Raw genomic sequence first — 44,154 nt, forward strand, 5'->3', positions numbered from 1 at the left:
CTGCGGACTCGGTGTGCTTTTTCATCTGGAGTGGGGAGCCAGGAAACTCCACCCTTGAGGGCATTGTCACCGGTGACACGATCGCGGGCCGCCATACCACGATGATTTCGGAAACCGACGGCGATTTGGGCCAATATGTGGAAACCTTGCACATGCTGGAAAAGCGCGGCAAGGATGTTGCTTTGCTGCCGGCGCACGGCCCCGACCACCCTGATTTGTCCGTGCTGGCCCGAAAGTACATTGATCGCCGGGAACAGCGACTTGCCCAAGTGAAGCAAGCCCGCGAGAAGCTCGGGAAAGACGCAACACTCAAGCAGATCGTGGACGAGATCTATACGGATGTGGATCCAGTGTTGCGCGGTGCCGCGGAGCAATCCACGCGAGTGACTGTCCGCTACCTTGACGAGATTGGTGAGTAACTTTCAACCTCGCGTTGCGCACACAAAGCCCGCTCGGCGTATTGCCGGGCGGGTTCTTGCGTGTGCGGAAGGATAAGGGGCCGCGGTGCTGGACGGCGAAAAGTCGAGCAGCGCGGCGTCGATTAGCGGGCGCGGCGGGCGAGGTGTTCCGTATCCACGATGAGTACGGACTTGCCTTCGAGCCGGATCCACCCGCGGTGAGCGAAGGTTGCGAGGGCTTTGTTGACCGTTTCCCGGGAAGCGCCAACCAACTGCGCAATCTCTTCTTGGGTGAGGTCGTGGTTCACACGCAGCGCGCCTCCCTCTTGGGTGCCGAAACGGTTGGCAAGCTGCAGCAACGTCTTGGCTACGCGGCCGGGAACGTCGGTGAAAATCAAATCCGCCAGGGAAGCGTTCGTGCGGCGCAGGCGGCGGGCGAGCACCCGCAAAAGCTGCTCCGAAATCTCCGGGTGGTCGGCGATCCACTTCCGTAGCATCTCCGAGTTCATCGTCGCCGCTTGCACCTCGGTCACACAGACGGCGGACGAAGTGCGCGGGCCGGGATCGAAAATGGAAAGCTCGCCAAACATGTCGGACGGGCCCATCACCGTCAGCAGGTTCTCGCGGCCGTCCGTGGAATGGCGCGCAAGCTTTACCTTACCTGCGGTAATGATGTACAGGCGGTCGCCTGGCTCGCCTTCCTCAAAGATGGTTGTTCCGCGGGGGAAGCGTACCGTCTCTAAATCTTGAATGAGGTTACCGACGGCGACGGGGTCAACACCTTGAAAAATTCCAGCGCGGGACAGGATTTCCTGTACAGCATCCACTCGTATTCTCCTTGATTAGATCACTAAGGTGACGGCTCATACTCCGCCGGATCGTCGCGCCCCTTTCTGGGTGAGGAGGAGTCTCTGCGTGTCACCGGCTCTTCGTTTCCTCCTTCGCGGAGAAAACTTTACTAAGATCACACTCTACTATGTGCTTGATCACTACGGCGGTTAAATCGCTCTGGCTCCACTGCTGCGCCCCGTTACGCCACGGCAACACCGCAGCGACCACGAAGGCAATGACGAGGGGTTTCGGTAATTCCGGCAGTTGCGCAAACCGATGAGGGATTTTTAACGCCACATGAAAGAAAACCCGGCCCCCCAACCGTAGTTGTGTTCGAACACTGGCAGGATGGGGTGAACCGGGTTTGCGTTGGGGTGTATGCAGTGTGGGTCCCCGCTGGCCGTCGCTAGTTGCCGGGCGGCGGGGATGGGGTACTTCACGCCCCTGTGCGAGGTGTTAGACCTCGACGGGCACTTCCTGTGGTTTGCGGGTGCAGAAGGACTCGAATCGTTCCATTTGGATGGCGAATACGGCGAAGAGTACTGGGGCAAGAAGTGAGAGCGCTGCTGTCATAGTGCTAATCCTAGTCCTTTTTTGGGTTCCTATTACAGTTACGGGTATGGCTGAGCGCAAGAAAACGAGGCATGAAACCAGGCTTGGGAAGGTTCGCCGGGCACGACGGATCAACCGAGCGTTGGCGGTAGGTTTCCCTGATGCGCACTGCGAATTGGATTTTTCGAGCGCTCTACAGCTTACCGTAGCAACTGTGCTAAGTGCCCAATGTACCGACGTTCGCGTGAATCAGGTCACACCCGCGTTGTTTGCTCGGTATCCGACCGCGTCGGACTACGCGTTCGCGGACCCAGCGGAGCTTGAGGAACTCATTCGTCCGACGGGTTTCTACCGGGCAAAGGCCAAAAATCTCATCGGGCTAGGCAAAAAACTTCACCAGGATTTCCAGGGTGAGGTGCCGCGCACCATCGAGGAGCTCATTACCCTACCGGGGGTAGGCAGGAAGACGGCGAACGTGGTGCTGGGCAACGCGTTCGGCGTACCGGGGTTGACCGTGGATACGCATTTCGGGCGGATCGTGCGCCGCCTGGAGCTTACCCAGCAGCAAGACCCCGTTGCCGTGGAACGTGAGATCGGCGAGTTGATTGAACGTAAGGAATGGACCCTGTTTTCGCACCGCGTGATTTTCCTTGGGCGGCGCGTGTGTCATAGCCGACGGGCGGCGTGTGGCGCGTGTTTCATTGCGAAGGATTGTCCTTCATTCGGCTACGCTGGTCCCGCTGACCCCTTCACCGCCGCCAAGCTGATCACGAGCGACGATAGGGAACATTTGTTGGATTTGGCCGGAGTGGAGCTGGCGTAAGGAGCTGGAGTAAAACGATGCCGCAAAGCGCAAAGTGGTCCATCGTGGGTGCCGTGCTTCTCACCGTGTGCGTATTGGGGGCGGTCCCGTTGATGTTGCGCGCGGTGGATCCGGTGCCGCAGCCGGAGGAACCTACGCAGCAGGTTGTGGTCGCGTCCCGCCCGGATTGCGCGGGCGATTTTCCGGTGGACCTACCCTGCCTCGGCGGCCAGCGGGTCGAAGCCGCGCCGAAACCCACCGTGGTCAATGTTTGGGCTTGGTGGTGCGAGCCCTGCCGTAAGGAATTACCTGTGGTTGCGGAGTTCGCCAGCACCCACCCGGAGTACCGGGTTGTGGGGGTGCACGCGGACGCGCAGGCGGCGAACGGGGCCGCGTTCCTGGATGAGGTGGGCGTGGATACGCCGTCCTTCCAAGACGAGGCGGGGGCGTTCGCGGGTACGCTCGGGTTACCTGGTGTAGTGCCGATCACCGTGGTGTTGCGCGCGGACGGTACTGTCGCCGCCGTATTACCGACCGTGTTTACTACCCCCGACGACCTTGAACGCGCAGTGCAGGAGGCACTTCGATGACCGACATACCTGGGCTCAACACCGAGTTGCGTCCAGAAAAAGCCCCGGTATGGATGCGCAAACTGGTGGATAATGTGCATGCCGGCAACTTCCACAGTGTCCTTGGCGATCGGCACCGCGCCCTCGCCAGTGACCGTGGGAGGCAAGCCGCTGTACTGATGCTGTTTGCCGGCACCGAAACTTCCGCAACCTTGCCTAACGACGCCGCGGTGTTGCTCACCCACCGCTCCCCACTCTTGCGGTCTCACTCTGGGCAGGTGGCGTTCCCTGGTGGCAGGTTGGACGCCGAAGATATCAACCCGGTGGACTGCGCATTGCGGGAAGCCTGGGAAGAAACAGGGTTGGATCGGCGTAGCGTCACCCCGCTGGCCCAATTGGAAGAAGTGCATATTCGGGCCACCGGCTACCCGGTGCACCCCGTGGTGGGGCACTGGCATACCCGCACGCCCGTGGGTGTGGTCCGCCCCGAAGAAGCCGATGAAGTGTTTGACGTCCCAGTGCTGAGCCTCATCGACCCCAGCAACCGATTGTCGGTGGGCTGGGGCTCATGGAGCGGCCCTGCCTTCCGCGTCAACGACTATGTGATCTGGGGTTTTACCGGTGGGTTGCTCGCGGCGGCGTTGCACCAAGCCGGGTGGGAAGAACCCTGGGACCGCGACAACGTGCAGGATCTGCGCGAAACCCTTGCGAAATCCCGAAACAACGAGAGGATCCTGTAGATGGTTGTGGACATCGTCATCGTTGTCTTTGTGATTCTGGCAATCTTCGGAGGCTGGCGGCAAGGCGCGATTACCTCAGTGTTGAGCACCGTTGGGGTAATCGCCGGGTTGATCATCGGCGCCGCCATCGCGCCGTTTGCCATGGGCTACACCAACCACACCGCACTTCGATTCCTGCTGGCCATTGGCATCATGGTGTTCTTCCTCGGAATGGGCAACCTCGTCGGCGGCATCGCCGGCAGTGCGCTGCGCGACAGCATGCCGTTGAAGATTGTCCAGCGCGTGGATTCCGCCGTGGGTTCCGTCTTTCAAGCGCTGGCCACGCTCGTGGTGGTGTGGCTGCTAGCAATTCCACTGGCCACCAGCGCCCCAGAAGGCGTGGCCAGTGCCATCCGCAGCTCCAAAACCCTCTCCGCAGTGGATCGGTTTACCCCCAGCATCCTCGATAGTCTGCCCGCGCGTATTTCCGCCATGCTCACTGACACCGGGCTGCCGCCACTGATTTCCCCGTTTAACCAATCGATGGGCGTGGAGGTGGAAGCCCCGGCCATCCACGTAGAAAACGTGGCGCTGGTGGAGTCTCTGCGGCCGAGCGTGATCCACGTGATGGCCGACGCTACCCAGTGCAGCCGCAGGCTTATGGGGTCCGGTTTTGTCGCCGCCGATGACTACGTGGTAACGAACGCGCACGTGGTTGCGGGTTCGGACACCGTCCGGCTGGACACAGTGATCGGCGTGCGTATCGCCGAGGTTGTTTACTTCGACCCCGCCGAAGACATCGCCGTGCTGCACAGTGAGGGCCTCGGCTTGAAACCCCTACAGTGGTCCGCGGCCGCTGCGGAAACCGGCCAAGATAGCATCGTTATGGGTTTCCCCGAATCCGGCCCCTTCGAAGCGGCACCCGCCCGCGTGCGGGAAGAAATCACCGTGAACGGGCCCAACATCTACGCCTCCGGCATGACGCAACGCCAAGCGTACACCGTGCGCGGTAGCATCCGGCAGGGCAATTCCGGCGGCCCAATGGTGGACCTTGACGGCAACGTGCTGGGCGTGGTGTTCGGCGCCGCCATCGACGACACCGACACCGGGTACGTGCTCACCAGCCAAGAGGTGCGCAACAAGATCGGGCCCATTGAGCAGCTCACCCAGCAGGTAGACACTCAGGGCTGCGTGGCCAAGTAGCGCAGAATTACCGCCACAAACTCCGCCGGGTCTTCCACCTGGGGGAGTTGCGTGGTGTGGGGGAACGCGCCGGGGATGCTGAGGGAGGAGACGGTGCCCGTGGTTCGGGTCGCGGCGCGGCGCAACAGGTGCCGCCAACGCGGCTGTGCGTTGTGCATGATCAACACCGGCGCCTGTGCTTTCGCCGCAAACCACGAGGCGGGCACCCACGTGTGAACCAGTCGCCCCGTTTTCAGCGTAATGCGGCGGGATCTTTTCATGCCCGCAGACAGCGCGCACAGGCGCTGATACTCCGCAACCCGAGCCTCGTGCTCGGGGCTTGCGTGCTTGAATGTTGGGGAGCCCAGAGCCCGGCCCAGCGTCATTTCAGCTGGCCAGCGCAGCAATTCTTGGGTGTACAACCACGGGCGGGCGGCGATCGCACGCCGGAGCTCCGTGGGGTGGATTGCGTTGATCGTGATCAGCGCGCGTACTCGCTGCGGGCGACTTGCGGCCAGCACCCAGCCGATCGCGCCGCCGACTTCGTGGCCCACAATCACCGCGTCATCGTGGCCAAGTGAGCGGATTGTGCCAGCAAGGTCACCGACGGCGTGGCGGATTTCGTAGCCGCTGGGTGGCCGATCCGATAGCCCGTAGCCGCGCAGTGACACCGCGCATGCGTGATAGCCAGCGTTGGCCAGCGGCTGTAACACGTGCTGGTATTCGAACCAGCCGCCGCGGGATCCGTGGAGGAACAAGATCAGCGGCGAGCTGGGGTTTCCGCAGCTTACGGCATGCAAACGAAGGCCCCTTGTGTGCACGTACGTGTGCTCGTAGGGGCCCGGGATTGCGAGTTCGTTGGGGGAGACCACGCGGAAAACCTGTGGGGTGCCGAGGGGCTCCTAGCTATACATGCCGGGGGTGCGCGATTCGATGGCGCGTTGATTATCCTTGCTGATCAGGCCCTTGAGTTCGGTGACTGATTCAATGGTCTTCTTCGGCGGACCAATCTTCTTGACCTTCCTAAAACCGATGAATGCGAGCACCGCCGCAATCACCACCATCACCAAAAAGACGATAAGGAACGCCGCCCAACGCTGCAGCCAAATGCTGAGCAACTCGGCGAGGAAGAAGAAAAAGAAGAACGAACTGTACAGAGCAACGGTGCCCGCCACGCCAAACAGACCGCCACCAACGGCGCCTTTCTTGGCTTCCTGCGTAATTTCAGCCTTGGCAAGTTCAAGCTCCGCGCGGAACAAACTGGACATTTGCGCGGTGGCGTCGCTGACTAAGGTGCCTAGCGAACCGATGCGAGCGTCAGCGTCCGAGAGCGGTATTTCATTGACGCGCGGTTGAAATGACTCGGAGCCGTCGGTGTATAGGCCGGGGTTCGTGCTCACGGTTGCGTTCCTCCAGAATTCTGTTCAAACAGTCACGTCTTATCGTGCCACGTTTGCCAGCTTCTCGCATGTTGATGAGGTGACAGCAGTGACGTTTTAAGGTAACAGGTATGGATCCTCTCACCCCCCTGCTGGAAGACGCCGAGCTAGCTGCACGGTTGCTCAACGCGTCAAAGGCGATTGGGGCTGTGCATCGTCGGCCCGTGAACTTGCGCCGCGCGGAGGTGACCGGCTCGGAGTCTGTGCTGCGGGGTGCCATCACTACCGCCCGCATGTGGGGGATAGACCAGGTTCAGTCTATTGACGCCTATGCCATGCTCGCCCCCAGCGCCGCCGAAGCTACCGCCCGAACGTTTCAGCGCGCACCCTCGCAAATCTTGGCACGCCTCGACGTGGTGTTCGGCGGACCGGGGGTACCGCGTGACCCAGCCCGCTTAGCGACGCTCGCGCAACTCATCGTCAACCGCAACGTTCATCCGGGGTTGCTGGTTGGGGTGGTACACGCCGAGCTGGCTGCGCGAAACATGTTCGGCGAACGAAGCGGGCCAATCGCCTGGACCGCTGCGCGTCTTGCGGCCCGGTTGAGTTGGGACCCGCGTGGGCTCTGCGTGCCGGAACCCTATTGGTTTCGTCACCGCCACGACTACAACGCAGCGCTTTCGGCGTACCCCCAACACCCGAATGAGTTTTTGCGTATGCATGCGCGGGCATGGATTGCCGGCGCGGAAGAGGCGAACGGGATTGCGTTAGCGGCGTCGCCAAGCAAAAGCGGCGAGGCCAACGACGGCCAGCACTAGCACCGGAATCGCCACGGGAGTGTACCGTGGGCGCGGAATCAATGGCACTGGGTTGCGAAACACCCGAATATCCCAACCCCGGTCCATGGCGATGCGCCGCAATGCGCGATCCGGATTCACCGCCACCGGCGTGCCAACCGCTTCCAACATCGGCAGATCCGTTGCCGAATCCGAATAGGCGAAACTACGGTCCAAATCGTAGCCGTGCGCGCGTGCGAGCTGATGGATCGCTTCCGCCTTCGCTTCCCCCTTGCAATAGAACAAAACGTCGCCGGTGTAGCGGCCGTCTTGGACTTCCAACTCACTTGCCGCCACGCGCGTGATGCCTAGTTCATGGGCGATGGGTGCCACGAGGTCGTAGCCGGATGCGGAGACAATGACCACGTCATGGTTGAGAGCCTTATGGTGTTCGATGAGTTCGACAGCCTCAGCGTAGATCGCGGGCGAGACCACCCGATGAATCGTTTCCTCGGCGATGCGGCGTACGGTTTGCGCTTCCCATCCTTGGACCATGGTGAGCAATTGGTCCCGGGTGGAGTCCATCTGTTCACTAGATTGGCCGGCGATTCGGTACAAGGTTTGGGCTACCGCGAGCTGCAACGCGGTGACCGGGGTAATCATCCCGTTGTGCAGGAACTCCCTGCCAAAAGCGAGTGCTGAGGAGCGCGCGATGATGGTCTTATCGAGGTCGAAAAACGCCGCGGGTCGGGGTTCGCGGGAAGTCATGGGGGCAAGTCTATCCGACGAAAAATGCAGGTAAGAACTATTGCAGCCCGTACGGGTGGGGGTGGGTTGTCAAAGCAGCAATCTTCTGTCATACTTGGTGGTGCAAGGCCCCGACATACTGTGTGGCCTGCCCCGGTCCATCCCCCCCGAGGCCGGGTTATGAAGGCCCGCGCTCACCCCCCCGAGGCGCGGGCCTTCCCTTATGCCCACGCTTCGACGTCCACATTCTTGCGCGTGGCCACCCCTGAGGTGCGGCTGGCTATCTCCCAATCACACCTCATCATCCCGTTGCACCAAGTTGACTGCGAAAGCAAGTGCGGCGCCGAAGTTATCCACAGGCATCGCCCAAAATGTGGCATTTTTCATAGTGCTGTTGGTAGTTATCCACACCCCGGTGCGCCGCAATCTTGCTGCGGCTGCCGTGGGGCGGTGAAGCTGTGGGCATGACTCAGCAACCCATCTTGGTGGCGGTAGCTCACCCGGTAGTGCATCCGGAGGCTATGCACGTGGCGGCAGCTACGGGGCGGCCGATTATTGACACCAATGATCCCCGCGACATTGCGCGTCATATCGAGCGGTGCGCTGCGGTGCTTGTGTGTGCGACGGTGTCTCAATCGTTGCCGCCGACCATGCGGGGGAGAGTATTTCTGGTGTGCCCTGACCCTGGCCCGCCGGACTGGAAAGCCGCGGTGCAGTGCCACGCTGAGCAGGCTTTTGTGCTGCCGGCGCAAGCCCCAGAACTTTTGCAAGCGTTGGGACGGGACGATCCGGCGGTGGTCCAGGGCACGGCCGTGGGGGTGTTTCCTGCGGTGGGTGGTGCTGGTGCCAGCGTGCTGGCCGCCGCTATTGCGCGCGTGGCGGCTTCCTATGTGAGCACCGCCGTTATTGATGCTGACCCGTATTCGGGTGGGCTGGATCTCGTCTTTGGCTTGGAGGAATCTCCCGGCGTGCGATGGGGTGACATGAATCTTGCGGATGGTGATCTCGCCGGAAACATATTCGCGGCGCTGCCTGCCACCAGCGACGGTATCCGGGTGTTATCTGCGGCGAGGACGAATGTCGCCGCGGTCGAATCGGATATTACGCCGCACTTGGGCACTGCGTTGACCAGTATTCGCAATGTGGCGGAGTTGACCATTGTGGATTGCACTCCGGCGACCGTTGCGGAGCTTGCCCCGGTATTGGATTTGGTGGTGATGGTGGTGCCCGCGCAGGTCCGGCCCGCGGCGGCCGCCACTGCGTGCGCTGCGCGGTTGAAGGCGCAGCACACCGAGCTGGCCACGATTGTGCGCCATATTCAATGGTCCGGCCTGGAAGCTGATGATATTGAGCGGTTAACCGGCGTGCCGATCCTCGCTGAGCTGGCGACTATTGCGCGGCTGCCGAAAGCCCTAGACATGCAGGGGCTACCTGCTCGACTGCCCAGGCCGCTACAACGAGCCGCGACGGCGGTGTTGGAGGAGTTGCGATGAATCCCGCCGAGCTTGCGGAACGCGTGCAACGTAAACTCGCTGAAACGACCCGGCCGGACAACCCTGCGGATATTGCCCGCCTCATTCGGGACGAAGCTGGCATGATTTCGGATGCGGACGTGCTGGGGGTTTTGCGACGCATCCGGGATGATTCCAGCGGCGCTGGAAAATTGGAGCAAGTCTTGGCCACCCCAGGGGTGACGGACGTACTTGTGAACGGTGCACGCGAGGTGTGGTTCGATCGTGGCGACGGCCTGGAGCGCGCCAATGTGCGTTTTGAACACGACGCCGAGGTGCGTCAGCTTGCCACCCGCTTGGCGGTGGCGTGTGGACGCCGCCTTGATGACGCGCAACCTTTTGCGGATGGTCGGTTGCACCGCAGCGACGCTAGCAGCATTCGGGTGCACGCCTTATTGAGCCCACCGGCAGATCATGGGACTTGCATTTCACTCCGCGTGCTTCGGCAGGCTGTGACCACACTCGATGGGTTGGTGGAGCGGGGCACCATGAGCCAAGAGATTGCCCACACATTGACCAAGATTGTGCGGGCGAAGCGTTCGTTTCTTGTGGTGGGCGGCACCGGCTCTGGGAAGACCACTCTGCTCGGGGCGCTGCTTGCGGAGGTACCACACAACGAGCGCATCATTTGCATCGAGGACACCGCAGAGTTGCACCCGCCGCACCCGCATGTGGTGAACCTGATTTCCCGCGCCCGCAATGTTGAGGGCCACGGCGAGATTACTATGACGGATTTGCTGCGGCAGGCGTTGCGGATGCGACCCGACCGGATTGTGGTGGGTGAGATTCGTGGGGCGGAAGTGGTGGATTTGTTGGCGGCGTTAAATACCGGGCATGACGGCGGCGCGGGCACCATTCACGCGAATAGTTTGCGGGAGATTCCAGCGCGTATGGAAGCGCTCGCAGCACTTGGCGGAATGGACCGTACCGCATTGCATTCGCAACTCAGCGCCGCTGTCGACGTCGTGATGTCCATGCGCCGTACAGACACCGGCCGGCAGCTCCATCAGATTGGCGTGGTCAACGGAAATCCGGTGCAGGTGTACACGATATGGGATGCCGACTGTGGGCCAAAGTCCGGATTTGCGCAGTATATGGAGTCCTTGCCATGACTGTGTTGATGTGGGTGAGCGCTACGGCCTTGCTGTTAGTGAGCCCGCCGTGCCCCCGCGTGCGATTGTGCCCGGCCAAAAGCATGCCGCGGCGTTGGTTCCTGCTCGCATTGGGGGCGGCGGTTATCCCTCTGGTGTGGTTGGCGCCGGCGGCGGTGATTGCCGGGGGATCGATAATAGGGACGATCTGTTGGGCGGTATCGAAACGACGCAAGCGGGTTCAAGCGGCCGTCATGGCAGAGGTAACCAGCACCTATATTGGCTTCTTGCTGGGGGATGTGCGGGCCGGTTCGCCGGTGCCGCAGGCGCTGAGCGCCGCCGCGGACACCCTAGTGCATCACGAATCGGCCCCGGCGCGCCTCAAGGAAGTCGCCGTGGTAGCAGCCCGGCGGGCCCGCAACGGCGCCCAAGCCGCAGACGTGTTGATCGAGGCGAAAGACACCTGTCCCGACTTGGGCACCGTGGGTTTGGTGCTGCGGGTGGCGGAACATCACGGCATCCCGTTGGTGGAGCTGCTGGAACAAACCCAGCGGCGCATCGATGCGCGATTGCGTCACCGCACCGCAACGACCGCGGCGTTGCAGGGCCCGCAGGCCACGGCGCTTATCCTGGCGATTTTGCCCGGTTTCGGGTTGGTGCTGGGCAGTGCGATGGGGGCGAATCCCGTGGGCTTTTTGCTCCACACCGGTCTTGGCGGAGTGTTGCTGGTGGTGGGGGTGGGGCTCGCCTGCGCGGGATTCGTGTGGTCACAGGCGATCATTGAGGCGGCCGCGTCGTGAACGCGCTTGCAATCGCCTTGTGCGCGGCGTCGATACTCGTGGCTTCGCCGAAACCCACAGCTCGCATTGAGCAACAGAAGACTGTGCAGCGGCACCGCAGCCCGCCGGGGGCAATCACCTTGGATACTGCGGCGGACGTGGACTTGTTTGCCGCCTGCATCCGGGCCGGACTGAGCTCTGCGCACGCTGCGGCTGCGGTCGCCCAAGTCGCTGACGACGAAACGTGGCATAGCATCGCAGCCTTGCTTGCTATCGGTGTGCCAGCCGAGCGGGCGTGGGCGCCAGCGAGCGGTGTCGCGGGGCTCGAGGAGTTGGCGTATCTGGCGCGAATCTCGGAACGTTCGGGTGCGGCCATGACTACCGGGTGCACCAGGGCGGCGGAGTCCATTCGTTCCCAAGTAGCGGATGCGGCGACAGCCACGGCTGAGCGCGCCGGGGTACTCATTGCCTTGCCGCTGACCGTATGTTTCCTGCCGGCGTTTTTCACCCTCGGGCTTGCCCCGACGGTGATCAGCCTTGCAATGTCCATCATCCCGAAATGAGCCGAATTAACGGAACGATTCGAACGATTCGGACCGTACCAAAACTCACCAAAACGAACCGAACGGAGAAACTCAGATGAACATCACCGAACGCATCAACACCGTCACCGACAGCGACGATGGGATGACCACGATTGAGTACGCCATGGGGTCGCTTGCCGCCGCGGCGATGGCAGCCGTGCTCTATGCGGTAGTGAAGGGCGACACGGTGGTCAGTGCCATCGAAGACATCATTGCCAACGCGTTGAGCAGCACGCCATGATTGGCGACGACACCGGTTCCACCACCATTGAGGCGGCGGTGGGCCTTGGCGTACTGGTCACGGTGTGTGGGCTGGGGGTGGCCGGGTTGGCCACGCTTGCGGCATACATTTCCGCCGTGGATATTGCTGGTGCAGCGGCGCGGGCGCAGGCGATTGGGGTGGAGTACCAGCCGCCGCGCGGCCAAGTGAGCATTCGTGACGACGGGACCTACGCCACCGCCGTGGCGGAAGTGGAGGGCCCGCTGCGCACTATGCAGGCAGAAGTGGTGTTTCCCGTGGAATACCGCGGCGGCGGCAACTCGACGCCATGAAGCGCGCACCCGAGTTTGGTAACGAGCGTGGCAGTGCCAGTGTGGCCACGGCGGGTTTAGTGGCCGCACTGCTCGCGTTGCTGCTGCTTGTGGTGCATGTGGCCACTGGGGTGGTGCATACGCATGAAGCTCGCAATGCGGCGGATACCGCCGCGATCGCGGGGGCGTGGGCGGTGGCTACGGCGCGGGCTGCGTGCCCGGCGGCGGCAGACGCGGCGTCGAGAAATGGGGGTGCAGTTCGGGAATGCCGCGTGGAGGGTGCCGACGTCGTGGTGGAGGTAACGGTCGGTACTTCGCATGCGCGTTCGCGCGCCGGGCCGCTTTAGTGCGCGCTAGTTTGCAGCATCAGGGTGAGCGCGTTCAGCAGCGACAGGGCGTGTGTTTTGCTGAGCGGGGAGTTGCCGTTGCCGCACTTCGGTGATTGCACGCACATAGGGCAGCCCGATTCGCACGGGCACGTGCGCACAATTTCGTGGGTGGCTTCGAGCCATTCCTGGAAGCGGCGGAATCCGCATTCGGCGAAGCCGGCACCTCCCGGCTGGCCGTCGTAGACGAAGACCGTAGGCAGGCCGGTGTCTGGATGGCGGGCGGTGGACACCCCGCCGATATCCCACCGGTCACAGGTGGCAATCAGCGGCAGCATGCCAATGGCCGCGTGTTCCGCCGCGTGCAGGGCACCCGGAACTTCGCTCGGCGGAATACCCATGGCGTCGAGGGCGGCCGGGTCGATGGTGTATGCGACCGCCCGGGTGGGCAGTGTTGCGGCGGGCATGTCGAGGGGCACGAGGTCAAGCTGCGTGCCGTCGTGAAGCTTGGACACGTAGCCCATGACCTGTTCCGTGACCTCCACCATCACGTCCGCCACCCAAAACCCGGTGCCGCGCTGGGTGGCCCGTAGGGTTTCGGTGATGCGGATGTCCGTGGTGGTGCGGGCGAACGTCACGTAGCCGGGATCTTCTGGGTGCACCAGCGCGACGCGGTCGGCGAGGTTGAGTTCGTCCACAAGATACGTCTCGCCTTGATGTAGGTACACGGCGCCAGGGTGTAGCTGGGATTGGGTGCGAGCGGAATCCACGGTGCCTACGATGCGGCCGTCGGTAGCGTCCACAATGAGCACTTCACCGCCCGCACCGCCACGGAGATCTACTGGGATGCGTTCGCCGACGGGGTACCAGGCCCGTGCTCGTCGCCTCAGATAGCCGTCCGCCTCCAATTGGGCGACTACCGCGCTAGCCTGCAGCGTATCGACGTCCGCGTCCGTCAGCGGCAGCTCATACGCCGCGGCGAGCACGTGGCCGCGCAGCACGTACGGGTTGGTGGGATCGAACACGGTTTGCTCGATGGGGCGATCCAACAGGGCTTCGGGGTGGTGGATGAGGTAGTTATCCATCGGTTCGTCGCGGGCCACCAACACCACGAGGCACCCTTGGCCGCGGCGGCCGGCGCGGCCCGCTTGCTGCCAGAAACTCGCCACGGTGCCCGGAAACCCGGCGGTGATGACTGCGTCGAGGCCCCCGACATCAATACCCAATTCAAGGGCGTTGGTGGCGGCGACGCCGAGCAAGCGGCCGTCGTCAAGCATCGCCTCGAGCGTGCGGCGATCCTCGGCCAAGTAGCCCGCGCGGTAGGCAGCCACTCGGCGCCCAAAATCAGCGTGGCCCATCAGCGTCAACTGCTCCGCGCACCGCAATGCCGTGGTCTCTGCCTGCCTGCGGGAACGCACAAACGTCAAGGTTCGCGCCCCTTCCGCAATCATTGTGGCCATCAGGTTCGCGGCTTCGCCGCCAGCGCCCCGCCGCACCGGCGCCCCATGCTCACCCTCCGCGCCCGCAACCAGCCCCGGCTCCCATAACGCCACCGTGCGGGGGCCTGCCGGGGATCCATCCGCAACAATCGCCGTCACCGGCACCCCCGCCAATGTCGAAGCGTGGCGAGCGGGGTCGTTTGTCGTGGCGGAAGCGAATACAAACGTTGGTTCCGCGCCGTACCGAGCCGCCAGCCGCCGCAGGCGCCGCAATACGAGCGACACGTGCGCCCCGAATACCCCGCGGTAGGCGTGGCATTCGTCCACAATGACGAACCGCAGATTGCGCAACAACCGGCCCCAGCGCTCATGGTTGCCCAGGATCGAGGCGTGCAACATGTCCGGGTTGGTCACCACCCACCGGGAGGTATCCCGAATATGTGCGCGGGCATCTGTGGGGGTGTCGCCGTCGTAGGGCGCGGGGTGGATATCCAGGCCTTTGACCAGCTCCGATATGGACATCGACTGGTCCGAACCCAACGCCTTCGTGGGGGTAATGTAAAGCGCGCACGCGTTCGGCTGCTGCATGAGGGTGGCGGCTACTGGCAGCTGGTAGCCCAGCGATTTACCAGAGCTCGTACCCGTCGCTACCACCACGTGGCGGCCGTTGAACGCGGCTTCGGCGGTGGCGGCTTGATGGGAGAACAATGTAGCGATGTCACGCTCCGCTAGCCGATCCCGCAATACCTGCGGCACCCACTGCGGCCACGGTGCGTGCGTGGCGCTGCGGCCCGGCAGGGTGGTGCAGTGTGTGCACGTGGAATCCGGGAATGTTTGCGTGAGCGTAGCTACGAGTTCTTCGCCTATATACATGCATTTTACCTTCTAGCCCCACTAAAAATAGGGTAGTTACCTGGGAGTTTGCACATAACACTATCGCGAGGAGGGCAAACGTGACACACTGGGATGCGGTCGCAGTTTCTGTGCGCAGTGTTTCAATAGCGCTCGCAGGAGATAGTGTTTGCGAGCGCCCTCGTTTCATTACCGTTCGGAAAGTGAAGCAGGGGAGCTTCGGGACCGGCCCGGCGTTTGCCAACAAGTGGAGGCGCCGCATCCGAATGATCAAGAAAAAGGTAAGAAAAATATGGCACAGGGAACTGTGAAGTGGTTTAACACTGAAAAGGGCTTCGGCTTCATCGCACCGGCTGACGGCTCTGCAGACGTGTTCGTTCACTATTCCGAGATTCAAAGCACTGGTTTCCGCACGCTGGAAGAAAACCAGCAGGTGGAATTTGAAATTGGCGATGGCGCCAAGGGCCCCCAGGCTCAGAACGTGCGGGTAATCTAACTCAGCTTCGTTTCCAATGGAAAGCACCCAAGCTTCGCACTCGGCGAACATGGGTGCTTTTTCGTGGCCTTTCCGGCCTCACCACTCGGCGTTTACACGGCTCTCCCTGTGGCGGTGGGTGGCGTTGATCTACCCCAAACGTGGCTAGCTTCTGAGCCTGCGGGGCTGAAAAACCGCAGCCAGCCCAAGCCTGCAAAACGTGCTGTACGCAAGGCATTCACTGGGGTGGTGTTGCATATAGGCTGGGGCACACGTGCTACCGAAAGTGACCAAGGAGTGGGCAATGACAACAATGCCGGTGAGGACGTTCCTGTTTGGCACGGCACGGGTTTCGTCGGGGGTTGTCCTCGCGGGCTTGGTGTTGGTTGGTTGTGCCTCTGAGCCCGAGGCGTACCTGTTTGATCGCCTCCAAGCGGGGGACACAGAAATTAGTGTCTTGGCAATGCCGGGCGGCAATTGGGAGGAGTATGCCATCGTATGCCCCAACGCCACCCTAAGCACGGTCAAGGAAGCCACCGGTTGGGAAGTCTCGGGGGTGCCGGAAGGCGGCATGCCCGAGGATGAGAATATTCTGCTGTTACACGCGGAAAACGGCGCAATGGACGCAATTCATCTGGATCGGAAGAGTGTGGATTTGTGCCCAGATTCCGGAGCGGAAGAGCCCACTACGAAACGTATTGCGGCGAATGAATCGCTGGTGTTTGTGCGCGGCTCAAATCGCGGTTGGGCGCTGGAAAATAACTAGGTGTTATTGCCGTAGAACTCTCGCTGAACAGGCGCAATATGAGTTCGGGTAGGAAAATTCGCAGCGGAGCCATATATTACTGTGTACGGTAAGCGAAAGTACGCACACAACTATTCGAGAGGGCACCGTGGCTACAGCGAAGAAACGCCTTGTGATTGTCGAGTCGGCAACAAAGGCGAAAAAAATCGCTCCTTATTTGGGGGGCGATTACATTGTTGAAGCATCGGTGGGTCACATTCGTGACCTCCCTCGCGGCGCAGCTGACGTCCCCGCCAAATACAAGAAGGAGCAGTGGGCGCGCCTTGGCGTGGATACGGAGCGCGGGTTTGCCCCGCTGTATGTGGTTAGCCCGGACAAGAAGAAAAAAGTCACGGATTTAAAGTCGAAGCTGAAGCAGGTCGATGAACTCTACCTTGCCACCGACCCCGACCGTGAGGGGGAGGCCATTGCGTGGCACCTGTTGGAGGTGTTGAAGCCGAAGGTGCCCGCTCGCCGCATGGTGTTCAACGAGATTACAAAGCCGGCGATCCTGGCGGCTGCGGAAAACACCCGCGAACTTGATAAAAACCTGGTGGATGCGCAGGAGACCCGCCGTATCCTCGACCGGTTGTACGGTTATGAGATTTCCCCGGTGTTGTGGAAGAAGGTGATGCCGCGGCTGTCCGCCGGCCGCGTGCAGTCCGTGGCTACCCGCGTGATTGTGGAGCGGGAGCGGGAGCGCATGGCGTTTATTTCTGCTGCGTATTGGGATCTCACCGCAACGTTGGACCGCGGTGTCACCGATGACGATAATCCCCGCACCTTCAAGGCCCGCCTCACCGGTATTGATGGCTCGCGCGTCGCCGTCGGCCGTGACTTCGACGATCGCGGTCGGTTGCTTTCCAAGGCGACCGTGCTGGATGAGGCAGCCGCCCGTTCGCTTGCTGGCGCCCTCGAGGGCACCACTATGCGGGTGTCCGCCGTGGAGGAGAAGCCTTACACGCGCAAACCGTACGCGCCGTTTATGACCTCCACGTTGCAGCAGGAGGCGGGCAGGAAGCTGCATTACACTTCCGAACGCACCATGCGCATCGCGCAACGGTTGTACGAAAACGGCCACATCACCTATATGCGTACAGACTCCACCGCGCTGTCCGAGTCCGGCATCCGCGCCGCCCGCGCCCAGGCGGAGGAGTTGTACGGTGCCGACTATGTTGCGCCCAGCCCCCGCCAGTACACCCGCAAGGTGAAGAATTCGCAGGAGGCGCACGAGGCTATCCGCCCCGCCGGGGAGACGTTTGCTACGCCTGGGCAGTTGCATGGACAGCTGGACGCGGAGGAATTCAAGCTTTATGAGCTGATTTGGCAGCGCACGGTGGCGTCACAGATGGCCGACGCCCGCGGCACTTCCATGAAAGTCACCATGCTTGGCGACGCCGCGACTGGCCAGCAATGCGAATTCTCCGCCACTGGTCGCACCATCACCTTCCCTGGCTTTTTGAAAGCCTATGTGGAAACCACCCGCCAGGCAGACGGCAATGACCTCGCCGACAATGCCGAAAAGCGCCTGCCTAGGTTGAGCTCCGGGGATACGCTTGCCGCTAAGGACGTGGTTGCCGACGGGCACGCCACGAATCCGCCGGCCCGCTACACGGAGGCCAGCCTGGTGAAAAAGATGGAGGATCTGGGCATTGGCCGCCCGTCCACGTACGCTTCCATCATTCGCACGATCCAGGATCGCGGCTACGTTTATTCTCGTGGCAACGCGCTCGTGCCCTCTTGGGTCGCATTCGCGGTGGTCGGCTTGTTGGAACAAAACTTCGCCTCCCTCGTGGACTATGACTTCACATCTTCCATGGAGGACGAGCTCGACGACATCGCCACGGGCAACGAGGACCGCACCGCCTGGCTTACAGGTTTCTATTTTGGCAACGCCGACGCCTCCGAAGCCATGGCGGAAACCGTCGCGCGCTTGGGCGGGCTCAAAACCCTCGTCGGCGATAACCTCGAGCAAATTGACGCCCGGACAGTCAATTCCCTGCACCTCTTCGACGATGCCGAAGGCCGCCCCATTCTCGTGCGCGTAGGCCGGTACGGTCCCTACCTTGAGCGCGCGGTGGGCGTGGATCAGGATGGCGAGGTAATACATCAACGCGCAAACCTTTCGGACTCCATGACCCCCGATGAGCTCACGCTTGAGGTTGCCGAAAAACTCTTCGCCACCCCCCAAAGCGGGCGCGAGCTGGGCCAGAATCCTCGCAATGGCCGCATGATCGTGGCGAAAGAAGGCCGCTATGGCCCGTACGTCACCGAACTTGTCACTCCTGAAGAGCGCGTTGGTGCGGAAGCCATCGCCGAAAAAATCGTCGCCGAGGAGCGCGCCGCCGAAGATGCGGAGCGCAAAGCTGCCGGAAAACGCGCCAAAAACTGGGAGACTAAAACCGCTATTGCGGCGAAGGAAAAGCGCATTAACCAGATCATTGAGGAAACCCTCAAGCCGCAAACTGCATCGTTGTTCTCTACTATGGAGCCCAGCAACGTCACCCTCGACGAGGCCCTCCAACTGCTCACCCTGCCGCGCGAAGTGGGTGTAGACCCCGAAGACGGGAACATGATCACGGCGCAAAACGGCCGCTATGGTCCGTATTTGAAAAAGGGCAACGATTCTCGGTCGCTGGCCAACGAATCCCAAATCTTCACTATTACGTTGGATGAGGCTCGTCGGATCTATGCCGAACCCAAACGTCGCGGCAACACCCCTAGCCAGCCGCCGCTGAAAGTTCTGGGCAACAACGATGTTTCTGGCAAACCCATGCTGGTCAAAGACGGCCGTTTCGGCGCCTACGTCACCGATGGCGTGACCAACGCCAGCCTCCGCAAAGGCGATACCCCAGAAACCATGACCGACGCTCGCGCTTGCGAACTGTTGTCCGAGCGCCGTGCCAAAGAAGCAGCCAACCCGAAGCCAGTGAAAAAGGCGGCTAAGAAGGCGGCGAAAAAGACCACCAAAAAGGTAGCCAAGAAAGCGGCGAAGAAGACCGTGAAAAAGGCTGCAAAGAAGGTGACGAAGAAAGCCGCGAAAAAGGCCGCTGGGTCCTCCTAGGAGCGGTCCGCCAGGGTCGGGCGGACTGGGCGTGCCAGCTGGGTCATTTCCTTGCGGCCGCGAAGCTCCACGGATTTCAGCACGGTCCAGCGTGCTTGTTCCGCCTCGTTTGCGTCCCGCAGTGTTTTCGCGGAGGTGAGCACGCGGCCGGGGGTGTCCTTGGCCAGCTCCGTGAGGCGGGCGGCTTGGTTCACGGCATCGCCGATTACGGTGTATTCGAAGCGGGCATGGCCTCCGATATGCCCAGCCACCACATGCCCAGAGGCGACGCCGATGCCGCACTCCAGTTCCATGTCTTTGAGTTCCTGCCGGAGTTCCCGCGCGGCGGCAAGGGCGTGGCCTGCGGAATCAGCCACGGGGAGCGGGGCGCCGAAGATGGCCAGTGCGGCGTCGCCTTGGAACTTATTGATGATCCCCTTGTGGCGATGCACCACCCGCACCACGTGCTCAAAAAACTTATTGAGCTCGGCGACGACCTCTTCCGGGGTGTGGTTCACCGCAAAGGTGGTTGATCCGATGACGTCCACAAACAGCACCGCCACCTTGCGGTCCTCGCCGCCAAGGGTGGGGCGTTCCTCCATGGCCCGCCGCGCCACCTCTGCGCCCACGTACCGCCCAAACAGGTCCCGGACTCGCTGGCGTTCCCGCAAACCACGCATCATTTCATTGAACCCGGCTTGCAGGACGCCGATTTCGGAGCCGTCGTAGATCTGTACCTGCGTGTCGTGTTCGCCGCGCCGCACATGGTTGATGGCGTCCTGGAGCTCCCGGATGGGGTCCACCACGCTCGCCGTGACTAACGCGGTGGCAATATAGCCGGTGGCCAAGGCCGTGCCGCTCAAGGCGATAATCGCCGGCAGGATGTCCATCGCATCTTCGGTGAAGTACCCGGCGCGCTGCCCGGATATCATCAGCATGATGCCCAATAGCGGCGCCCCCGTGGTGAGGAGCCACGTAAGGTGCAGCCGATGTTCCAGCGGCGGTTCCATGGTGGAACTGTCCAACCCTCGGGTGAGGGCAATTGCCGCCACTGGCCGGACCAGGCGCTGTGCCTCCAGAAACGTGAACATGACTACGACGGCGCCGGTGAGGGTCGTCGATAAGCAAATGACGAGGGCGAGGCGAGCGGACGTGTTGTATGCCACGCCTGCGACAAGGCCGATACCCACCGCCCACACCAAGGCACACAGGAGGGCTTGGTGCGTGGGCAGCCGCATGACCAGGTTCCGCGCCATGTTTGCGTCGTGGGCGTCCGGATTGCGCTGCCACCGCAACACGGGTTGGAACATCAGTACGCTTGCCGTGGCGCCGACAATGACGGCAAACGCGAAGTATCCGCCCACCACCGCCGGAAGGTATCCGAGTTGCGAGAGTTCCGGCATGGGTACGAGCACGCCTACAAAGAGGGTAATGGCAACGGCACCAACTACGTTCGAAACGAGTACGGAGGCTGAGTAGAGCGGCCACGAGGTGCGGAGAAGCCATTTCAGTCGACGCATGCTCCCAACTTTATCCGTATAGGCTGGGTGAGGTGAGCGACCCTCGACACAACGTGTTCCACCGCCTCGCCGGCAGCCCTCACGTGCGGCGAGTGCTTCTCGACGCCGCGACTGCCGCCCGCCATGCCGACCCCAGCGCCGCCATGACGCACGCTTGGTTATTCACCGGCCCGCCTGGTTCCGGTCGTAGCGTCGCGGCCCTCGCATTCGCCGCCGCACTAGTGTGTGAAAACCCGGCGGAAGTTGGGTGCGGACAATGCACCGGCTGCCGCACCGCCATGGCCGGCACACACGGCGACGTCGTCCACGTCGTACCCCACGAACTCACCATCAGCGTGGACTCGATGCGCGCCATCATCGAAGACGCCGCCCGGTTGCCCACCACCGCCCCGTGGCGCATCGTTATCATCGAGGACGCCGACAGGCTCAGCGACGGAGCGGCGAACGCCCTATTGAAAACCGTGGAGGAGCCGCCCGCCAACACCGTCATCGTCCTCAGCGCCCCGTCCACCGACCCCCGCGATATCGCCATCACCCTACGGTCTCGCTGCCGCCACCTGTACATTCCCACCCCGCCGAAATCGGAAGTCGCCCGCCTCCTCCAAGCTGAAGGCATTCCGCCCGCCGACGCCGAGCTGGCCGCTGCCGCATCCGCAGGTCACATCGGGCGCGCCCGCCACCTCGCCCGCAGTACAGAGGCGCAACGACGCCGCGCCGAGGTACTCAACCTTGCGGCTCTTATCTACCGCGGCGATCTCGCCTTCCGGGAAACCGCCAGCCTGGTCAAAACGATCGAAGACGAGGCCAAACACGCGCTCGAACCGGAGGAAGCCAAAGAGCTCGAAAAACTCAGCGCAGTGCTCGGGGTGGGGGCGCGAGGCAAAGGTACCGCTAAAGCTTTGCGCGGCGTAGCCGGGACCATGAAGGAACTCGAGGAAACCCAAAAGAAACGCCGTACCAGGTTCCTGCGAGATTCCCTCGATCTTGCGCTCATCGATCTCGCAGGTCTCTACCGCGACGCCCTGATGGTTGCCTCCGGCGCGTCCGTTGATTTAGTGCATCCCGACTTTGCGGAACTATCCGAACGCCTCGCAGGGCAAAACAGCCCGCGGGCACTCGTGGAATGCATTGAAGCAATCAACCTCTGCCGCGAAGCGTTCGGCCGAAACGTGCGCCCGGTAGTTGCCATGGACGCCATGGTCGGGCGTATTAGAATCGCATGTCGGGCCAGCTAACAAGCCAGTTATTGGCAACCGCCCACCCTGTGGTATGTTTCTTAGCGGACATCGCACAATAGTGTGCTGCATGCCCGGCCGCCTTAGCTCAGTCGGTAGAGCGCTTCACTCGTAATGAAAAGGTCAGGGGTTCGATTCCCCTAGGCGGCTCCAAGCAATCACGCCTCACCAGTTTTGGTGGGGCGTTTGTTGTGGTGCGCATCGGGGGTCCCGGGTTTCTGGGGTGTGAGGGCGTGGTCGCCGAGGAGGGTGACGAGGGCTGGTACCAGCAGTGGGCGGACAAGGAAGGTGTCGATGAGGATGCCCACCGCCATGGCGAGGCCAAATTGGTAGAGTTCGCGAATCGGCTGGGTCATGAGTACCGCGAAAGTGACGGCGAGGATCAATCCGGCGCTGGAGACCACGCCGAGAGCTGTGAGAAACACGAGGACGTACGCGGCGATTTGGGAGCTGATGCCCTCGTCACCCTGCAGGGTCACTGTGATGAGGGGGGTGAGGCCGAGCGTGGCTAGAAAGGATGTTGCAAGGGTGGCCACGAGGTAGATGGGGGCAAGCCAGGAGCGCAGGAGGATCGCCAAGATTATGCCGATTATTCCGAAGATTAGCGGCAACAATACAACAACGTCGGTGTCAATGGTGCGCTTGATGTCGGCGTTGTCGGCGGTCACTCCGGCGGCTGCGACGTGAATGTCGTCCCCGGCGATGCGTTGTGCTTCGTCGGTGATGCGGGGTAGGGATTCGATTGCTTCCAATGAGTATGGGTCTGTATTAAGGACCACGGTGACGCCGCCGGTGACTGTGATGATTGCGGGTAGTGCGTCGGCGTCCGGGAATGTTTCCCGCAGGGTTTCCGCGGCTTGGGAGGAGCTAGCGGCGGGCAGGGCCCCATTGTTGCCGGCCGAGCGGACGTCGCTGAGCGGCGGTGCGCTGAACCAGAGGGCGACGATGAGTAAAGCCCAAGCCACCACTGTGCAGAGCGCGCGCTAGGGCGAGGGGATATCCCGGATGGTTTCCAAGACTTTCAGGCGGCGCTCGAGGTTGATCAGGGCGCCAGCTTCGGCGTCGATCAGCCGGGTGATGAGCACCACTACATCCTCGACAGTTTCCTCTGTGTGGGAGAACCGGCGTACGGAGTCAGCGACGTCAGCGAGGTACTTTTTCGTCGCCTCGAACTCGCGGAGCGTTCCAGTATTTAAGTCCTCGACCACGTGAATAAGTTTGTCAATCTCGCGCGCTGATTGAGAATTCACGATGCATCAGCTCCTCAAAGTCTCGGGAGGTTGTGCCTTTGAGAATAGTCGCACCGCGGCCCCGGCAACAGGGGCGCTACCGACGCAACAATCGCACAAACAACCCAAGTTCGACGAGCACCGCAACAATGAGTAACGTCGCAGCGTCGCTCACCTGCGCCGCCCACGCGCCTACGGCGTGCTGCACCTGCTCCTGCGTCGCCGTGGACGTCAATGTGGGCAAGGTGGACGTGCCGTGCGTGGTCAAAAACAATACCCCGATGGCCACAAACAGCACGCCCGCAATCATATTCACGGGGTGTAATCGCAGCGGCCCGATGTGTCGTGCCGGGGCGTGCAGCCACGGACGTTGCGCAATCTGCAGTCGATCCCACAGCAGCGCCAGCACAAACAACGGTACGGTCATGCCCAGTGCGTAAAGCCCCATAATCAACGCGCCGTAGACGGGGCTACTGCCAACCAACGCGGTGGTAAGTACCGCGCCGAGCAGCGGGCCCGCGCAGAATCCCGCGAAGCCGTACACGGCGCCAAGCAGCAGCACCGACACCCACCCCGAGCCGCCGAACCGTTGCGAAAGCCGCGACAACCCAGGCACTTGGAAGCCGAACCCACAGAACGTGTACACGCCGAGGGCGATCAATACCGCGCCGCCGACAGCGATGAGCGTGTCCCGGTGCACCGTTACCAGATTGCCGACGCCGCCGATGCCGACGCCCAAAGGCACCATCACCGCCGCCAGCCCGCAGAAAAACACCGCGGTGCGCGCGATCAATTGCCGCTTGGAGCGGAATGCGTAAGCGAAAAATGCTGGCAACAGGAGGGCGGAACAGGGGCTGAGCAGCGCAAGCACGCCGGCGAAAAACGCGCCGAGAAAACCTACCGAAATCATGGGGCGGCAACCTCGCCGCGGGCAACCTTATCTAATTCCTCGGCGATGGCCTGGTGGAACACCTCCGCGGGTTGGGCACCCGAAATGAAACGGGTGCCTACCACGAAGCCGGGAGTGCCGTTGACGCCAATACCTGCGGCGTAGTCACGTGCGCCTTCCACTGCTGCGGTAAAGGTGGCGTCCGTGGCCTGCTTGCGGAACCGTTCTAGGTCCGGCACGTTCGCTTGCTCAGCGAACTTCATGAAATCGTCGATGGTGAAGTTCGGATGCCCAGAAATATCTTTCGATGCTGTATACAGCGCCTTTTTAAACTCCCGGAACTTGCCCTGCGCGGCTGCCGCACGGCCCGCTTGCGCGGCGGCAATGGCGTTCGGGCCATTGACCGGCAAATCATTCCACTCCATGCGTACCAAACCCTTCTCCACGTACTGCTCTAGGATTTCGTGTTCGGTGGTGTTGGCAAAGCGTGAGCAGAACGGGCACTCAAAATCCGAGAACTCGGAGATGACTACCGGGGCATCCAGCGGGCCGATAGCAAACGGGTCCTTAGCATTGCGGCGATGCACCTTGAGAATGTCATCTTGGGATTGCAGGTCCCCGCCGGGGCCATAGATGGTCGCATCATATGTGCCATCCGCGGCGGCTGTGGCGGTGGTGGGACCCTTGCCCGGCTCTGGCACCTTGAGTTTCTGCGTGGCTTGCCGGTCGCCGGCGGGTTGCTGGCTGCCGGCTGCGGTAGTGGCGGAACCCGCCGCGCCGCCGCTGCGTTCCCCGAGGACGTAGCCGCCGAGCCCGGCGATAATCACCAGTCCCGCCAGGAATGCCCACATCGTTTTACTGACATGCTGAAATTGGGAACTCACAGGGGATTGCACTCCTTGGGGGATATCGAAACGACCAGCGGGCTACAGCAAATCCGGGTCGTCCTCTGGGCGGATCGCGTTGCGCAGCGCAATAGCGCGGGCGAGCCGGGCGTAGCGTAGCTCTTGCTCACGGAATCGTACATAGGCGCTAATTGTGGTGAACATGAAGGCCACCACAAGGCCGTAAAGAAGCAGGTCAGTGCCGCGCGAGACGCCCACCATGTTCGCCACCACCGTGAGATCATCCGGGCGGATCACCGCCCATACCGCGACGATGATAAACAGCAAAAAGCCTAGCTTTACACCCGCCTTGGCGCGCGCCTTGCGGCGGTTGCCCAGGAAGTACAGCACCAAAAAGGCGGTGGCGAGCAGGAGTAGGACCTGCATAATAATCGTGCTGGTCATGGCAGCCTCCTAGCGACAAAACCATCCGCAAGGATGTTCACGCCGTTGATCAGTGATTGGCCCTTGCTCATGGAATACTCGGTGTACAAAATATCCACCGGTTGCTCCGCCACCCGCCATTTGCGTTCGTCGATTTGGGCGACGAACTCGCTGGCATGGCTCATGCCATTCATTCGAATATTTAGTTCATCTGCCACCTTGCGGTTAAACACACGCAGGCCGTTATGGGCGTCGGTAAGCCCCAGCCGGCGAGTACGCGGGGACAGCAACACCACGGTGCGCAGCACCAGGCGTTTTATCCACGGCACTTGGTCGCCGGGAGCGCGTGGGCGGCCGAAACGCGTGCCCACAATAATGTCCTTGTCTTCGGTGCGCAGCCGCTCCAACATTGCCACCACGTCTTTTACTTGGTGTTGGCCGTCCGCATCAAAGGTGACAAAGTAGGCGGCCCCCGGTTGCGAGCGGGCATACTCCACGCCTGTTTGAATTGCCGCGCCTTGGCCCAAATTCACGGGGTGATTCACAAGGTGCGCACCGGCGGCATGAATTCGCGCCGCAGAATCGTCTGAGGAGCCGTCATTGACCCCGACGATATTTGGAAATGTTTTCCGAGCATTGCGGATAACATCTTCGATCACCGCGCCTTCATTGAAGCAGGGGATGACAAGCCAGGTGTCCTGGTAGTTTGAGGCAGTGGAATGCATGATGTTCCTCATGCTAACCCATTGCGGGAAATTACCGGTGAAAGAGCCGCCTATACACTCGGTCTAGCGTTCGCGTAGGTAATAGTCGGTATCCCGTACGAAGCCCTAGATTTACCCAGGAACGCGGCCGTGAAACCAACCCATAGCGCACTAAGTTTCGCTGCATTTGGCGTTCTGCGGCGAACATTCCTTTTCCGGTTCGACGTTTTGTTTGCGTTGCCGAAGTGCGGAAATACGTCAACGGTTCCGTGAGGTTATGAAAACGTGAACCTTGCGCGAGAAGCCGGGCAAAGAGATCATAATCCTCCATATGGTGCACATCCTGGTACCCGCCCGCGCGTTCCACCGCGGCGCGGCGCATCATGACGCTCGGATGGTTGACCGGGCTGTTGAGTTTGGCGTAACGCGCGATCTCCTCATGGTTCGCAGGCAGCGTGCGAATGCCCTTAATGTTCGAGGTGGATTCCTCGAATTCCGCCATTGCGGTACCCACAACATCCACGCCGGGGTGCGCCGCAAGGTAGGCGAGTTGGCGCTCGAAGCGTTCGGGGTGGGCGATGTCGTCGGCGTCGAGACGCGCAACGAACTCGGTGCTGATCGTGGCAAGGCCCGCGGCGGCTGCAGGCCCCGCGCCTAGGTTCTGATCGAGGCGTACCACGCGCGCGCCGGAGTCTCCGATAATGCTTTCCAGCGCGTGCGGCAATGGGCCGTCCGCCACCACCACGAGGTCGTCCGCGGGGCTCGTTTGCGCCGTTAAGCTGTTTAAACACGCCGAAAGTTCCGCGGGGGAAATGCGGTGATACACGGTAACCAAAGCAGCGAGCGACATGGTTCAAAAGTGTAGCGCGTGCGCCGAGCAACGCCTATTGACAGCACACTGTCAACGTGACACGATGCAGCCCACACCTATCGACGCCGCGCACGACCGCGCCCAACACTACCGGAGGTTACCTCTTGTCACACGAACGAAAGATCGGGTTGTACGTCACCGACACGATGGCCGATTGGGAATACGCCTACCTGACCACCCAAATCGCAGAGGCCGAGCAGTGCAAACCAGGCCGGTTTAGCCTCGAATTCGTCGGCGACGCGCCCGTGCGTTCGTTGGGTGGGTTGTATGTTGCTCCAACCATGACCATCTCCCAAGGCAATAACCTAGACGCGTTGATCATCCCCGGCGCTTCCACCTACCACGCCGGCCACGAGGACCTAGCCGAACTCGTAGGCACGCTGCTTGGGCGGGACGTGCCGGTGGCGGCAATTTGCGGCGCCACCTTCTTCCTCGCCCGCAATGGGTGGCTGGACGAGCGCAAACACACCTCCAACGTGTTGGAATATCTACAGAGCAGCGGCTATGCAGGCAGCGAAAACTACGTGGATGAGGCGGTGGTGACAGACCGCGGCGTGACCACCGCCGGAGGCATACACCCCGTGCAATTTACCGCCGAGGTGATGCGCGTGATTGGCCTGTACCCGCAAGCCATCATCGATTCTTGGGAGCAGCTGTACCTCACCGGCGAAAGCGAGCATTACGCAACCATGATGAAGGCCTTCGATGACTGGCAGCATACGTAACGACGATGCCCTCAACTCACTGGTGGCGCCAGTTATAGAACTCCACGCCGAATTCGTCCAGGCTGCCCGGGTGATCAGTGGCCCGCACAGCCTCACCCCGGCGCAATGGCAGGTGCTCGGCGCCATCGTGGAACAACCGTACCCAGTCGCGGAAATCGCCCGGACTATCGGACTCGGCCTGGCTCGACAAAGCGTGCAGCGCGTTGCCGATGACCTCGTGGCACGCGGTTGGGCGTACTGGCGGAACAACCCAAAACACCGCAAAGCGAAACTTTTGGTACCTACCCCGCGCGGCGCGGCCGCGGTGTCGGACATGCGCCGCGATTACCATGATTGGGCGTTGCGTGTTGGTGCAGCGATCGGCGCGGATCAGCTTGCCGAATTCCAACACATAGTCGAAACCTTGGTGGCGGCTTCCCAGGACTTCCGTGCAGACTACAGCGCACCCACCGACGGTTGATGGTGGCGGCGCGACAACGCCGCGGCGAGGTGGAGCGATACCCCTGATAGGGGTCCCACCGTGAGCGCTAGGCACACTCGCCACACCAGATCCAGCGGCAGCAGCAGCGCGGCGAAGGCGACCGCCGTGGCCAGCACCCATCCCAGCAGGTAGATGCGGTGGCGTTCATTGGCCAACATGGCTGTGCCGGTGATTATCAGTGCCCCCGTGCATGCCGACGCCATGGTCAGTACCGCAAGAATATTCCCCGGCACGAACATGTCTTCGCGGAAAAACAGGCGCATGAGCCACGGCCCGATCAGCCATGCGGCAGCCGCGCCGACCAGCCCCACACCGAAGACCGCCGCGAGCGGTTGCGCCAGCGCCTTTGGCTGCCGCATGAAGCGCACAATGAGTGCCGATTGGAAGCGTTGCAGTGGCACGAGGATTGGCGCGCGCGTCAGCGTAATGGCCATGATGATGCCGCCGAGGGTGACCGCAGCGCCCGCTGAGGTTTCTGAAGTGCCTTTCACCAGCGTGGGAAAACCAGTGATCAGTGCGGCCGACGCCCCCGTGGCGGTCATGGTTGCCGCCACTCGCCGCGCAAACAGCCGGGGGTTGACATCCGTGGGTTGGCGCAGCGCTTCCCGCGCGCTTTTCGACACCGCGAGCACCACCACCCAGCTCGCGGCGCCGATTACGGTGACCACAATGAACACCAGCAAGCCCCAGCCGAACCACCAAGCGAGGATCACCAGTGCTAGCCGTACCCCGGAATCAAGCGCCACCAGCCACGCGTAGTGCTTCCACAATTGCATTGCGGACAGTGCGCCGCTGAGCACCGCTTGGTAGGTATAGCTCACCAGGCCCAATGCCATGAGCCCGACCGCCACCGGATGGTAGGAACTCAACAACAATACGATCCACACTGGGCCAGTTGCCACCACCAGCGCGGCCGTGACCAGCGCCAGTACGGTACCCAATCGGAGCGGTCGAGCGGTGCCTGTCGGGTTGGAGCGCCCCGCGCCGACCGCGCGGGTGGTTTCCTGCATGAGGCCATCCAGCAACCCCGTCAACGCGAAAAACAGTCCCCAATAGGCGGCGAATTCGGCGGTGAGCCGTTCCCCCAACGCCCACGAGGCCACAATCAGCAGCACAAAGCCAGACGCCGCCGCGAACACGGTAGCGAAGCTTAGAAATTTCATGCGCGAGCCTCGGGGAACGGGGGCAATTCCAGCCGATACAACCACGCCTGCCACAACGCATGGAACTCCGTAAGGGGAATGCGCTCCTCCGCGCACGCAATTTCGCACGCCAGCCGCAAGTCCATCGGCTCCACCACACCATAGCTGCCGGCGGCGACGTAGCGTCGCACCATGCGGAAGAAGGCGGCGTCGCCAAGCAAACAACGGATGGCGTGCACGGTCAAAGCGCCACGCTTATACACGCGGTCGTCGAACATGAGGCGCGGGCCGGGATCCGCAAGCAGGAGGTCCTTGGGCAGGCGGCGCAAAATATCGTAGTGGTGCCGGGCTGGAAAATCTCCGGTAGTACGTTCGAACCATAGCCATTCCGCGTAGCAGGCGAACCCCTCGTTGAGCCAAATATCGTTCCATTGCGCCAAGCCCAAGGAATTCCCAAACCACTGGTGGCTGAGCTCGTGGGCGATCAGCCGCTCCCACTTCCCATTGGCGTGATTACGGCCGAAAATGGAAAGCTCTTGAGCTTCCAGGGGGATCTCAAGGTCATCTTCGGTGAGCACAATGCTGTACCGGTGAAACGGGTACGGGCCAAAAAGTTCGCAAAACAGTTCCAGCATGCGGAGCTGCCCGACGAAGGCGCGTGTGAAGTCGCCGCGCGCCCCCCGCGGCAGGTACGCCACCACGGGCACCGGTTGCGCCGCCAGCGTCACCTGCTCAAATTCTCCCACCAGCACGGTGGCGAGGTAGCTGGCCATGGCGTGCGAAGACCGGTAATGCCAGGTCGTGCGAGACCCGTGCCTGCGTTTACCCACCAGCGCCCCATTGGCCACCACCGTGTATGGATTATCGCAGGTCACCACGATATCGTAGAAAGCCTTTTCGTCCGGGGTGTCGTCGCACGGGAACCAGCTGGGTGCCCCGTTGGGTTGGCTGGCAACCAGCGAGCCATTTTCCAGCTCCTCCCAACCGAGCGTGCCCCATTGGGTGCGCACCGCAGTGGGTTTCCCGGAATAACTAATGTGCAGCACAAATTCTTGGTCGACCGGGATTGGCGTGGCAAAGATAATCCGCAGCTTGCCGTGCGATTGCGCAAAGCGCTTCACCTGAATGTTTACTCCGGCAGTGCCTTGGGCCACCACCTGCGATACCCGCAGCTGCGGCACCAGATCCAAGGTGAGCTCCCGCAGCGGCACATAATTGTCCATGCTGAGCGACGCCGTGCCCTGCAGGTAATTCGAATTCACCCGGTATTGCAACGCCAGGCCATAGTGGCGCACGTGGAACCCCAAGTTGAAGTAGACGCCGGTGTAGGAGTCCCGCACGCCGGGGATTGGTGTTGAACGCAGCCGTTTCATTCCGTGAAGCCTCCCGAAACGCTTTCCAAATGTTCGACGAGCCAGGCGGCCACGATCGACTCCACGCGGGCCGTCTGCGCATTGTCGGCAGCCCCCGCATGCCCACCTTCAATGTTCTCCACATAGTCCACGGGCTGCCCGGCGTCCCCCAACGCCGCGGCGAAGAGGCGTGCGTGGGCGGGGTGGACGCGGTCGTCGCGAGTTGAAGTAGTGATCAACACCGGTGGGTACGGGCGCTGCGCGCGTGGAACCACCTGGTGGAGTGGGGAATACCGTTCCAGCACCGCCCGCTCCTGTGGATTGTCAGGGTCTCCGTACTCCGCCATCCAGCTCGCCCCGGCCAGCCACGTGTGATAGCGCAACATATCAGTGAGCGGGACCTGGGACACCGCCGCCCCCAGCGCCTCCGGGTAGCGGGTCAGCGCCACCGCGGACAATAAGCCACCGTTGGAGCCACCGCGAATGCCGATCTGCGCGCTGGTGCTCAACCCGCGCGCCGCAAGGTCCTCGAGCACCGCACGGTGATCTTCAAAAACCTTTTCGCGCTGCGTTTTGGTGACCGTCCGATGCCACTCCGGCCCGAATTCCCCGCCCCCGCGCAAATTCGCCTGCACATACAGGTTGCCGCGCTCCAGCCACAGGCCGCGGATAGCGGAGTAACCGGGCAGCAACGGCACCTCAAACCCGCCGTAGGCATACACCAACGCCGGAACCGGGCTTGCAGAAGGCCGGCCCACCACAAAATACGGGATGCGCGTACCGTCTGCCGACGTCGCCCAATACTGGTGCGTTTCCACCCCGCGAGCGTCGAAAAGCTCGGGGGCCTGGCGGACGGGCTGCCACGTTGCGGGGTCTGCGGCGTCGCCAAGCACGAGCGTCGTGGGCTGCGTAAACGAACTCCAGTACAGCCACAGCTCATTATCCCGCAGCGGCGACGAATCAATCACCTCAACCGAAGCTAACTCCGGCACCGGCAACGACTCCTCCTCCCAACACCCAAGCCGGAACCGCAACAACCGCGACGCCACCGTATCCAACAGCGACACCACCACAAAATCCTTGGTAAACCGCAGCTTCCCCAAGGAACACGAAGCCGACGGCGTCACCAACGGCCGGAGGCGCGCCGCACCGGCCATAAATTCCGCGAACTTCACCACGCCTAACCCCCCGGCAGCAATCCCCTGAAACTCCCGCCGCGGCGCCACAAACAACCACTCCCGATGCAGCCACACCTCCGCATCTTCCGGTACATCAACCTTGGACAACCCCTGCGCTCCGGTAGCTACAAACACCTCGCTCCGGTAAAAATCCAACGCCCGCTGCACCACAATACGCTCCCAACCAGGCGTATTATCCGACCACGCGCCCACCGCGACATCCGAACGTTCCCCGGCGAAAAACAACTCCGCTTCCGCCAGCGGAACCCCCCGACGCCACACATACACCCGCGCCGGGTAACCCGAATCTGTCAGCGAACCTTCACCCATGTCGGTGCTCACCAACAAGGTGTCCTGGTCCACCCAGCTCACATCCGATTTCGCCTCCGGTAAAACAAACGCATCCTCCGTAACAAACTCGCCGGAGACAAGATCAAACTCCCGCAACACCGACGCATCCGCTCCGCCGCGCGACAGGCGCACCAACGCCCGATCATACGAAGGAGACAGCACGTGGGCGCCCTTCCACACCCAAGGTTCGTCCTCCGCTGCTGCGAGCGCGTCTAGGTCAACCAGCACCTGCCAATTCGGCGCGCCAGCCGCATAACTCTCTGGATCCGAAGCACGCCATAGGCCTCGCGGATGTTCCGCATCGCGCCAGAAATTAAACAAGCGTTCCCCGCGGCGTATCGGGAATGGGATGCGATCATCTGTGTCAAGAATTTCCCGAATTCGCCGTTCAAAATTCCCCCGCAATGGGCGCGCATCAAGCGCCGACACCGTGCGCTGCGTTTCCGCCTCGGCCCACGCCAGCACATCAGGATGCTCAACCTCAATCATCGCCTCGGCGGGAGGGTGCGGGGATGCGGTTTGTTTGGCGTGCGGGGTGGGGCGTGGCGCGGGAGACGTCATAAACTTAGTAGTGTACGCCTTGGCCGTTGCGGGCCGTGAGCCTACCAGCCGTATTGTGGGGTTCGGTGGGATATTGGCTCACGCGCCGTATGGGTTGGTCCGTGGCTGGATGCGCGGCGCATAGTGCGCTAGACACACAAAACTCCCCGCCTGTTGATGGAGATCAACGTGCGGGGAGCGGGGTGCCGGTGGGGCGTTGAAAGCCTCAGCCTGGCATCGAATTACTTATTGAACGCGCGCTCAAACGTGGGCCACGAAGTGCGCAGGTCCTCTTCCCAATAACCCCAAGAGTGAGTGCCGGTGGGGCGGAACTTGAAGTCGCCGGGGACGCCGACCTGATCCATCTTTGCCTTCAGGTCGTGGGTGCACTGGTTCGTAGCGGCTTCGATGGCGCCGCCTAGGATCTTCACGTTTGCCTGTGCGATCGAGTTGTTGTTCAACCGTGGGTTGGACAACATGTCGTACTCGCCGGACATGCCGGAGCCGTTAGATACGTACACCTCGGTGCCGCGCAACTTCTCGGCATTGATCAGGGCGTCGTTGTAGTGCCACAGCTCGGTGCCCAGCGGGCCCCACATTTGCTCACGGTTCACATTCCCGCGCTTGAGGGTCTCATCCAAGTACCACACGGCGGTGCCACGCGAAGTAGCAGCACAACCGGAGTAGGAGCCCACAGCGTCATAGAAGCCTTGCTGGTGCTGCGCGTACAACAAGGAGGTGGTGCCCGTCATGGACATGCCGACGATGGCGCGCTTGTTGTTCGCCTTCAGGTAGCTTTCGATCGGGCCGGGTAGCTCCTTGGTAAGGAACGTCTCCCACATTTGCTTGCCGCCGAGTTCCGGAACCTCGGAAACCCAGTCGGTGTAGTAGGAGAATTTGCCGGACATTGGCATGACCACGTTGACGTTCTTCTCGCGGTAGAAGTCAACGACATCGGTTTGCATGATCCAGTTGGCAATGCCCTCGCCGCCGTCGGCGCCGTTCAACAGATAGATCGTTGGGCGATCCGCATCTTTGGCGGGGATGACCACGAATGGGACATCGCGCTGCATCGACGGGGAGAACGCCCAAATTTCGCGGACATCGTCACGGCCGGCGACCTTCTGGCGCCACGTCGGCTCTGGAACATCCGTGCGGGCATTCGGGTTGATGGTGGCGAGCGGGATGTCACCAGCAACTTGAGCAGGGGTCAACTCGGCGGCGGTAGCGGAACCAACGGACGCCAAGGCGGCTGCGGCCATGGCGAATGCGGTTACCGGGGCGGCAAGACGGCGCGCTAGGTTCATGATGCTTCTTTCTGCGTTTCTGCGTGCGGGGCTACTATCTACAAGCCTTCAACAAGCAATGCAACGGTTTCAGTTCACACTACGTTAACATTGTTGCGAAGTTATTTCGCCCTCGCGTGCCAAAAATTTAGGTATCTGGGGCGGCGTCAACGGTCGTTCGGCGGGGGAACCTATCAGATTGGGCGCAGTAGGATTGCCGCCCGTATGTTTGGAAGCGTTTTCGCTGCAAGGCGGATGTTTAGAAGATTTTCTAACACATGTTTGGGCGGGTTCTGGAGCCGTGATGAGGGGTATTGCGGGTGGTGCAGCCACAATGAGTGATTTGTCTCATTGCACGGTGAATTGTGAGAAATTTGCGTACTGCATGCCCCTTCGGATGGGCTGGCGGGAGGATGCTGAGAGATTGTTAGCTTAAGGCTTCCCAAGACTGCTTGGCTGTGCGAATGGGCCGCACGTACCGGCGGTGTGGAAAATGAAGAAAATTGCGCTCAGCAGGGCTGTAGGCGTGCAGCCATGGCAGCACGCCCGCGGCAGATGAGATACAAAAGACCCCCGAGGCCTCGCCGCTTCCGTGCGGGAGGTTCGGGGGTTTTGGTCTAGCGCGAAGAGCTAGTTATTGAAGCCGCGCTCCAGGGTCGGCCAAGAAGTGCGGAGATCCTCCTGCCAGTACCCCCAAGAGTGGGTGCCGGTGGGGCGGAACTTGAAGTCGCCGGGGACGCCGACCTGATCCATCTTTGCCTTCAGGTCGTGGGTGCACTGGTTCGTAGCGGCTTCGATGGCGCCGCCTAGGATCTTCACGTTTGCCTGTGCGATCGAGTTGTTGTTCAACCGTGGGTTGGACAACATGTCGTACTCGCCGGACATGCCGGAGCCGTTAGATACGTACACCTCGGTGCCGCGCAACTTCTCGGCATTGATCAGGGCGTCGTTGTAGTGCCACAGCGGAGTGCCCAGCGGGCCCCACATCTGGGTGTGGTCCATGCCGCCGCGCTTGAGCACTTCGTCTACCCACGCGACCTGGACGCCGCGAGAGGTGCCTGCGCAGCCGGAGAAGGAGCCCACGGCGTCGTAAAACCCGGGGTTGTGTTCCGCATACAGCAGGGAGGTCGTGCCCGTCATGGACATGCCGATGATCGCGCGGTCATTGTTAGCCTTCAGGTAGCCCTCGATGGGACCCGGAAGCTCCTTTGTGAGGAATGTCTCCCACATTTGTTTGCCGCCGAGGCGGGCGGGCTCGGTCACCCAGTCCGTGTAGTAGGAAAGCTCGCCAGACATGGGAATTACCACGTTGACGTTTTTCTCGCGGTAGAAGTCAATCACGTCGGTCTGCATGATCCAGTTAGCGGTACCCTCGCCGCCATCAGCACCGTTGAGAAGGTAAATCGTCGGGCGGTTTTCCTCGTGTGCGGGAATGATCACGAACGGGACGTCACGCTGCATCGAAGGGGAGAAGGCCCAAATCTCGCGGGCGTCCTCGCGGCCAGCAATCTTTTCGCGGAACTTAGGTGCCTCAACATCGGTGCGGGCGCTGGGATTAATTGTTGCTAATGGTGTGTCGCCAGCAACTTGGGCGGGTGTAAGCTCCGCTGCCATCGTGGGGCTGGCGGTGGCCACCGCGGCAAAAGCCAAGGTCAAGGCCGTAGCTGGCGCGACAAGGCGACGCACAAAGGACATAATTTTCCCTTCTAATTGCTGAGATTGCAGCACTGAACCTTATTGGTTCATAGCAGTTGCTATATCCGAAAGAGTGGCTTCTACGTTAACATCTGATGGCAGTATGTTTCCGGCCACGTTGGGAGCATCCAAACTACTACCACGGATTGGAGATCAACCAATGAACATTATTGAGCAGATTCAGCTCGCGATTAACTCGGCCCTTGGCAATCTTTCCCATGCAGGTTCTTCAGGTGTGAGCTGGATTCTTGCCGCATTCCGGTTGCTCTAAGGTTCCATAAGGTTTCGTGTGGATCTGGGTTAAGGTTCGGCTCCTTCGCTCGGAAACTGCACCCCTGTAAAGCACCCCCATCGTTGTGTAACAACGCGATGCGGGGTGCTTTCTTTGGTTCAGCGGCGAACGCGACGACAAATAAAGGTGCACCACGTATTCTTGGACCCGTGACTGAACATTTTGACGTTGTTGTACTTGGCGCGGGCCCTGGTGGATACGTGTCCGCTATTCGAGCTTCCCAACTCGGCTTGAAGGTCGCGGTTGTGGAAAAACAGTATTGGGGCGGTGTGTGCCTCAACATTGGCTGCATTCCGTCGAAGGCGCTCCTGAAGAACGCTGAACTAGCACATACTTTCAATCATGAGGCGAAGTTGTTCGGTATTTCCGGCGACGTCTCCTTCGATTTTGGTGTCGCCCACGACCGCTCCCGGAAAGTTTCCGCGGGCATTGTCAAGGGTGTGCACTACTTGATGAAGAAGAACAAGATCACCGAGTTTGACGGCTTCGGTGTGTTCAAGGACGCCAAGAGCCTGGAAGTTACCGAAGGTAAAGACGCCGGCAAGACCATTACCTTTGATAACTGCATCATCGCTACCGGCTCCGTCGTGCGCTCATTGCCGGGCGTGGAGCTGTCCGGCAATGTGGTGTCCTTCGAAGAGCAGATCCTGTCGCGGGAGCTGCCGGATTCCATGGTGATTGTCGGCGCGGGTGCCATTGGTATGGAATTTGCCTATGTGCTGTCCAATTATGGCGTGGACGTCACCATCGTGGAGTTCATGGACCGCGTCCTTCCGAACGAGGATGCGGATGTGTCCAAGGAGATTGCTAAGCAGTACAAGAAGCTTGGCGTGAAGCTGCTCACCGGCTACAAGACCACCGCGGTGCGGGATAACGGTGATGTTGTTGAGGTGGACGTAGAGTCCAAGGACGGTTCCAAGACGGAGACGCTGAAGGTGGATCGCGTGATGATCTCCATCGGCTTCGCTCCCCGCGTGGAGGGCTACGGCTTGGAGAACACGGGCGTGAAGCTCACCGATCGCGGCGCGATTGATATTGATGAGCGGATGCGCACCAACGTGCCTGGTATCTACGCTATCGGCGATGTCACCGCGAAGTTGCAGCTGGCGCACGTGGCGGAGGCCCAGGGTGTTGTCGCGGCTGAAACGATTGCCGATGCGGAGACTATGGAGCTGGGCGACTACATGATGATGCCGCGCGCCACGTTCTGTAATCCGCAGGTGGCGTCCTTCGGCTATACCGAAGAGAAGGCTCGGGAAATGGCGGCTGCCGACGGCCGCGAGATTAAGGTGGCTACCTTCCCCTTCTCCGCCAACGGTAAGGCGCAGGGTCTGGGCGAGTCCGCTGGTTTTGTCAAGATCGTTGCCGACGCCGAGTTCGGCGAGCTGCTCGGAGCGCACATGGTCGGCTCCAACGTGTCCGAATTGCTGCCTGAGCTCACGCTCGCGCAGAAGTTCGATCTGACGGCGGAGGAAATCGGCCGAAATGTGCACACTCACCCGACCCTCTCGGAGGCGATGAAGGAAGCCGCCGAAGGTATTTGTGGTCACATGATCAACTTCTAGTGCAGGTCAATTTCTTGCACTAGGACAACGTCTTCGTCATGGCCGCAGCGCGAACGCCTCGAGGTTTCCCCACCCCGCGATGTCCAATCCGGGAGGGAGACCCGTGTTCGCTGTGTGTGCCGGGTGCGACGGGGCCCCAGGATTGTCAGCTGGTTGCCCTCGTCCGCGACGATCCTGAGCTGCGCGAATTGCAATCACAGATGCGACGGAAGCGGCGCGACGGTTAGTACGGCGCGATGGTTGAGCGGTGGGCGTCGATAGTAATGGTGCGGTGGACGGGCGGGAAGGCTCGTTGCGCGCAATTTTCCCGCGTGCAGACGCGGCAACCGGCACCGATGGGGGTGGCGCCGGTGAAGTTTTCTAAATCCATGCCCTGGGAATAGACCGTACGTTCGGCATGACGCGCTTCGCACCCCAGTCCGATGGCAAACAGTTTGCCGGGCTCGTTGTAGCGCCCCCGGTGATGCCGCACGGTGCGGGCAACCCAAAGGTAGTTGCGGCCGTCGGGCATCTGCGTCATTTGCCGCATAATCTGCCCCGGATTAGTGAAGGTTTCGTACACATTCCAGAGCGGGCAAGTTCCGCCAGAATGTGTGAAATGGAACCCCGTGGCGGATTGCCGTTTGGACATGTTGCCCGCGCGATCCACGCGCACAAACGTAAACGGAATGCCGCGGAGCTTCGGCCGCTGCAGCGTGGAGAGGCGGTGGCAAATCGTCTCATACCCCACGCCAAAAATCTGCGTGAGGTACTCAATGTCGTACCGCGAGGTTTCCGACGCCGCATGAAATTGCTGGTAGGGCAGCATGAGCGCCGCCGCGTAGTAGGACGCCAGCCCGCGCAATGCGAGCGTGCGCGACTCTGGCGAGGTAAACGACGTTTCGTTAAGGATCGCTTCCATGACGCTACCTACCTCGAGATAGCTGAGCTCGGCGGCCATCCGAAAGGACTTTTGGCCTGGGTTGAGCCGGGTGCTGAGGGTAAGCGTCCGCGTGTCCGGATTGAAGTGGTGCAGCGTGCCCTCAATTGAACGCGAATTCGAAATTGAGACGCCGTGGCGTTGTAGGCGCTGGGTAATCGCATCCTCGGTGGCGCGAATATCATAGGGGCCCAGCATCATCGTTTCCGCGAGGTCTTCGGCGGCCGTATCCAGCGGGTCTAGATAATTTTGGCGTGCGTAGAAGAAATCCCGCACTTCCTCGTGCGGCATTGCCAGCGCCTGCGCGCTCGAACTCGGCGCGTCCGGGGTGGGGGAGTGTCGGGTATCCGTGGCGAGGGAAAGCTTGTCGCGTACGTTGCGGTAGCGCCGGTGCATGTCCACCATGGCGCGCGCCAGGGTTGGGTGGTTGTACACCATTTCGGATATTTCTTGGAGCTCTACCGTGGTCGGGCAGATTTCCTTATCCAAGACCACATCTTGGACTTCGGCGAGCAGCCGAGAATCGTCGTCGCGGGAAAAGAACGTTGCGTCCACGCCGAAGGCTTCGGTGATGCGCAGCAGCACTGGAACGGTAAGGGGTCGAACGTCATGTTCGATTTGGTTGACGTAGCTTGCTGAAAGGCCCAAGGTTGCTGCAAGTGAGGCTTGGCTCAAGTCGCGTTCGCGGCGCAGCTGCCGCAATCGAGAGCCAACATAGGTCTTTCCCATGCCGGCAACTATAGTCGTGGCTTACACATTGTTGCATCCTTAACTACAGAAGCTGTGAAGCTGTGTATCTTTGCAAAGAACCCGCCGTTGTCCTGCGGTAGCGGTGATTGTACGGCGTTGGCAGTGGATTCGATGAGGGGCTAACAATGCGAATCTGACAGGCTTGAGGCGGTAAGAAAACGCCCGTATCAACCGTTTGGTTGAATCCAGATGGGGGCAGGGGTGTGGGGGTGTCAAAAGCGGATTGTTTACGCAACGGAAGTGTTGATTTATTGAAGTATTTTCCCGATTGCGCTTGTCGCGGGCGTGCGCTTGACACTGGAATGTTCGCACAAAAAGGTGAGCCTACCCTAAAGCTGCCAAAGGTTGTCAAAATCGTTACTGTGACGTGCGCCACAGGGGCTGTTGTCAGGTGGAAAGGCCAGCTCAGAACGCCGTAAGGTAAGTACGACACTGGAGGTGCCATGACTGTTAAATATGACGACCGTGATGCTCTTGCGCACGGCAAAATCACTGAAAAGCCGCTGCGTGAGCGGCCCAAATTCCCGACATGGGCACTGAAGCTGACCATGGCCATCACTGGCCTGATCTTCGGCGGCTTCGTATTGGTTCACATGATCGGTAACTTGAAGATCTTCATGCCCATGCATGATGGTGTTCATCACATTGACGAGTACGGCGAGTTCCTGCGCACTGTCGGCGAACCCCTGGTTCCGCGCGAAGGTGTGCTGTGGATCTTCCGTCTGGTTCTGCTTGCCGCTCTGATTCTGCACGTGTACGGCGCGTTCGCACTGACCGGCCGTGCGCATCAATCGCGCGGTAAGTTCCGCCGCACCAACCTGATGGGCGGCCTGAACAGCTTTGCCACCCAGACCATGATTGTAAGTGGCCTGGTGCTGCTGCTGTTCATCATTTTCCACATTTTGGACCTGACCTTGGGTGTTGCGCCCGCAGCTCCAGCCGCATTCGAACACGGCGCGGTGTACGCAAACATGGTGGCCAGTTTCAGCCGCTGGCCCGTGGCAATCTTCTACATCATTGCCATGCTGGTCCTGTTCTTGCACCTTTCCCACGGCATCTGGGTCGCGGTGAGCGACTTGGGTATTACCGGTAAGCGCTGGCGGGCAGTGTTGCTGTTCGTCTCGTACCTGGTCCCTGCCGCTGTGATGGTCGGCAATATCACTATTCCCCTGTCCATCGCCCTCGGCTGGATCGGCTAGGAGAAACCTATGAGCACTCACTCTGAAGCAATTGCCCAGCCCGAATTCAAAGCTCCGGCTTCTGTCGTAGCAGGTGTTTCCATTGGCCGCGTGCTGGATGATCACGCGCCGAAGGGCGTCCCCTCGAAGGACGCTTGGGAGTGGCAAAAAGACCACTACAACTTGGTCTCCCCGCTGAACCGTCGTAAGTTCCGCATCCTCGTGATCGGCACCGGTTTGTCCGGCGGTGGCGCTGCTGCCGCGCTTGGCGAGCTCGGCTACGACGTCAAAGCGTTCACCTACCACGATGCCCCTCGCCGCGCGCACTCCATTGCCGCGCAGGGTGGCGTGAACTCCGCCCGCGGTAAAAAGGTGGATAACGACGGCGCGTACCGCCACGTCAAAGACACCGTGAAGGGCGGCGACTACCGCTGCCGTGAGGTGGACTGTTGGCGTCTTGCCTATGAATCTGTTCGCGTCATCGACCACATGAACGCCATCGGTGCCCCGTTCGCTCGCGAATATGGCGGCACGCTGGCCACCCGTTCCTTCGGTGGTGTGCAGGTGTCTCGCACCTACTACACCCGTGGCCAAACGGGTCAGCAGCTGCAGCTTTCCGCTGCGGCCGCGTTGCAGCGCCAGATTCACTTGGGGTCCGTGGAAATTTTCACCCACAACGAGATGGTGGATCTCATCGTCTCCGAAATCGACGGCAAGAAGGTGTGCCAGGGCGCAGTTATGCGCAACCTGATCACCGGCGAGATTAAGGCGCACACCGGCCACGCTGTGATTCTTGCTACCGGCGGTTACGGCAACGTGTACTACATGTCCACGCTGGCGAAGAACTCGAATGCTTCCGCAATTATGCGCGCCTACGACCAAGGTGCCTACATGGCGTCGCCGTCGTTCATTCAGTTCCACCCGACCGGCTTGCCGGTGAACTCCGAGTGGCAGTCCAAGACCATTCTGATGTCGGAGTCCCTGCGCAACGACGGCCGCATTTGGTCGCCGAAGGAGCCCAAGGACGACCGCGACCCCAACACCATTCCGGAGGATGAGCGCGACTACTTCTTGGAGCGTCGCTACCCGGCTTTCGGTAACTTGGTGCCTCGCGACGTCGCGTCCCGCGCCATCTCCCAGCAAATTAACGCTGGCCTCGGTGTTGGTCCGCTGCACAACTCCGCCTACCTGGACTTCCGCGACTCCATCGAACGTTTGGGTAAGGACACCATCAAGGAGCGCTACTCCAACCTCTTCCAAATGTACGAAGAGGCCATTGGTGAAGATCCCTACACCACCCCGATGCGTATCGCCCCGACCTGCCACTTCACCATGGGTGGCTTGTGGACCGACTTCAACGAAATGACCTCCATCGACGGTCTGTTCGCGGCCGGTGAGGCATCCTGGACCTACCACGGCGCAAACCGCTTGGGCGCGAACTCGCTGCTCTCCGCATCCGTGGATGGTTGGTTCACCTTGCCGTTCTCCGTGCCGAACTATCTCGGCCCGCTGCTCGGTTCCGAACGGCTACCTGAAGACGCCCCCGCAGCCGTCGCAGCTGTTGAGCGCGCGCAAGCTCGCATCAACAAGTTGATGAGCATCAACGGCAACCACGGTCCGGAGTACTTCCACCGCCAGCTCGGTGACATCCTGTACTTCTCCTGTGGTGTGGCCCGCAACGTCACCGACCTTGCTTCCGGCATTGAGAAGATCCGCGAACTGCGGAAAGCCTTCTGGTCCGACCTGCGCATCACCGGTGACAAGGAAGAGATGAACCAGGTCCTCGAGTACGCCAACCGCGTCGCCGACTACATTGAGCTCGGCGAATTGATGTGCGTTGACGCCCTCGACCGCGACGAATCCTGTGGTGCTCACTTCCGTGACGACCACCTCTCTGAAGAAGGCGAAGCGGAGCGCGACGACGAAAACTGGTGCTTCGTCTCCGCTTGGGAGCCCGCCGGTGAGAACAAGTTCATCCGCCACGCAGAGCCGCTCTACTTCGAAGCGATCCCGCTGCAGACAAGGAACTACAAGTAATGAAACTGCATCTTGAGATCTGGCGTCAGGCCGGACCGACCACCGAGGGACACTTCGAGAGCATCGACGTGGACGATGCTGTCGCACAGATGTCCATTCTCGAGCTCCTTGACCACGTCAATGAAGGGCTCATCGAATCCGGCAAAGAACCGTTCGCATTCGCCTCCGACTGCCGTGAAGGCATTTGCGGCACCTGTGGCTTGAACGTCAACGGCCGTCCCCACGGCCCGGAACAGAACAAGCCATCCTGCCAGCAGCGCCTGGTGAACTACAACGATGGCGACACCTTGAAGATCGAGCCCATGCGCTCCGCCGCATACCCGGTGATCAAGGACATGATTGTGGACCGCTCCGCTTTGGACCGCGTCATGCAACAAGGTGGCTACGTGTCCATCAACGCAGGTACCGCCCCCGATGCGGACACCCTGCACATGAACCACCAGACCGCTGAACTGGCGCTCGACCACGCAGCTTGCATCGGTTGTGGCGCTTGCGTCGCTGCATGCCCGAACGGTGCCGCACACCTGTTCACCGGTGCAAAGCTTGTTCACCTCTCGCTGATGCCCCTAGGCAAAGAGGAGCGCGGCAAGCGCGCCCGCAAGATGGTGGACGAGGTGGAAACCAACTTCGGACCGTGCTCGCTGTTCGGTGAGTGTGCCGACGTTTGCCCCGCAGGTATCCCCCTTACGGCGGTAGCTGCGATCAACAAGGAGCGGGCCCGTGCGGCTTTCTCCGCGAAGGACAACTAAGCTGTAGCTAACTCTACGGTGTATTACGAAAGGCACGATCAGCATGTCTGACGCACACGCGCTGCCCGCGCGGGAAGACCAAACCTTCCGCGTGTTCGAAGGCGAACCGCACTACATTGACGGATACGTACCGTCGAGCCTGGATTCTCAGCACTCCTCGCTCCTGCGCGCCTCCACCTGGATTGGTATGGGCGTTGTCCTCGCAGCAGTGGCCGGTGTAGGTACGCTCATTTTCGGGCTTGCCACCCAGTCCGTTGGTAGCCAAGCCGACTCCGGGTTCTTCACCGTACTCGGCACGATCATGACCATTGTGTTCTTGGTTGTTGGCTTCGGACTCATCCACTATGGGCGCCGCCACTATCGCGCCTATGTGGCTGCTACCGGTCGCAAGCACTAAAACGAGGGCTACCCCAACGGGTGTGCGCTTCGGCAGCGTACCCAGTGGGTGGCCCTAGCGGTCAGGTTCCCGCCGTACCCGACGGGAACCAGGCACCTCCACGCAACCGCCGCCTCATGCTCCTCCACCAAGGACATGGGGCGGCGGTTGTATTTCTTTCGCCCGAAATGGACCTTGATGCGAAATGCCGCCGGGAGTAAATGTGCAGTGGATCCGTCAAAGTATGTCGGAAGTGACCATGGGTGCCATAGAAAACAAGGCTGCATAGTTTGCACCAGCAGCATGAACCGCAGGTAGCAGCAGTCCTGCTAACGCCTTGAAGCTCGCTAGCCTTTCAAAACGTTGCCTTGGAGTTGCGTAATACTCCGTTGTGTTCCCTTTTGCCACGTTTGTGTTGGTGGTGTTTGGTGTGGCTGTGAATTGTTGGGTGT

45 protein-coding genes and 1 tRNA gene (1 of these 46 running past the window's edge) are annotated in these 44,154 nt (G+C 61.2%); 26 read left to right on the forward strand and 20 right to left on the reverse strand.

Features of this window, described 5'->3' with window-relative positions:
* Nucleotides 1–419 carry the 3' portion of an MBL fold metallo-hydrolase gene (locus tag Q4D83_RS10835; protein ID WP_303175315.1) on the forward strand. The gene continues 397 nt to the left of window position 1, outside the view, so 419 of the gene's 816 nt are visible here — the last part of the coding sequence; its start codon lies beyond the left edge, outside the window; it ends in the stop codon at nt 417–419.
* A 122-nt stretch (nt 420–541) separates the two neighbouring features.
* Here the strand turns inward: Q4D83_RS10835 and glxR are convergent, their stop codons facing one another.
* Nucleotides 542–1,225, reverse strand: a complete 684-nt coding sequence (gene glxR / locus Q4D83_RS10840; RefSeq protein ID WP_146324219.1) for a CRP-like cAMP-activated global transcriptional regulator GlxR — start codon at nt 1,223–1,225, stop codon at nt 542–544.
* Between the two features lie 623 nt (nt 1,226–1,848).
* Here glxR and nth point away from each other — a divergent pair.
* Genes nth through Q4D83_RS10860 form a run of 4 tightly spaced genes read left to right on the forward strand, consistent with a single transcriptional unit; the run spans nt 1,849 to nt 5,074 of the window.
* The gene (nth, locus tag Q4D83_RS10845) at nt 1,849–2,604 is read left to right on the forward strand and encodes an endonuclease III (protein WP_303175316.1); all 756 of its coding nucleotides are present in this window, start codon (nt 1,849–1,851) and stop codon (nt 2,602–2,604) included.
* A gap of 17 nt (nt 2,605–2,621) precedes the next feature.
* Nucleotides 2,622–3,173 (forward strand): TlpA disulfide reductase family protein, encoded by a 552-nt coding sequence (locus Q4D83_RS10850; RefSeq protein WP_303175317.1) that lies wholly within the window; start codon nt 2,622–2,624, stop codon nt 3,171–3,173.
* Nucleotides 3,170–3,892 (forward strand): CoA pyrophosphatase, encoded by a 723-nt coding sequence (locus tag Q4D83_RS10855; protein WP_303175318.1) that lies wholly within the window; start codon nt 3,170–3,172, stop codon nt 3,890–3,892. Before Q4D83_RS10850 ends, Q4D83_RS10855 begins: the two co-directional genes overlap by 4 nt.
* On the forward strand, nt 3,893–5,074 hold the full coding sequence (locus Q4D83_RS10860) for a MarP family serine protease (RefSeq protein WP_303175319.1): 1,182 nt from the start codon (nt 3,893–3,895) through the stop codon (nt 5,072–5,074).
* On the opposite strand, the gene Q4D83_RS10865 is transcribed toward Q4D83_RS10860, so the two are convergent.
* Both Q4D83_RS10865 and Q4D83_RS10870 read right to left on the reverse strand, forming a co-directional pair.
* Nucleotides 5,053–5,853, reverse strand: coding sequence for an alpha/beta fold hydrolase (locus tag Q4D83_RS10865; RefSeq protein WP_303175320.1), 801 nt, complete (start codon nt 5,851–5,853; stop codon nt 5,053–5,055). The two genes, Q4D83_RS10860 and Q4D83_RS10865, sit on opposite strands and share 22 nt — an antisense overlap.
* A gap of 102 nt (nt 5,854–5,955) precedes the next feature.
* The gene (locus Q4D83_RS10870; protein WP_303175321.1) at nt 5,956–6,453 is read right to left on the reverse strand and encodes a phage holin family protein; all 498 of its coding nucleotides are present in this window, start codon (nt 6,451–6,453) and stop codon (nt 5,956–5,958) included.
* 110 nt (nt 6,454–6,563) lie between these two features.
* Between Q4D83_RS10870 and Q4D83_RS10875 the strand changes: the two genes are divergently transcribed.
* The gene (locus Q4D83_RS10875; RefSeq protein ID WP_303175322.1) at nt 6,564–7,250 is read left to right on the forward strand and encodes a hypothetical protein; all 687 of its coding nucleotides are present in this window, start codon (nt 6,564–6,566) and stop codon (nt 7,248–7,250) included.
* On the opposite strand, the gene Q4D83_RS10880 is transcribed toward Q4D83_RS10875, so the two are convergent.
* Nucleotides 7,200–7,976, reverse strand: coding sequence for an HAD family phosphatase (locus Q4D83_RS10880; RefSeq protein ID WP_303175323.1), 777 nt, complete (start codon nt 7,974–7,976; stop codon nt 7,200–7,202). The genes Q4D83_RS10875 and Q4D83_RS10880 overlap by 51 nt on opposite strands.
* Nucleotides 7,977–8,419: 443 nt before the next feature.
* Between Q4D83_RS10880 and ssd the strand changes: the two genes are divergently transcribed.
* The 7 genes from ssd to Q4D83_RS10915 all read left to right on the forward strand — a co-directional run bounded on the left by ssd (nt 8,420) and on the right by Q4D83_RS10915 (nt 12,798).
* A complete protein-coding gene (gene ssd / locus Q4D83_RS10885) occupies nt 8,420–9,448 on the forward strand; it encodes a septum site-determining protein Ssd (RefSeq protein ID WP_303175324.1) in 1,029 nt (342 codons plus the stop codon).
* Nucleotides 9,445–10,578, forward strand: a complete 1,134-nt coding sequence (locus Q4D83_RS10890) for a TadA family conjugal transfer-associated ATPase (RefSeq protein ID WP_303175325.1) — start codon at nt 9,445–9,447, stop codon at nt 10,576–10,578. Before ssd ends, Q4D83_RS10890 begins: the two co-directional genes overlap by 4 nt.
* Nucleotides 10,575–11,357, forward strand: coding sequence for a type II secretion system F family protein (locus tag Q4D83_RS10895; RefSeq protein WP_303175326.1), 783 nt, complete (start codon nt 10,575–10,577; stop codon nt 11,355–11,357). The genes Q4D83_RS10890 and Q4D83_RS10895 overlap by 4 nt, the downstream gene beginning before the upstream one ends.
* Nucleotides 11,354–11,899, forward strand: coding sequence for a type II secretion system F family protein (locus tag Q4D83_RS10900; RefSeq protein WP_303175327.1), 546 nt, complete (start codon nt 11,354–11,356; stop codon nt 11,897–11,899). Before Q4D83_RS10895 ends, Q4D83_RS10900 begins: the two co-directional genes overlap by 4 nt.
* A gap of 76 nt (nt 11,900–11,975) precedes the next feature.
* Nucleotides 11,976–12,161: a DUF4244 domain-containing protein gene (locus Q4D83_RS10905; protein ID WP_303175328.1), complete on the forward strand. Its 186-nt coding sequence runs from the start codon at nt 11,976–11,978 to the stop codon at nt 12,159–12,161.
* On the forward strand, nt 12,158–12,472 hold the full coding sequence (locus tag Q4D83_RS10910; RefSeq protein ID WP_303175329.1) for a hypothetical protein: 315 nt from the start codon (nt 12,158–12,160) through the stop codon (nt 12,470–12,472). The genes Q4D83_RS10905 and Q4D83_RS10910 overlap by 4 nt, the downstream gene beginning before the upstream one ends.
* Nucleotides 12,469–12,798 carry an Rv3654c family TadE-like protein gene (locus tag Q4D83_RS10915; protein ID WP_303175330.1) on the forward strand — a complete coding sequence of 110 codons (330 nt, stop codon included), beginning with the start codon at nt 12,469–12,471 and terminating at the stop codon, nt 12,796–12,798. The genes Q4D83_RS10910 and Q4D83_RS10915 overlap by 4 nt, the downstream gene beginning before the upstream one ends.
* On the opposite strand, the gene Q4D83_RS10920 is transcribed toward Q4D83_RS10915, so the two are convergent.
* Nucleotides 12,795–15,089 (reverse strand): DEAD/DEAH box helicase, encoded by a 2,295-nt coding sequence (locus Q4D83_RS10920; RefSeq protein WP_303175331.1) that lies wholly within the window; start codon nt 15,087–15,089, stop codon nt 12,795–12,797. The genes Q4D83_RS10915 and Q4D83_RS10920 overlap by 4 nt on opposite strands.
* Nucleotides 15,090–15,360: 271 nt before the next feature.
* Here Q4D83_RS10920 and Q4D83_RS10925 point away from each other — a divergent pair, with 271 nt between their 5' ends.
* From Q4D83_RS10925 to topA, 3 genes are all read left to right on the forward strand, one after another.
* Nucleotides 15,361–15,564 (forward strand): cold-shock protein, encoded by a 204-nt coding sequence (locus Q4D83_RS10925; RefSeq protein WP_303175332.1) that lies wholly within the window; start codon nt 15,361–15,363, stop codon nt 15,562–15,564.
* Nucleotides 15,565–15,847: 283 nt separating this feature from the next.
* Entirely contained in the window at nt 15,848–16,309 is a 462-nt protein-coding gene (locus tag Q4D83_RS10930; RefSeq protein ID WP_303175333.1) for a hypothetical protein, read from the forward strand.
* A gap of 127 nt (nt 16,310–16,436) precedes the next feature.
* Nucleotides 16,437–19,391 (forward strand): type I DNA topoisomerase, encoded by a 2,955-nt coding sequence (gene topA, locus Q4D83_RS10935; protein WP_303175334.1) that lies wholly within the window; start codon nt 16,437–16,439, stop codon nt 19,389–19,391.
* On the opposite strand, the gene Q4D83_RS10940 is transcribed toward topA, so the two are convergent.
* Nucleotides 19,388–20,890: an adenylate/guanylate cyclase domain-containing protein gene (locus Q4D83_RS10940; RefSeq protein ID WP_303175335.1), complete on the reverse strand. Its 1,503-nt coding sequence runs from the start codon at nt 20,888–20,890 to the stop codon at nt 19,388–19,390. The genes topA and Q4D83_RS10940 overlap by 4 nt on opposite strands.
* Before the next feature lie 53 nt (nt 20,891–20,943).
* On the opposite strand from Q4D83_RS10940, the gene Q4D83_RS10945 reads away from it, so the two are divergent.
* Together Q4D83_RS10945 and Q4D83_RS10950 are read left to right on the forward strand one after the other, a co-directional pair.
* Nucleotides 20,944–22,125, forward strand: coding sequence for a DNA polymerase III subunit delta' (locus tag Q4D83_RS10945; RefSeq protein ID WP_303175369.1), 1,182 nt, complete (start codon nt 20,944–20,946; stop codon nt 22,123–22,125).
* A 77-nt stretch (nt 22,126–22,202) separates the two neighbouring features.
* A tRNA-Thr gene (locus Q4D83_RS10950) sits at nt 22,203–22,278 on the forward strand.
* A gap of 5 nt (nt 22,279–22,283) precedes the next feature.
* On the opposite strand, the gene Q4D83_RS10955 is transcribed toward Q4D83_RS10950, so the two are convergent.
* The 7 genes from Q4D83_RS10955 to Q4D83_RS10985 form a co-directional block, all read right to left on the reverse strand.
* A complete protein-coding gene (locus Q4D83_RS10955; protein WP_303175336.1) occupies nt 22,284–23,090 on the reverse strand; it encodes an MMPL family transporter in 807 nt (268 codons plus the stop codon).
* A gap of 18 nt (nt 23,091–23,108) precedes the next feature.
* Nucleotides 23,109–23,375, reverse strand: coding sequence for a hypothetical protein (locus Q4D83_RS10960; protein WP_303175337.1), 267 nt, complete (start codon nt 23,373–23,375; stop codon nt 23,109–23,111).
* A 76-nt stretch (nt 23,376–23,451) separates the two neighbouring features.
* Complete coding sequence (locus tag Q4D83_RS10965; protein WP_303175338.1) at nt 23,452–24,264, reverse strand: cytochrome c biogenesis CcdA family protein; 813 nt, start codon at nt 24,262–24,264, stop codon at nt 23,452–23,454.
* On the reverse strand, nt 24,261–25,094 hold the full coding sequence (locus tag Q4D83_RS10970; RefSeq protein WP_303175370.1) for a thioredoxin domain-containing protein: 834 nt from the start codon (nt 25,092–25,094) through the stop codon (nt 24,261–24,263). The genes Q4D83_RS10965 and Q4D83_RS10970 overlap by 4 nt, the downstream gene beginning before the upstream one ends.
* 75 nt (nt 25,095–25,169) lie before the next feature.
* A complete protein-coding gene (locus tag Q4D83_RS10975) occupies nt 25,170–25,532 on the reverse strand; it encodes a DUF2304 domain-containing protein (RefSeq protein WP_303175339.1) in 363 nt (120 codons plus the stop codon).
* Nucleotides 25,529–26,236 carry a glycosyltransferase family 2 protein gene (locus tag Q4D83_RS10980; RefSeq protein WP_303175340.1) on the reverse strand — a complete coding sequence of 236 codons (708 nt, stop codon included), beginning with the start codon at nt 26,234–26,236 and terminating at the stop codon, nt 25,529–25,531. Before Q4D83_RS10980 ends, Q4D83_RS10975 begins: the two co-directional genes overlap by 4 nt.
* A gap of 31 nt (nt 26,237–26,267) precedes the next feature.
* Nucleotides 26,268–27,065, reverse strand: a complete 798-nt coding sequence (locus tag Q4D83_RS10985) for a glycosyltransferase (RefSeq protein ID WP_303175341.1) — start codon at nt 27,063–27,065, stop codon at nt 26,268–26,270.
* A gap of 125 nt (nt 27,066–27,190) precedes the next feature.
* Here Q4D83_RS10985 and Q4D83_RS10990 point away from each other — a divergent pair, with 125 nt between their 5' ends.
* Together Q4D83_RS10990 and Q4D83_RS10995 are read left to right on the forward strand one after the other, a co-directional pair.
* Complete coding sequence (locus tag Q4D83_RS10990) at nt 27,191–27,811, forward strand: DJ-1/PfpI family protein (RefSeq protein ID WP_303175342.1); 621 nt, start codon at nt 27,191–27,193, stop codon at nt 27,809–27,811.
* Nucleotides 27,792–28,271, forward strand: coding sequence for a MarR family winged helix-turn-helix transcriptional regulator (locus Q4D83_RS10995; protein ID WP_303175343.1), 480 nt, complete (start codon nt 27,792–27,794; stop codon nt 28,269–28,271). The genes Q4D83_RS10990 and Q4D83_RS10995 overlap by 20 nt, the downstream gene beginning before the upstream one ends.
* On the opposite strand, the gene Q4D83_RS11000 is transcribed toward Q4D83_RS10995, so the two are convergent.
* The 5 genes from Q4D83_RS11000 to Q4D83_RS11020 form a co-directional block, all read right to left on the reverse strand.
* Nucleotides 28,247–29,455, reverse strand: a complete 1,209-nt coding sequence (locus tag Q4D83_RS11000; protein WP_303175344.1) for a hypothetical protein — start codon at nt 29,453–29,455, stop codon at nt 28,247–28,249. The two genes, Q4D83_RS10995 and Q4D83_RS11000, sit on opposite strands and share 25 nt — an antisense overlap.
* Entirely contained in the window at nt 29,452–30,807 is a 1,356-nt protein-coding gene (locus tag Q4D83_RS11005; RefSeq protein WP_303175345.1) for a M1 family metallopeptidase, read from the reverse strand. Before Q4D83_RS11005 ends, Q4D83_RS11000 begins: the two co-directional genes overlap by 4 nt.
* A complete protein-coding gene (locus Q4D83_RS11010; protein ID WP_303175371.1) occupies nt 30,804–32,804 on the reverse strand; it encodes a prolyl oligopeptidase family protein in 2,001 nt (666 codons plus the stop codon). The genes Q4D83_RS11005 and Q4D83_RS11010 overlap by 4 nt, the downstream gene beginning before the upstream one ends.
* 293 nt (nt 32,805–33,097) lie before the next feature.
* The gene (locus tag Q4D83_RS11015) at nt 33,098–34,162 is read right to left on the reverse strand and encodes an alpha/beta hydrolase family protein (RefSeq protein ID WP_303175346.1); all 1,065 of its coding nucleotides are present in this window, start codon (nt 34,160–34,162) and stop codon (nt 33,098–33,100) included.
* A gap of 609 nt (nt 34,163–34,771) precedes the next feature.
* A complete protein-coding gene (locus tag Q4D83_RS11020) occupies nt 34,772–35,836 on the reverse strand; it encodes an alpha/beta hydrolase family protein (protein WP_303175347.1) in 1,065 nt (354 codons plus the stop codon).
* 441 nt (nt 35,837–36,277) lie between these two features.
* Between Q4D83_RS11020 and lpdA the strand changes: the two genes are divergently transcribed.
* Both lpdA and Q4D83_RS12070 read left to right on the forward strand, forming a co-directional pair.
* Nucleotides 36,278–37,693 (forward strand): dihydrolipoyl dehydrogenase, encoded by a 1,416-nt coding sequence (lpdA, locus tag Q4D83_RS11025; RefSeq protein WP_303175348.1) that lies wholly within the window; start codon nt 36,278–36,280, stop codon nt 37,691–37,693.
* A 38-nt stretch (nt 37,694–37,731) separates the two neighbouring features.
* Complete coding sequence (locus Q4D83_RS12070) at nt 37,732–37,920, forward strand: DUF6767 domain-containing protein (protein WP_368502215.1); 189 nt, start codon at nt 37,732–37,734, stop codon at nt 37,918–37,920.
* Here Q4D83_RS12070 and ramB read toward each other — a convergent pair.
* Nucleotides 37,917–39,341, reverse strand: a complete 1,425-nt coding sequence (gene ramB / locus Q4D83_RS11030) for an acetate metabolism transcriptional regulator RamB (RefSeq protein ID WP_303175349.1) — start codon at nt 39,339–39,341, stop codon at nt 37,917–37,919. The two genes, Q4D83_RS12070 and ramB, sit on opposite strands and share 4 nt — an antisense overlap.
* Before the next feature lie 464 nt (nt 39,342–39,805).
* On the opposite strand from ramB, the gene Q4D83_RS11035 reads away from it, so the two are divergent.
* The 4 genes from Q4D83_RS11035 to Q4D83_RS11050 are packed head-to-tail and all read left to right on the forward strand — an operon-like array spanning nt 39,806 to nt 43,723.
* Entirely contained in the window at nt 39,806–40,561 is a 756-nt protein-coding gene (locus Q4D83_RS11035) for a succinate dehydrogenase cytochrome b subunit (protein ID WP_303175350.1), read from the forward strand.
* 9 nt (nt 40,562–40,570) lie between these two features.
* A complete protein-coding gene (locus Q4D83_RS11040; RefSeq protein WP_303175351.1) occupies nt 40,571–42,577 on the forward strand; it encodes a fumarate reductase/succinate dehydrogenase flavoprotein subunit in 2,007 nt (668 codons plus the stop codon).
* Nucleotides 42,577–43,326, forward strand: coding sequence for a succinate dehydrogenase/fumarate reductase iron-sulfur subunit (locus Q4D83_RS11045; protein ID WP_303175352.1), 750 nt, complete (start codon nt 42,577–42,579; stop codon nt 43,324–43,326). The genes Q4D83_RS11040 and Q4D83_RS11045 overlap by 1 nt, the downstream gene beginning before the upstream one ends.
* A gap of 43 nt (nt 43,327–43,369) precedes the next feature.
* Nucleotides 43,370–43,723 carry a hypothetical protein gene (locus tag Q4D83_RS11050; RefSeq protein ID WP_303175353.1) on the forward strand — a complete coding sequence of 118 codons (354 nt, stop codon included), beginning with the start codon at nt 43,370–43,372 and terminating at the stop codon, nt 43,721–43,723.
* A 216-nt stretch (nt 43,724–43,939) separates the two neighbouring features.
* Here the strand turns inward: Q4D83_RS11050 and Q4D83_RS11055 are convergent.
* Nucleotides 43,940–44,154 (reverse strand): hypothetical protein (locus tag Q4D83_RS11055; protein WP_303175354.1); only part of this gene is annotated, 215 nt, incomplete at its 5' end.

It is taken from the genome of Corynebacterium sp. (assembly GCF_030532715.1).
Lineage (GTDB): Bacteria > Actinomycetota > Actinomycetes > Mycobacteriales > Mycobacteriaceae > Corynebacterium.

Bases quoted from the DNA above. Each gene is read 5' to 3' on its own strand.
- nth (WP_303175316.1), top strand. From the start codon at position 1,849: ATGGCTGAGCGCAAGAAAACGAGGCATGAAACCAGGCTTGGGAAGGTT.
- Q4D83_RS10850 (WP_303175317.1), top strand. From the start codon at position 2,622: ATGCCGCAAAGCGCAAAGTGGTCCATCGTGGGTGCCGTGCTTCTCACC.
- Q4D83_RS10855 (WP_303175318.1), top strand. From the start codon at position 3,170: ATGACCGACATACCTGGGCTCAACACCGAGTTGCGTCCAGAAAAAGCC.
- Q4D83_RS10860 (WP_303175319.1), top strand. From the start codon at position 3,893: ATGGTTGTGGACATCGTCATCGTTGTCTTTGTGATTCTGGCAATCTTC.
- Q4D83_RS10875 (WP_303175322.1), top strand. From the start codon at position 6,564: ATGGATCCTCTCACCCCCCTGCTGGAAGACGCCGAGCTAGCTGCACGG.
- Q4D83_RS10880 (WP_303175323.1), bottom strand. From the start codon at position 7,976: ATGACTTCCCGCGAACCCCGACCCGCGGCGTTTTTCGACCTCGATAAG.
- ssd (WP_303175324.1), top strand. From the start codon at position 8,420: ATGACTCAGCAACCCATCTTGGTGGCGGTAGCTCACCCGGTAGTGCAT.
- Q4D83_RS10890 (WP_303175325.1), top strand. From the start codon at position 9,445: ATGAATCCCGCCGAGCTTGCGGAACGCGTGCAACGTAAACTCGCTGAA.
- Q4D83_RS10895 (WP_303175326.1), top strand. From the start codon at position 10,575: ATGACTGTGTTGATGTGGGTGAGCGCTACGGCCTTGCTGTTAGTGAGC.
- Q4D83_RS10905 (WP_303175328.1), top strand. From the start codon at position 11,976: ATGAACATCACCGAACGCATCAACACCGTCACCGACAGCGACGATGGG.
- Q4D83_RS10910 (WP_303175329.1), top strand. From the start codon at position 12,158: ATGATTGGCGACGACACCGGTTCCACCACCATTGAGGCGGCGGTGGGC.
- Q4D83_RS10915 (WP_303175330.1), top strand. From the start codon at position 12,469: ATGAAGCGCGCACCCGAGTTTGGTAACGAGCGTGGCAGTGCCAGTGTG.
- Q4D83_RS10920 (WP_303175331.1), bottom strand. From the start codon at position 15,089: ATGTATATAGGCGAAGAACTCGTAGCTACGCTCACGCAAACATTCCCG.
- Q4D83_RS10925 (WP_303175332.1), top strand. From the start codon at position 15,361: ATGGCACAGGGAACTGTGAAGTGGTTTAACACTGAAAAGGGCTTCGGC.
- Q4D83_RS10930 (WP_303175333.1), top strand. From the start codon at position 15,848: ATGACAACAATGCCGGTGAGGACGTTCCTGTTTGGCACGGCACGGGTT.
- Q4D83_RS10940 (WP_303175335.1), bottom strand. From the start codon at position 20,890: ATGCGTCGACTGAAATGGCTTCTCCGCACCTCGTGGCCGCTCTACTCA.
- Q4D83_RS10965 (WP_303175338.1), bottom strand. From the start codon at position 24,264: ATGATTTCGGTAGGTTTTCTCGGCGCGTTTTTCGCCGGCGTGCTTGCG.
- Q4D83_RS10970 (WP_303175370.1), bottom strand. From the start codon at position 25,094: ATGTGGGCATTCCTGGCGGGACTGGTGATTATCGCCGGGCTCGGCGGC.
- Q4D83_RS10975 (WP_303175339.1), bottom strand. From the start codon at position 25,532: ATGACCAGCACGATTATTATGCAGGTCCTACTCCTGCTCGCCACCGCC.
- Q4D83_RS10980 (WP_303175340.1), bottom strand. From the start codon at position 26,236: ATGCATTCCACTGCCTCAAACTACCAGGACACCTGGCTTGTCATCCCC.
- Q4D83_RS10985 (WP_303175341.1), bottom strand. From the start codon at position 27,065: ATGTCGCTCGCTGCTTTGGTTACCGTGTATCACCGCATTTCCCCCGCG.
- Q4D83_RS10995 (WP_303175343.1), top strand. From the start codon at position 27,792: ATGACTGGCAGCATACGTAACGACGATGCCCTCAACTCACTGGTGGCG.
- Q4D83_RS11000 (WP_303175344.1), bottom strand. From the start codon at position 29,455: ATGAAATTTCTAAGCTTCGCTACCGTGTTCGCGGCGGCGTCTGGCTTT.
- Q4D83_RS11005 (WP_303175345.1), bottom strand. From the start codon at position 30,807: ATGAAACGGCTGCGTTCAACACCAATCCCCGGCGTGCGGGACTCCTAC.
- Q4D83_RS11010 (WP_303175371.1), bottom strand. From the start codon at position 32,804: ATGATTGAGGTTGAGCATCCTGATGTGCTGGCGTGGGCCGAGGCGGAA.
- Q4D83_RS11015 (WP_303175346.1), bottom strand. From the start codon at position 34,162: ATGAACCTAGCGCGCCGTCTTGCCGCCCCGGTAACCGCATTCGCCATG.
- Q4D83_RS11020 (WP_303175347.1), bottom strand. From the start codon at position 35,836: ATGTCCTTTGTGCGTCGCCTTGTCGCGCCAGCTACGGCCTTGACCTTG.
- Q4D83_RS12070 (WP_368502215.1), top strand. From the start codon at position 37,732: ATGGCCGCAGCGCGAACGCCTCGAGGTTTCCCCACCCCGCGATGTCCA.
- ramB (WP_303175349.1), bottom strand. From the start codon at position 39,341: ATGGGAAAGACCTATGTTGGCTCTCGATTGCGGCAGCTGCGCCGCGAA.
- Q4D83_RS11035 (WP_303175350.1), top strand. From the start codon at position 39,806: ATGACTGTTAAATATGACGACCGTGATGCTCTTGCGCACGGCAAAATC.
- Q4D83_RS11040 (WP_303175351.1), top strand. From the start codon at position 40,571: ATGAGCACTCACTCTGAAGCAATTGCCCAGCCCGAATTCAAAGCTCCG.
- Q4D83_RS11045 (WP_303175352.1), top strand. From the start codon at position 42,577: ATGAAACTGCATCTTGAGATCTGGCGTCAGGCCGGACCGACCACCGAG.
- Q4D83_RS11050 (WP_303175353.1), top strand. From the start codon at position 43,370: ATGTCTGACGCACACGCGCTGCCCGCGCGGGAAGACCAAACCTTCCGC.